The sequence below is a fragment of the Vreelandella sp. F11 genome, assembly GCF_042466685.1.
Classification (GTDB): Bacteria; Pseudomonadota; Gammaproteobacteria; order Pseudomonadales; family Halomonadaceae; genus Vreelandella.
Window position 1 is genome coordinate 2,505,651 of record NZ_CP170448.1, and the last position, 57,671, is coordinate 2,563,321.

Annotated in this window: 51 protein-coding genes and 2 rRNA genes (2 of these 53 cut by a window edge); 12 read left to right on the top strand and 41 right to left on the bottom strand. The window is 52.9% G+C overall.

From position 1 onward, the window contains the following. From ACFIOZ_RS11430 to ACFIOZ_RS11440, 3 genes are all read left to right on the top strand, one after another. Nucleotides 1–912 carry the 3' portion of a glycosyltransferase family 2 protein gene (locus ACFIOZ_RS11430; RefSeq protein ID WP_386077632.1) on the top strand. The gene continues 93 nt to the left of window position 1, outside the view, so the window shows 912 of its 1,005 coding nt (coding positions 94–1,005); its start codon lies beyond the left edge, outside the window; the stop codon is at nt 910–912. Next, nucleotides 909–1,283, top strand: a complete 375-nt coding sequence (locus ACFIOZ_RS11435) for a GtrA family protein (protein WP_386077635.1) — start codon at nt 909–911, stop codon at nt 1,281–1,283. The genes ACFIOZ_RS11430 and ACFIOZ_RS11435 overlap by 4 nt, the downstream gene beginning before the upstream one ends. A 168-nt stretch (nt 1,284–1,451) precedes the next feature. Then, complete coding sequence (locus tag ACFIOZ_RS11440; RefSeq protein WP_386077637.1) at nt 1,452–3,083, top strand: DUF2142 domain-containing protein; 1,632 nt, start codon at nt 1,452–1,454, stop codon at nt 3,081–3,083. Here ACFIOZ_RS11440 and ACFIOZ_RS11445 read toward each other — a convergent pair. The 11 genes from ACFIOZ_RS11445 to ACFIOZ_RS11495 form a co-directional block, all read right to left on the bottom strand. Then, the gene (locus ACFIOZ_RS11445; protein ID WP_386077639.1) at nt 3,034–3,270 is read right to left on the bottom strand and encodes a hypothetical protein; all 237 of its coding nucleotides are present in this window, start codon (nt 3,268–3,270) and stop codon (nt 3,034–3,036) included. The genes ACFIOZ_RS11440 and ACFIOZ_RS11445 overlap by 50 nt on opposite strands. A gap of 193 nt (nt 3,271–3,463) precedes the next feature. After that, the gene (locus tag ACFIOZ_RS11450; protein ID WP_386077642.1) at nt 3,464–5,317 is read right to left on the bottom strand and encodes a protein kinase domain-containing protein; all 1,854 of its coding nucleotides are present in this window, start codon (nt 5,315–5,317) and stop codon (nt 3,464–3,466) included. Between the two features lie 67 nt (nt 5,318–5,384). After that, entirely contained in the window at nt 5,385–6,680 is a 1,296-nt protein-coding gene (locus ACFIOZ_RS11455; RefSeq protein WP_386077645.1) for a 2-oxo acid dehydrogenase subunit E2, read from the bottom strand. A gap of 17 nt (nt 6,681–6,697) precedes the next feature. Continuing rightward, nucleotides 6,698–7,675, bottom strand: a complete 978-nt coding sequence (locus ACFIOZ_RS11460) for an alpha-ketoacid dehydrogenase subunit beta (RefSeq protein WP_386077646.1) — start codon at nt 7,673–7,675, stop codon at nt 6,698–6,700. Nucleotide 7,676: 1 nt separating this feature from the next. After that, the gene (locus ACFIOZ_RS11465; protein WP_386077649.1) at nt 7,677–8,879 is read right to left on the bottom strand and encodes a thiamine pyrophosphate-dependent dehydrogenase E1 component subunit alpha; all 1,203 of its coding nucleotides are present in this window, start codon (nt 8,877–8,879) and stop codon (nt 7,677–7,679) included. Nucleotides 8,880–9,060: 181 nt separating this feature from the next. Continuing rightward, nucleotides 9,061–9,846: an ABC transporter permease gene (locus ACFIOZ_RS11470; RefSeq protein ID WP_386077652.1), complete on the bottom strand. Its 786-nt coding sequence runs from the start codon at nt 9,844–9,846 to the stop codon at nt 9,061–9,063. Continuing rightward, on the bottom strand, nt 9,827–10,789 hold the full coding sequence (locus ACFIOZ_RS11475) for an ABC transporter ATP-binding protein (protein WP_386077655.1): 963 nt from the start codon (nt 10,787–10,789) through the stop codon (nt 9,827–9,829). The genes ACFIOZ_RS11470 and ACFIOZ_RS11475 overlap by 20 nt, the downstream gene beginning before the upstream one ends. Continuing rightward, nucleotides 10,786–11,985 (bottom strand): ABC transporter permease, encoded by a 1,200-nt coding sequence (locus tag ACFIOZ_RS11480; protein WP_386077657.1) that lies wholly within the window; start codon nt 11,983–11,985, stop codon nt 10,786–10,788. Before ACFIOZ_RS11480 ends, ACFIOZ_RS11475 begins: the two co-directional genes overlap by 4 nt. Before the next feature lie 48 nt (nt 11,986–12,033). Continuing rightward, nucleotides 12,034–12,960, bottom strand: a complete 927-nt coding sequence (locus ACFIOZ_RS11485) for an ABC transporter substrate-binding protein (protein ID WP_386077659.1) — start codon at nt 12,958–12,960, stop codon at nt 12,034–12,036. 117 nt (nt 12,961–13,077) lie between these two features. After that, the gene (cysS, locus tag ACFIOZ_RS11490) at nt 13,078–14,481 is read right to left on the bottom strand and encodes a cysteine--tRNA ligase (protein ID WP_386077661.1); all 1,404 of its coding nucleotides are present in this window, start codon (nt 14,479–14,481) and stop codon (nt 13,078–13,080) included. 19 nt (nt 14,482–14,500) lie between these two features. Further along, complete coding sequence (locus ACFIOZ_RS11495; RefSeq protein WP_386077664.1) at nt 14,501–16,180, bottom strand: glutamine--tRNA ligase/YqeY domain fusion protein; 1,680 nt, start codon at nt 16,178–16,180, stop codon at nt 14,501–14,503. A gap of 155 nt (nt 16,181–16,335) precedes the next feature. Here ACFIOZ_RS11495 and ACFIOZ_RS11500 point away from each other — a divergent pair, with 155 nt between their 5' ends. Both ACFIOZ_RS11500 and ACFIOZ_RS11505 read left to right on the top strand, forming a co-directional pair. Continuing rightward, complete coding sequence (locus tag ACFIOZ_RS11500; protein WP_386077667.1) at nt 16,336–16,836, top strand: peptidylprolyl isomerase; 501 nt, start codon at nt 16,336–16,338, stop codon at nt 16,834–16,836. A 13-nt stretch (nt 16,837–16,849) separates the two neighbouring features. After that, nucleotides 16,850–17,623: a UDP-2,3-diacylglucosamine diphosphatase gene (locus ACFIOZ_RS11505; RefSeq protein WP_386077669.1), complete on the top strand. Its 774-nt coding sequence runs from the start codon at nt 16,850–16,852 to the stop codon at nt 17,621–17,623. A gap of 78 nt (nt 17,624–17,701) precedes the next feature. Here the strand turns inward: ACFIOZ_RS11505 and ACFIOZ_RS11510 are convergent, their stop codons facing one another. The 8 genes from ACFIOZ_RS11510 to ACFIOZ_RS11545 all read right to left on the bottom strand — a co-directional run bounded on the left by ACFIOZ_RS11510 (nt 17,702) and on the right by ACFIOZ_RS11545 (nt 27,270). Then, a complete protein-coding gene (locus ACFIOZ_RS11510) occupies nt 17,702–19,522 on the bottom strand; it encodes a SurA N-terminal domain-containing protein (RefSeq protein WP_386077672.1) in 1,821 nt (606 codons plus the stop codon). Nucleotides 19,523–19,648: 126 nt separating this feature from the next. Continuing rightward, nucleotides 19,649–19,921 (bottom strand): HU family DNA-binding protein, encoded by a 273-nt coding sequence (locus ACFIOZ_RS11515; protein WP_007114333.1) that lies wholly within the window; start codon nt 19,919–19,921, stop codon nt 19,649–19,651. 194 nt (nt 19,922–20,115) lie between these two features. Then, entirely contained in the window at nt 20,116–22,527 is a 2,412-nt protein-coding gene (lon, locus tag ACFIOZ_RS11520; RefSeq protein ID WP_386077675.1) for an endopeptidase La, read from the bottom strand. A gap of 225 nt (nt 22,528–22,752) precedes the next feature. Continuing rightward, nucleotides 22,753–24,033: an ATP-dependent Clp protease ATP-binding subunit ClpX gene (gene clpX, locus ACFIOZ_RS11525; protein WP_088700268.1), complete on the bottom strand. Its 1,281-nt coding sequence runs from the start codon at nt 24,031–24,033 to the stop codon at nt 22,753–22,755. Between the two features lie 74 nt (nt 24,034–24,107). After that, on the bottom strand, nt 24,108–24,725 hold the full coding sequence (clpP, locus tag ACFIOZ_RS11530; protein ID WP_113270706.1) for an ATP-dependent Clp endopeptidase proteolytic subunit ClpP: 618 nt from the start codon (nt 24,723–24,725) through the stop codon (nt 24,108–24,110). A gap of 68 nt (nt 24,726–24,793) precedes the next feature. Next, the gene (tig, locus tag ACFIOZ_RS11535; RefSeq protein ID WP_386077678.1) at nt 24,794–26,146 is read right to left on the bottom strand and encodes a trigger factor; all 1,353 of its coding nucleotides are present in this window, start codon (nt 26,144–26,146) and stop codon (nt 24,794–24,796) included. Nucleotides 26,147–26,424: 278 nt separating this feature from the next. After that, nucleotides 26,425–26,802 (bottom strand): hypothetical protein, encoded by a 378-nt coding sequence (locus ACFIOZ_RS11540; RefSeq protein WP_386077681.1) that lies wholly within the window; start codon nt 26,800–26,802, stop codon nt 26,425–26,427. Between the two features lie 3 nt (nt 26,803–26,805). Beyond that, nucleotides 26,806–27,270, bottom strand: coding sequence for a flavodoxin (locus tag ACFIOZ_RS11545; protein ID WP_386077684.1), 465 nt, complete (start codon nt 27,268–27,270; stop codon nt 26,806–26,808). Between the two features lie 142 nt (nt 27,271–27,412). Between ACFIOZ_RS11545 and ACFIOZ_RS11550 the strand changes: the two genes are divergently transcribed. Continuing rightward, nucleotides 27,413–27,619 carry a DUF2788 domain-containing protein gene (locus ACFIOZ_RS11550; protein WP_386077687.1) on the top strand — a complete coding sequence of 69 codons (207 nt, stop codon included), beginning with the start codon at nt 27,413–27,415 and terminating at the stop codon, nt 27,617–27,619. Nucleotides 27,620–27,807: 188 nt separating this feature from the next. Here the strand turns inward: ACFIOZ_RS11550 and ACFIOZ_RS11555 are convergent, their stop codons facing one another. From ACFIOZ_RS11555 to ACFIOZ_RS11615, 13 genes are all read right to left on the bottom strand, one after another. Continuing rightward, on the bottom strand, nt 27,808–28,107 hold the full coding sequence (locus ACFIOZ_RS11555; protein ID WP_386077689.1) for an integration host factor subunit alpha: 300 nt from the start codon (nt 28,105–28,107) through the stop codon (nt 27,808–27,810). A gap of 129 nt (nt 28,108–28,236) precedes the next feature. Continuing rightward, the gene (gene pheT / locus ACFIOZ_RS11560) at nt 28,237–30,618 is read right to left on the bottom strand and encodes a phenylalanine--tRNA ligase subunit beta (protein ID WP_386077691.1); all 2,382 of its coding nucleotides are present in this window, start codon (nt 30,616–30,618) and stop codon (nt 28,237–28,239) included. 26 nt (nt 30,619–30,644) lie between these two features. Further along, the gene (gene pheS / locus ACFIOZ_RS11565; protein WP_386077693.1) at nt 30,645–31,664 is read right to left on the bottom strand and encodes a phenylalanine--tRNA ligase subunit alpha; all 1,020 of its coding nucleotides are present in this window, start codon (nt 31,662–31,664) and stop codon (nt 30,645–30,647) included. Nucleotides 31,665–31,823: 159 nt separating this feature from the next. Beyond that, nucleotides 31,824–32,177 carry a 50S ribosomal protein L20 gene (gene rplT / locus ACFIOZ_RS11570; RefSeq protein WP_007114344.1) on the bottom strand — a complete coding sequence of 118 codons (354 nt, stop codon included), beginning with the start codon at nt 32,175–32,177 and terminating at the stop codon, nt 31,824–31,826. Between the two features lie 64 nt (nt 32,178–32,241). After that, the gene (gene rpmI / locus ACFIOZ_RS11575; protein ID WP_009724291.1) at nt 32,242–32,436 is read right to left on the bottom strand and encodes a 50S ribosomal protein L35; all 195 of its coding nucleotides are present in this window, start codon (nt 32,434–32,436) and stop codon (nt 32,242–32,244) included. Nucleotides 32,437–32,517: 81 nt separating this feature from the next. Then, complete coding sequence (gene infC, locus ACFIOZ_RS11580) at nt 32,518–33,009, bottom strand: translation initiation factor IF-3 (protein ID WP_009287797.1); 492 nt, start codon at nt 33,007–33,009, stop codon at nt 32,518–32,520. Between the two features lie 60 nt (nt 33,010–33,069). Then, entirely contained in the window at nt 33,070–34,992 is a 1,923-nt protein-coding gene (thrS, locus tag ACFIOZ_RS11585) for a threonine--tRNA ligase (RefSeq protein WP_386077697.1), read from the bottom strand. 212 nt (nt 34,993–35,204) lie between these two features. Then, nucleotides 35,205–36,077, bottom strand: a complete 873-nt coding sequence (locus tag ACFIOZ_RS11590) for an OmpA family protein (protein ID WP_386077700.1) — start codon at nt 36,075–36,077, stop codon at nt 35,205–35,207. Between the two features lie 347 nt (nt 36,078–36,424). After that, on the bottom strand, nt 36,425–36,892 hold the full coding sequence (locus ACFIOZ_RS11595) for a DUF2489 domain-containing protein (RefSeq protein ID WP_386077702.1): 468 nt from the start codon (nt 36,890–36,892) through the stop codon (nt 36,425–36,427). Nucleotides 36,893–37,025: 133 nt separating this feature from the next. After that, entirely contained in the window at nt 37,026–37,943 is a 918-nt protein-coding gene (gene cyoE / locus ACFIOZ_RS11600) for a heme o synthase (RefSeq protein ID WP_386077704.1), read from the bottom strand. Between the two features lie 14 nt (nt 37,944–37,957). Next, a complete protein-coding gene (locus ACFIOZ_RS11605) occupies nt 37,958–39,010 on the bottom strand; it encodes a COX15/CtaA family protein (RefSeq protein ID WP_386077707.1) in 1,053 nt (350 codons plus the stop codon). A 33-nt stretch (nt 39,011–39,043) separates the two neighbouring features. Then, the gene (locus tag ACFIOZ_RS11610) at nt 39,044–39,553 is read right to left on the bottom strand and encodes a hypothetical protein (protein ID WP_386077709.1); all 510 of its coding nucleotides are present in this window, start codon (nt 39,551–39,553) and stop codon (nt 39,044–39,046) included. Between the two features lie 5 nt (nt 39,554–39,558). Continuing rightward, on the bottom strand, nt 39,559–40,218 hold the full coding sequence (locus ACFIOZ_RS11615; RefSeq protein WP_386077710.1) for an SURF1 family protein: 660 nt from the start codon (nt 40,216–40,218) through the stop codon (nt 39,559–39,561). Nucleotides 40,219–40,276: 58 nt separating this feature from the next. On the opposite strand from ACFIOZ_RS11615, the gene ACFIOZ_RS11620 reads away from it, so the two are divergent. Then, nucleotides 40,277–40,468 carry a DUF2909 domain-containing protein gene (locus ACFIOZ_RS11620; protein ID WP_386077713.1) on the top strand — a complete coding sequence of 64 codons (192 nt, stop codon included), beginning with the start codon at nt 40,277–40,279 and terminating at the stop codon, nt 40,466–40,468. Between the two features lie 5 nt (nt 40,469–40,473). On the opposite strand, the gene ACFIOZ_RS11625 is transcribed toward ACFIOZ_RS11620, so the two are convergent. The 5 genes from ACFIOZ_RS11625 to ACFIOZ_RS11645 form a co-directional block, all read right to left on the bottom strand. Further along, nucleotides 40,474–41,334 (bottom strand): cytochrome c oxidase subunit 3, encoded by an 861-nt coding sequence (locus tag ACFIOZ_RS11625; RefSeq protein WP_386077716.1) that lies wholly within the window; start codon nt 41,332–41,334, stop codon nt 40,474–40,476. Further along, complete coding sequence (locus ACFIOZ_RS11630) at nt 41,331–41,990, bottom strand: cytochrome c oxidase assembly protein (protein WP_386077718.1); 660 nt, start codon at nt 41,988–41,990, stop codon at nt 41,331–41,333. The genes ACFIOZ_RS11625 and ACFIOZ_RS11630 overlap by 4 nt, the downstream gene beginning before the upstream one ends. A 41-nt stretch (nt 41,991–42,031) precedes the next feature. Next, the gene (gene ctaD, locus ACFIOZ_RS11635; protein ID WP_088700286.1) at nt 42,032–43,666 is read right to left on the bottom strand and encodes a cytochrome c oxidase subunit I; all 1,635 of its coding nucleotides are present in this window, start codon (nt 43,664–43,666) and stop codon (nt 42,032–42,034) included. Between the two features lie 48 nt (nt 43,667–43,714). After that, complete coding sequence (gene coxB, locus ACFIOZ_RS11640) at nt 43,715–44,830, bottom strand: cytochrome c oxidase subunit II (protein WP_386077721.1); 1,116 nt, start codon at nt 44,828–44,830, stop codon at nt 43,715–43,717. 126 nt (nt 44,831–44,956) lie between these two features. Next, nucleotides 44,957–45,130 (bottom strand): DUF2970 domain-containing protein, encoded by a 174-nt coding sequence (locus ACFIOZ_RS11645; RefSeq protein WP_386077723.1) that lies wholly within the window; start codon nt 45,128–45,130, stop codon nt 44,957–44,959. 166 nt (nt 45,131–45,296) lie between these two features. On the opposite strand from ACFIOZ_RS11645, the gene ACFIOZ_RS11650 reads away from it, so the two are divergent. Then, nucleotides 45,297–45,512: a hypothetical protein gene (locus tag ACFIOZ_RS11650; protein WP_386077725.1), complete on the top strand. Its 216-nt coding sequence runs from the start codon at nt 45,297–45,299 to the stop codon at nt 45,510–45,512. Between the two features lie 24 nt (nt 45,513–45,536). Here the strand turns inward: ACFIOZ_RS11650 and hrpB are convergent, their stop codons facing one another. Beyond that, a complete protein-coding gene (hrpB, locus tag ACFIOZ_RS11655) occupies nt 45,537–47,975 on the bottom strand; it encodes an ATP-dependent helicase HrpB (RefSeq protein WP_386077727.1) in 2,439 nt (812 codons plus the stop codon). 7 nt (nt 47,976–47,982) lie between these two features. Beyond that, nucleotides 47,983–48,657 carry a TetR family transcriptional regulator C-terminal domain-containing protein gene (locus tag ACFIOZ_RS11660; protein WP_386077729.1) on the bottom strand — a complete coding sequence of 225 codons (675 nt, stop codon included), beginning with the start codon at nt 48,655–48,657 and terminating at the stop codon, nt 47,983–47,985. Nucleotides 48,658–48,845: 188 nt separating this feature from the next. Here ACFIOZ_RS11660 and xdhA point away from each other — a divergent pair, with 188 nt between their 5' ends. From xdhA to guaD, 4 genes are read left to right on the top strand one after another with little or no spacing between them, the layout of a single operon-like run. Then, the gene (gene xdhA, locus ACFIOZ_RS11665; protein ID WP_386077731.1) at nt 48,846–50,303 is read left to right on the top strand and encodes a xanthine dehydrogenase small subunit; all 1,458 of its coding nucleotides are present in this window, start codon (nt 48,846–48,848) and stop codon (nt 50,301–50,303) included. Next, complete coding sequence (gene xdhB, locus ACFIOZ_RS11670; RefSeq protein WP_386077733.1) at nt 50,287–52,710, top strand: xanthine dehydrogenase molybdopterin binding subunit; 2,424 nt, start codon at nt 50,287–50,289, stop codon at nt 52,708–52,710. The genes xdhA and xdhB overlap by 17 nt, the downstream gene beginning before the upstream one ends. Then, nucleotides 52,707–53,576, top strand: a complete 870-nt coding sequence (gene xdhC, locus ACFIOZ_RS11675) for a xanthine dehydrogenase accessory protein XdhC (RefSeq protein ID WP_386077736.1) — start codon at nt 52,707–52,709, stop codon at nt 53,574–53,576. The genes xdhB and xdhC overlap by 4 nt, the downstream gene beginning before the upstream one ends. Before the next feature lies 1 nt (nt 53,577). Continuing rightward, on the top strand, nt 53,578–54,894 hold the full coding sequence (guaD, locus tag ACFIOZ_RS11680; protein ID WP_386077739.1) for a guanine deaminase: 1,317 nt from the start codon (nt 53,578–53,580) through the stop codon (nt 54,892–54,894). A gap of 315 nt (nt 54,895–55,209) precedes the next feature. Here guaD and rrf read toward each other — a convergent pair. Then, nucleotides 55,210–55,325 (bottom strand): 5S ribosomal RNA (gene rrf, locus ACFIOZ_RS11685). A 148-nt stretch (nt 55,326–55,473) separates the two neighbouring features. Then, nucleotides 55,474–57,671, bottom strand: a 23S ribosomal RNA gene (locus tag ACFIOZ_RS11690); it runs 694 nt beyond the window's last position.

The window sequence follows — 57,671 nt, forward strand, 5'->3', positions numbered from 1 at the left end:
AATGAGATTGGGCCTGAAGTTACTCGCATTTATGTTATTGACGACTGCTGCCCTGATGGCTCAGGTGATTTTGTGGAAGCCAATTGTAAAGATGATCGAGTTTCTGTCATTAGGCATCTCGAGAACCAGGGTGTTGGTGGTGCTACCATGACCGGCTATAAGGCGGCTATTGAAAATGGCATGGATATTCTGGTCAAAATAGATAGTGATGGACAAATGGATCCAGCCCTGATCATGGATTTTGTGGCTCCCATTACTAGCGGTGAGGCTGATTACACAAAAGGGAATCGGTTTTTTGATCTTGAGAAAGTAAGCTCAATGCCTAAAATCCGCCTTTTTGGCAACGCAATGCTTTCACTCATGTGCAAGCTGTCGTCGGGCTATTGGAATCTTTTTGATCCGACAAATGGCTATACGGCTATTCATGCTGACGTTGCTCGTCATCTACCTTTTAATAAGATAAGCCGACGTTACTTTTTCGAGACGGACACCCTATTTAGACTAAATACGCTTCGCGCGGTAGTTATTGATGTGCCAATGGAAGCAAAGTACGGTGACGAAGTCAGTAATTTAAAGATATCCAAGATTGTAGGTGAGTTTTTTTTGAAGCATGTGCGAAATTTTTCAAAGCGTATTTTCTATAACTACTTTCTTCGTGACATGTCTCTTGCTTCAATTGAGCTGCCTGCAGGATTAGCGTTACTTGGCTTTGGCTCATTTTATGGTGGTTACCATTGGATAACTTCTATTCAAACTGGCATTACCACTCCAGCTGGTACTGTCATGCTCTCAGCCATGCCTGTACTCATCGGATTGCAGCTCATTCTAGGCTTTTTATCTTATGATATTTCCTCTCTGCCGAGACGGCCTATACATAAGCATGGAACTATCACTCGGTGGAAATCTAGATGATTGCACGCCAGTTCTCTGTATATATTATAGTTGGCATAGTCAGTGCAGTGACAGATATTGGGCTGATGCAGCTCCTGATAACTTTTAATATTCATTACTTAGTCTCAGCTACTTTCGGATTCTTTGCAGGCTTGGTTGTTAATTTCACTCTGCATTCTCGCATAACTTTTAAAGAAGATTATTCGCACGTTATGCTTGCGCGCTACATAGCTGTGGTTTTGGCTAATTATGTGCTCGTCTTGATCATTGTACAGATATTTAACAGCTGGTTATCAATGCCCATTTTAGGTAAGGTTGTCTCACTTCCTCTTGTTGCGCTTAATGGTTTCTTTTTGAGTAAGTATTGGATATATAGATCGGATGAACGGTGAATGCAAAGGCCAAGTACAGACCGGGACAATGAATAGTAGTGGTTTTTTTGATGATTCATTAATATCTCACTTGGCAATTCAACCGGATCCCATCAAGTTTTATACTGTTCAACACTGTTTCTGCGGCGATAAAAACCTACATACTCTTATTAATAAAAAGATCACTAAATGAAAACTCAAATGCGATTACATTGGTTAGACATCAAACTGCTCATTAATAATATGATATGCAACAAAATATTTAGCGTTATTCTGCTTTTGTTAATAGGCTGTTTAGTACTATCATCTATCATTCCGCCACTAAAGTCACCGGATGAGCATGATCATATTGAACGTGCTTATCTATTGGGTAAAGGTGTCGTTGTCTTGGATCGACCTGATGGTAAGTCTAGCGGTGGTTATATTGACAGCGGCCTATTGGAATATCTTTATAGTTATCTTCCTTCTCAAGATAAGTTATCAGCCGAAGATTTTTCCTCCTCAGGCGATATCACATGGAGTGGTCAGAGGGTCTACGATCCATCACCTGGCACTGGATATTATTTTCCTGTTATTTACCTTCCTCAGACGTTGGGGCTCTTGGTTGGAGAATGGTTTAATCTTAGTGTTGATCATTCATACAGAGTAGCGCGTACGTTCGCGCTCCTTGCCGTCATGCTGATTCTCTATACGGCCTTCAGACTTTACCCACCAAACCCTCTAGTACTTGCGCTCATTGTAATTCCGATGACGCTATTCCAAATTTCATCTGCTAGCTTGGACGGTATTTCAGCTGCTCTTGCGGTATTTTCGATCTCAGCTTTTTTGCGTATCGCTAATGATAAGGACTCATCATCTAAATGGGTTCAATATGCACTTGCTTTAACTATCATCGTGCTTGGATCCAGTCGGATCCATACACTACCGCTACTTATATTGCTCGCTGCAACTTTTTATTATACAAAAAACATGCGATCACTATTATTGTTTTTCTCAGGTACCTTATTTGTTTTTGCGTGGACTTTTTTTGCACTTAAAACGACTGTCGATTTAAGAGTACCAATTGGAGAATCTACTTCCAATATTATTACGCACTACCTGTTTCATCCAACTCAATTTTTCTCTGTTGTTTGGCAGACTTTGTCAAATGAGGGCTTGCAAGAATTTTATTACAAATCTTTTTTTGGAATTTTAGGTTGGCTCGATGCTTCTTTCCAAAACAGGTACTACCATTATTATTTAGTCATCGTTGTAATCGTAGCACTATTGACAGTATCTTTCCATCGAATCAGCGATGAATGGTCCCAAAGACTCTTGCTTCTAGCAGTGTTTTTAATTTCCGTGCTATTTATATTTTTTGCTCTTCTTGTCACATGGACTCCGCATCCAGCGCAACTAATATCTGGAGTTCAAGGAAGATACTTTTTAATTCCAACAATTGTTTTGGCTTATAGTGTTGGCGGCAACAGAGGATTGAATGGCGATAACCGGCGTAGAATTGCCACATTAATTGTTTTCTTTCTTTTTATTTTCTCTCTTTTAGCAACCGTAGACTTGCTCATCAAACGATATTATTTAATTGAAAATAGAGTCGAGCCTGAAGTTATGGAGATTGGACGCGATGCATCAGAAAAACAATTAAAAATGATTGCAAACTCACCTTTAAGCCAGAATACTCCTATTTCGCTCAGACTTCTTGAGTTGGATGAGAATAACCTTGTCAAGGTTACTCGAGTCGGCATTTACTTTGCAAGCGTCCCATTAAGCTCATCTAGGCAGTCATTGCTTGAACCAGTGAGGCATCTGGCAGTAGCGTGTTGAGATCATTGGCGTTGAGGTCAACAGTATCTCGCATACAAGGGTAAGTCGTGCCATTGGCTTTGGCGGTTTCGATTAAGCTGTAGATCGCCGCGCTAGCCTCGCTTTGCGCAGGAGTTAAAACAGGCACTTTTTGACGCACGATCAATTCGAGATCAGTAAAATCGATAGAGTCAAAACAATGGCTCATACGCAAACACAAATGCATTATATGCTTCACCTACACTATAATAGTTTAGTGCCTACTTACCTAAACTCTAGGGGCAGCAGCAGCTCGCAAATAAATTAAACTCATCATACAAGGCATGATATCTATAGCGTATTTGACGTTAAATAGCGGCTAGGTTATCTAGGATAAGCTGAATACGAAAAGTCATTACTCTTTAGACTTTTTTCACATACTCACGCGGGTCACGGGGGTAGTAGCGCTCTGGCTGCTTTTCGAGATGTGTAAAGTAACGGGTGTCCTTATAGGGCATTTTCATAAAACCGGAGACCCCCAGGCCTTCAATTTGGCTTACCGCTGCCAGCATACTTGCCAGCAGCACGCGAAATTCATGCTCCTTAGCAGGGTCAAGCAAACGGTAGTAGCTATGGATTTTAAGATGCTGCGGCAGCGCTTCAAAAATGATCATCCCCGTGTGGTGAATGTCGTTTAGTTGCTGCAGCACGCGCATTATCGATTCAGGCAGTACGAGTAGCTCTTCGGGGTCGGGCCCATCTTCGAAGTAGCTGTGTTGGCGGGTGCGATCTTCAAGCTCCGGCACCGCACTCAGCTCATAGTTTATTGCCATATTCGGCTCGCTAACAAAGACGTCATCCGCTGAGGCACGCTCTAAGTGCAGTGTTTGGCGGGCATTAAACAGGCAGCTTTTAAATACCCCTTGGCGATGAATCGCTCTAGCCAAGTGCACCATATTATTAACCGCCTCGACAAAGGCAGGCTTGAGTGTCGGATCGTGCAAATTTAACGACGAATCGATATACACCCCTTCCCGCTCCCAGCGAACCGCCAAGCCTCCTACCACAGGATATTTCCCCAGTCGGCTCACCGATGCCAAAAAGGCCTTTTCGGTCTCCCCCATCCCCTGCATAAACTGCTTGTAGTAGCGGTCAAGCTGTACATCGTTAACGTCATTGAGGGTTTCCTGTGCATGCTCTTCCTGTGAAAAGACTTCGCGTAGAAAAGCTTTACGCGAGCTATACACCACGGTATCGATCTCTTGATGCGCAGGACGCACCCATACTGGCACCAGCGGCACATTGAGCGCTGCAGGCAGATCGAGCATCACAACCCTGGCTATGCGCTGCATGTTATTTAAAAAGTAGTCGCCTGCTTTGCGCCGCACCTGAGGGTCTGGGTCGAGCATGCCATCCAGGGTACGAGCGAACTCCATGGGCAAGCCCAACGAACTGGCGGGAATTGCCCGATGACCAAAGCGACACGACTGCGCCGACGCCAGCGCATACAGGGTTCCCGCTGCCCCCTGCTCATCAAAGCGTGGTGACGACAACGCACCGTTTAACTGCTCTTCGCCGATAAAGTAGACATCGCCCAGGCGGGCATTGGTCTGCTGCAAGTTATCGGACATTAGCTCCATTACGTTGGCACCCACAAACTGCAGTTGGGCGTCTAGCTGAGCAAAGACCGATGAGCCCCAGTCGATTAGCGCAATGGATTCATGCTCGGCATCAAACACCAAGTTGGAGGGTTTGATATCGCCATGCACCACCGGCCGAGCCTGGTGGCCAGACTCACGGCGCAGAGCCATCAGGATATCGGCAAGCTGCGCCGCCATGCGCACAATCAGGCGTGGGGAGAGACGCCCCTGCTTGAGCGATACCTGCTCTAAATTCCAGCCGGGTGCACGCTCCATTACCAGGATCGACTGCCCTCGGGAGCGCTGGTAGGCAATGAGACCCGGAATACGTGGATGGGAGACCTGCTCTAACATAAACGCCTCCTCTTCGAGGCGCTCCTGCAGATGGGTGGGTAGGGTAATGCGCGAGAACTTAAACACGTAGTGGGCGATTGCGCCCTTATGGGTGGTACTACCGGCAAACACAAAACCGTAGGCGCCCTTGCCAATTAATTCAATGTCTTGATAGCCCAACTGGGTGAGCTGTGCCTGACACAGCGCCACCCAGTCTTTAAGCTTGCGGGCATCGTGATGGCTCAGCAGATAGACCGACTGCTCTTCGGGTATATAGAACTGCTGAAGCGCTGCCTGATACATTGGTTTATACCAACAAATGCTTATAACAACACGGGCTTATGCCAACTCTGTTTTAACCCCAACTTATTCACGCCATGTGAAGCAGCATGGTTTCCGGGTCTTCCAGAAAGGCCTTCCAGGCGTTACAGAAGCGCGCAATAGTACCGCCATCGATAAAGCGGTGATCCCCCGCCCAAGTGATGGTCATAATTGCTCGGCGCTGCACGGCCCCCTGCTCATCAAAGCGTGGCAGCCACTGCGTTTTACCAATTGCCACTATCGCAGCTTCCGGGGCGTTAATAATCGGTGCTGCGTAGGTACCTCCCAGCGCACCGATATTGGAAATACTAATCGTGCCCCCTTTTAGATCGGCCTGGTCGACACGGCCTTCTCGTGCCGCCGTGGTTAACCGGCCGACTTCCCGCGCAATTTCCAGCAGAGTGAGGCGCTCAACGTTTTTCACATTGGGCACCATCAGGCCCGCTTTGCTATCCACCGCCATACCAATATTGCATTGAGGGTAATAGTGCAGCTCATCCCCAGCCGCATTAAGCTGGGCATTAACGATAGGCTCTTTGGCCACCGCCAGCGCCATGGCTTTCATAAACAACGGCATAAGGGTTAGCCGCTCTCCCTGGGCCTCGGCCAAGGGCTTTAAACGCTCTCTAAGCGCCAGCAGTGCAGTAACGTCGATCTCTTCACCGTAGTGAAAATGCGGAATGGTGCTGGCTGACTCGACCATACGCTTGGCCATTACCGCCCGTATGCCGCGGAGTGACTCAACTCGGGGCGCCTGGGCTTCAGCTTGGTTGTTAACAGCTTGTTTTTTGGCGATGCTGGCGGAGGCGGCTGTTTGTGATGGTTGGTCAAGATGCGCAAGAACATCCTCTTTAAGCACCCGCCCATCCTTGCCGCTCCCCGCGATCTCCGTGAGCTGCAGGGAGTGTTCACGCACCAGGCGCCTAACGGCGGGGCTTGCGGGAACTTTGCCATATAGGGGGGCAGCCCCCTGAGTGCCTTTAGCAGTAGGTGCTTCTGCCGCGGTCTCATTCGGCTTTTCAGGAGCGGCCGGTTGTCCAGCTTCTGACTCGGTTTCACTCTGATGGCTATTACTTTGTTGGCTGGCTTGGTCGCCGGTCTGGGTTCCCCCCTCCACTTGATAGGCAAAGAGCGGCGCATGCACCTTAGCAATTTGCCCCTGGGCCACATAGAGCTTGGTCACGACACCGGCTTCGGGGGCAGTAATCTCCACCAGCGCCTTATCGGTCATGACTTCGACAATGGGCTGGTCTTCTTCAATTTGATCGCCTTCCGCGACGCGCCACTCGACCACTTCGCACTCGACGATGCCTTCGCCAATATCCGGCAGTAAAAAATCGCTCATTGTTTTTCTCCTCAGCGCTAAAAGTTGACGCTTTCGCGAATCGCTTCAAAAATCTTCAGATGATCAGGCAGATACTCTTTCTCCAGCACTAGCGGAAAAGGCGTATCGAGCCCCGTCACCCGTGTAATGGGCGATTCCAGGTAGAGAAAACAACGCTCTTGAATAGTGGCGGCAATTTCACCGGCAAAGCCGCCGGTTAATGGCGCTTCATGGCTGACCACGAGCCGGCCGGTTTTTAGCACCGATTCAGCCACCGTATCCGCGTCCCAGGGCAGCAGTGAGCGCAAGTCGATCACTTCACAGGCGATGCCCTGCTCTTCGGCTAGCTCAACCGCTTTGCCAATTACCTCCATCTGAGCACCCCAGCCTACTACGGTAATATCGGTACCTTCTTTGGTGATGTCGGCTTCACCAATGGGTAGCTGGTAATCCTCTTCAGGCACCTCGCCTACGGCAGCGCGATAGAGACGTTTGGGCTCCAGAAACAGCACCGGATCCGGGTCGCGAATCGCGGCAAGCAACAGCCCTTTGGCCTGATATGGGTTGCGTGGCACCACCACTTTGAGACCAGGGGTATGGGTAAAATAGGCTTCCGGCGATTGTGAGTGATAGAGGCCGCCCGCAATGCCGCCGCCGTAAGGGGTACGAATAGTCAGCCCACCTACGTTAAACAGATCCCCTGAGCGGTAGCGGAACTTGGCGGTTTCATTAACGATTTGGTCAAAGGCGGGAAAAATATAGTCGGCGAATTGAATTTCTGCGACGGGTACCGAGCCTTGGGCCGCCAAGCCATTGGCAAAGCCGATAATGCCCTGCTCAACCAGCGGCGTATTAAAACAGCGTACTTTACCGTACTTCTCCTGCAGGTGGCTGGTGGCCCGAAAGACGCCGCCAAAAATACCCACGTCTTCACCGAAGCAGATGACTTTTTCATCCTCTGCCATGGCGATATCCAGGGCATTATTAATCGCCTGGAGCATGTTCATGGTAGCCATATTACGCCTCTCCCTGAGTATCAGTCTCGGTGCCCACATCTAAGTCCAGCGACTTTGCTCCGCGGGGGTAGGCATCCGGGTAGCGACGTATATGGCGCTTTAATTGATCAAATTGACGCTGCAGTGCGGGGGTAACATCGGCATACACATCGCTGATTAGGCTTTCCAGTGGCGGCGATGAGCGCTTCTCTGCGCGCTTCATGGTTTCCAATACTTCACGACGCAGGGTTTCCTGCTGAGACGACTCCTCCTCTTCGCTCCACCACTGCTTCTTCAATAGCCACTTTTGCAGCCTCAGCAGCGGGTCTTTGGCGCGCCATACCTCCTCTTCATCTTTCGACCGGTAGCCAGAGGGGTCGTCAGATGAGGAGTGCGCGGCAAGGCGGTAGCTCATGGCCTCAATCAATACCGGCTGATTTTGCTCAACGGCAATCTTGCGTGCCTGCCGCGTCGCTTCATAGACTGCCAGGACATCGTTGCCATCGACCCGGATGACGTGCATGTGGTAACCAAAGGCACGCGGAGCAATGCCGTCGGCGGCAAACTGCTCGACGGCAGGCGTGGAAATGGCATAGCCATTGTTACGGCAGAAGAAAATCACCGGCACCTGATGCACTGAGGCCATATTCAGCGCGGCGTGGAAATCACCCTCGGAGGCAGCGCCTTCGCCAAAAAACGTTAACGTACAGTGCCCGTTACCCGCCAATTTTTGGCCGTAAGCGTAGCCCGTGGCCTGTGGAATCTGAGTCGCTAAGGGAGACGATATGGTCATGTAGTGCAACTTGCGCGACCCATAGTGAATCGGCATTTGGCGGCCTTTGCCGTAGTCGAGCTCGTTGCCGAACAGCTGATTCATGAATTCGTCGATGGAGAAGCCGCGATACATTAAAGCGCCCTGCTCGCGGTACTGCGCCATAATCATATCGGCGTCATTGAGCGCAGCAGTGGCGCCCACTACGGCGGCTTCCTCCCCGGTGCACTGCATATAGAAACTCAGCCGCCCTTGGCGCTGGGCCGCCATCATGCGTTCATCGAGAATACGTGTGGCCAGCATTGCCTGATAGATACGCCGGGCGTGATCACGCTCAAGCGTAGGCTCATCAGCGCCGCTATGCACCTCACCTTCAGGGTTAAGCACGCTGAAGGTAGGAATCGTAAATTCGTCGCCGGTCATGAACTCCGGCTGGTGTACATACTGTGTCATCATTATTGTCCTTGTTTCACCCCTTTTGAGGGCAGTGTTGTTGGTATTGACCGTTTATGCCAGTGGATTTATCTGCCATAGGCCAACGCAACATCTAGCGACCACAACATTCAGGACAATAACGCAGCGCAAGGAGTTTAGGGATGCTACTTAAGACGCAGAGAGGTTAAAACGCAGAAAATTAGGTATCGGAGATGCGCGCACGCAGTTGACGCTGCAGCAGTTCGAACAGGCTATCTACCGTTAGCGCCAGCAAGGCGATGGCCAGCGCCCCTTGAACCACATAGGCCATATTGCCGTTCACGATGCCGGAGATGATTGGATCACCCAGGTTGCTAGCCCCCACGGTGGCGCCGAGCGCAGCGGTGGCAATATTAATGGTTACCGAAGTGCGAATGCCCGCCAAGATGACCGGTGCCGCCAGCGGTAGCTCGACTTGCCACAGGATTTGCGCTGGTTTCATGCCCATCGCGTGGGCAGCCGTTTTAATACCGCCTTCGACGCCCTGTAAACCGGCGAGGGTATTGCGCACGATAGGCAGTAGCCCGTAGAGCATTAACGCAACAATAATCGGCAAAGTACCAAACCCTAGTACGGGCACCGCCAGCGCCAGCACGGCTACCGGGGGAAACGTTTGTCCAAGCGATGCCAACTGGGCCACCAGAGGTAGAAAGTCACTGCCCCATCGGCGGGTAACGGCGATGCCCGCGGCGACTCCCGCGATAATGGTCACCACCGCTGCGACCCCCACCACAAAGAGATGCCGGCCAAGCAGAACATATAGCTCAGCTCGGTCATAAATCACTTGTCGGGCATCAGGCTCTAGCCAGCGAAACAGGGGCTCGGCAGCCGACATAGCAACAACGCTCATCATTAGCAGCACCCCCCATAACAGTGGCCATAACCATTGCGGAGTTTTTTTGGGGGGATGGGCGACGTTTAGCGAGTTACTCACGCGGGTCTCCATTATCCAGTTGAGCCTCCTTGATAATTCTCCGCAACGATAGCTCACCGACCGGCACATCATGTTGGTCAACAACGGTCAACCGGTCGCTATGATCTCGCAGCATCATGGAGAGCGCCTGACGCAGCGAGAAAGTGCCGGGGATACGCGACTGCGCGGGCAAGGTAGGCCCCATGGAGGTCATATGATCTTTTACCCGGGTTAGCGCCGCCTGTTTAAGCCCCCTTTCCAACCCTCCCAACAGCGACTCGACAAAAGGGTCGGCAGGGTTTTGTAATAGCGCCAAGGGAGAACCCTGTTGCACGATTCGACCTTCACGCATGACCACCAAGTGATCCGCCAGCTTAAGCGCTTCATCCATATCATGGGTCACAAACAGCACGGTTTTGTGTAGCCGCGCCTGCAGCTTGGCCAGCTCATCCTGTAGCTTTTCACGGGTAATAGGATCAAGCGCGCCGAAGGGTTCATCCATCAACAAAATATCCGGGTCTGCTGCCAAGGCACGCGCGACCCCAATCCGCTGCGCCTGCCCCCCGGAAAGCTGATGGGGATATTTATGCCCAAACTCATCAACCGGCAGGCCGAGCAACTGCATTAACTCAGCCACCCGTGACTGGACATCGGCTGCTGACCACTTCAATAACCGCGGTACCAGACCAATATTGCGCGCCACCGTCCAGTGGGGAAATAGCCCGGTGTGCTGAATTACGTAGCCAATCCTGCGACGTAGTTTCACCGGGTCGTAGACATCTATCGCCTGCCCATCGAGGATAATGTCCCCTTCGCTGTGCTCAATTAAGCGATTAATCATGCGCAGCGTGGTCGATTTACCACAGCCCGATGTACCCACTAAGGCGCAGAATTTACCCTTGGGTACCCGTAGAGAAATGTCGTCCACAGCGGTTTCATCCCCAAACCGCTTGGATACGTGGGACAACTCGATCATCTTATTCCTCCGGGGCGTAGCGCTTCTGCCAGGGCACCTAAGCCCGCATCTACCGCAAGCGCCAGCATTAAAATCGGTAGTGCGCCGAGTAGCACCATGTCCATGGCAGCTTGGCCCAAGCCTTGAAAAATGAAAGTACCAAGCCCGCCCGCACCAATCAGAGCGGCAACAGCAGTAAGCCCAATGGCCTGTACGGTGGTAATCCGCACGCCTTCCAAGAGCACCGGGAGTGCCAGCGGTAACCGCACTTGCCAAAACCGCTGCCCGGTGCGCATGCCCATCCCCTTGGCGGCCTCTAACGTATCGGCGCTCACTTCTTCAAGCGCGATATAGGTATTGCGCACAATGGGGAGCAGACTGTAAGCAATCAGTGCGATTAAAGCTGGCGTTGTGCCAATACCACTCACACCAAGCTGACTTAACACGGGCACATTCGCGGCAAGCCAGGCTAATGGTGCTAGCAGTAGACCAAATAACGCCAAACTGGGAATGGTCTGAAGAAAATTGAGTAGTGCAAAGGCACTCTTCTGCAGACGGGTATAACGTCGCATCAGCATAGCAAGCGCTAACCCAAGAACAACACTGACGCTGACGGCGATACCCACCAGCGTGATGTGCTGTACAACCGCGCTTAGAAACTGTTGATCACGGGCTTGAAACTCTTGAACAAGGGCGAGCGCCTCTAATCCAAAAGCCGCGCATAGCCACCAGATCAGCGCGACACCACACAGCAGCAGGGTGGGCCACATCCGGGTAAGCATTAGGCGTAAGCGTAGTTCCACCAAGCACAGCAGCAGCACAAAAAGCACGACCCAATAGGCTGCACCTATACCTAAACGTGCTTGAGGCATCTCCGGATCAATGAGCAAATAACTGCTAGCCATCAACCCCACCGGCATTAGCGCCATTATCACGACCACCGCTGCTAACAGCGCCCGGTAATGGCGATGACTTGGCTGAGACGCGAGAATACCGATGAAGGAGAGCAGTAGCGTTACCAAAAGCGCACCGGGCCAACCGAACGCATCAAGCGCACCATAACCCGTCTCTGCCACGATGCGATTGGGCGCCATGCTGACCACGTCGAGTAACCAGAACGCGGCCAGCATCGTAAGGCTAAGCGTAATAAGCACAATGTTCGGGTGCCGCCCTTCCCAACGAAACCGCGGGGTGGGCAGTGCATCCATTAGAGACATTAATTAGTTATCCCGAGCCTTAGCATTAATTTATAAGAGTACCAGGCATTAATTATTAAGCGTATCAAGGTAGTCACTGGCCACTTGGGAGGGAGACAACCCGTTAACGGCAACATCGGCATTGAGTGTTTGAAGAGTGACCAGGTCAAGGGTGGTGAAAACGTCATTGAGCAGCGCTTCGATTTCTGGATAGGCGTCAAGTACGCTTTCACGAACCACTGGGGCAGGTTGATACACGGGTTGCACGCCCTTGGTGTCTTCCAATACCACCAGCCCCAGCGCCGTTAAGCCACCGTCCGTGCCATACGTCATGGCACCATTAACGCCGCTGGTCTGTTGGGCAGCAGCACGCATGGTAGCGGCTGTATTACCACCAGAGAGTACCAGCAGTTGATCATCACTTAACTCAAAACCGTAAGCTTTCTGGAACGCAGGCAGAGCTTGCTCAGACTCGACAAACTCAGCACTGGCGGCGAACTTGAACTCTCCCCCATCAGCCAAATAGGCGGCGAGATCTTCTAGACTCACCAGCTCATTCTCCTCGGCGAGATCTTCGCGTACGCTCATTGCCCAGGTGTTATTGGCACTGGCAGGCTGCAGCCAAATCAGGCCCTGCTGCGCATCACGCTCGCGTACGGTTTCATAAGCCTGATCTGCATTATTCCATACTGGGCTGTCGGTCATATCGAAAAAAAACGCGCCATTACCGGTGTATTCCGGGTAAAGGTCAATTTCCCCGGCTTCTAACGCGGTGCGCACGACGCTGGTGCCGCCCAGCTGCAGTCGATTTTCAGTGGCAATATCATTCCGTTCCAAGGTTTGAATAATCAGCTCACCCAGCACCGAGCCTTCTGTATCAATTTTGGACGACACCACCACGGGCTCGTTAGCGCTGACTTGGGAGAATGCCGCGAGGGAGACGACACAAGCAGCGATTAAGGGCTTAGCAATGAAAGGATTGGCTGAAAAGCGCATCTTTAAATTCCTTTTGAAGTGGGCTTATAAACGACGGAGGCTCTTATATAGTCATTATAAGAGCCTCCTGCGTTTAAGTTAGCGCATAAGCCGCCAACGAGAGATAAAGGTTTTGGCTCAAGGTGCTTCTAATACCCAAGACGTGCCTTCCCGGGAGTCCTTGAGAATAATCCCTAGGTTCGCGAGTTCATCACGGATTGCGTCCGCCTGGGCGAAATCTTTGTTTGCCTTGGCCTCGATACGCTGAGCGATTTTCGCTTCGATCTCGCTCTCACTTAGCGGCATACTCTGCTGCTGAGTGCCTTTTAAGAACGTTTGGGGCGCTTGCTGGAGAAGCCCCAAGATAGACCCAAGCTGCTTTAACTCAATCGCAAGCTTAGCCGCTTCAATCGGCTGTTCCTGCTTGGCGCGATTGACCTCCCGGGCCAGCTCAAACATCACCGCCAGAGCTTCAGGGGTATTGAAGTCATCGTCCATTACCTGGGTAAAGCGCTGACGATAAGTCGCGGCATCACCGCTTGCATCAGCATTTGAATCGCCCAGTTCAAGACCTTCCAGCGCTGTATACAGTCGCGTAAGCGATTTTCGCGCCTCAGTCAGGGAGTCGACCGAGTAATTGATGGGGCTACGGTAGTGACTGGCTACCAGCAGAAAACGCACCACTTCCGGGTCGTGCTCAGCCAATACATCGCGGATGGTGAAGAAGTTGCCCAGCGATTTGGACATCTTCTCCTGATTCACCCGCACGGCGCCAGCGTGCATCCAAGTATTGACGTAGGTTTTGCCCGTGGCCGCCTCGGATTGAGCGATCTCATTTTCATGGTGTGGGAAGGTTAAATCCGGCCCACCACCGTGAATATCGAAGGTGTCACCCAGGCAGCAGGTTGACATTGCCGAGCACTCAATGTGCCAGCCCGGACGACCGTTGCCCCAGGGTGACGGCCAGTGCGCCTCCCCTGGTTTAGCGGCTTTCCAGAGCACGAAGTCGAGCGGATCCTCTTTATGAATATCCACATCGACCCGGCTGCCTGCGCGCATATCGTCGAGCTGGCGATTATTGAGCTTGCCGTAATCGGCAAATTTGCGCACCCGGTAGTAGACATCGCCATTATCAGCCGCGTATGCAAAACCTTTTTCAATCAGTGTTTCAACCATCGCCACAATATCGTCGATATGCCCCGTGGCACGGGGTTCATGACTGGGCGGTAAAACAAACAGGCGCTGTTCGTCTTCGTGCATGGCATCGATCATGCGCTCCGTCAGCGCGGTGATACTTTCGCCATTCTCATCGGCACGCTTGAGGATCTTGTCGTCGATATCGGTAATATTGCGGATATAGTTAACGTCGTAGCCGCGCTCTCGCAGGTAGCGGGTGATAACGTCAAAGGCGACCATGACCCGAGCATGCCCAAGGTGGCAGTAGTCATACACCGTCATGCCGCAGACATACATGCTCACTTTACCCGCTTCCAGCGGGATGAACGGTTCCTTGCGACGCGTCAGCGTATTATAAATATGCATGCGGCTATCCATGTTTTTCTTAGCCCTTCTGCTTGATTTTAGCCCAGCTGTCTTTCAAGCCTACAGTACGGTTAAACACCAAATGCTCTGGCGTTGAGTCATGGCGATCTGCACAGAAGTAGCCGACGCGTTCGAACTGGTAGCGTGACTCAGGCACTGCCTCGGCAAGGCTTGGCTCACCGATCGCCTGGCAAACGACCAAAGACTCCGGGTTAAGATGCTCTAGAAAATCGACATCTTTATCCCGGTCAGGCTGCTCAACGGTAAACAGGTTGTCGTAAAGACGCACTTCCATCGGCACACCGTGGGCAGCGCTAACCCAGTGAATAACGCCCTTCACCTTACGTCCTTCGGGGTTTTTACCCAGCGTATCGAAATCCACCGAACAGTGCAGTTCGATGATCTCACCGGCGGCGTCTTTGATCACCTCGTCACAGCGAATCACGTAGCTATTGCGCAGGCGCACTTCTTTACCTGGTGCCAGGCGGAAGAACTTTTTAGGCGCGTCTTCCATAAAGTCGTCCTGATCGATATACAGCTCGCGGCTGAAGGGCACCTGACGCACCCTCATATCTTCACGGGCCGGGTGCCCAGGAACTTCGTACATCTCCTGGTGATCTTCCGGCACGTTGGTGAGCACGACTTTCAGCGGCTTTAACACACACATGGCGCGGGGAGCGTTATCTTCAAGATCGGAGCGAATGGCATGGGTCAACATGGCGATATCCACCAGACCACCGTCGGCACGGGTAACCCCTATCATTTCGCAGAATTTACGAATGGATGCAGGCGTGTAGCCCCGGCGACGCATGCCTGAAATAGTCGGCATGCGCGGGTCGTCCCAACCATCAACGATTTGCTCATCCACCAGTAGCTTCAGTTTGCGCTTGGAGGTCAGGGTGTAATCGAGATTCAGCCGCGCGAACTCAATCTGGCGCGGTTTAGAGGGTACCGGCAAATTATTCAAGAACCACTCATACAAGGGGCGGTGATCTTCGAACTCCAGCGTACAGATTGAGTGGGTAATCCCCTCAATGGCGTCCGACTGACCATGGGTAAAGTCGTAAGAGGGGTAAATTTTCCACTTGTCGCCGGTTTGGTGGTGACTGGCATGACGAATGCGATAGATAATCGGGTCACGTAAATTGATATTGGGTGACGCCATATCAATCTTGGCGCGCACCACCTTCTCGCTTTCGCCAAACTCGCCTTCACGCATACGCGCCAGCAAATCCAGGTTCTCTTCGGCGCTTCGCTCGCGGTAGGGGCTGGGTTTACCCGGCGCCGTCAGGGTGCCGCGATACTCTCGAATTTCGTCCGGTGATAGGTCATCGACATAAGCTTTGCCTTCACGCATCAAGTGCTGCGCCCAGGCGTAGAGCTGGTCAAAGTAGTCAGAGGCAAAACGCACCGGGCCTGCCCATTCAAAACCTAACCAACTGACATCCTCTTTGATCGCATCGATATAGGCCTGCTCTTCTTTAGCCGGGTTGGTGTCGTCAAAACGTAGATGACACTCACCACCCATTTGCTCCGCCAGCCCGAAATTTAGACAGATCGACTTTGCATGGCCGATATGCAGGAAGCCATTGGGCTCCGGGGGGAAGCGCGTCACGATTTTAGTGACCTGGCCGCCCTCGAGTTCGTCGCGTACTTGGTTGCGAATGAAGTTCGGCGCTGGGGTGGTCTCGTTGGTCATGATGGTGTTGATAACCTCGTGGTGGATGGCGTACTGAGCCGTGAAGACATAGGATACCCCTATAGCCCTTCGCGGTGCAGGGCAAAACCGCTATTATAACGTGACGCCGATGCACAGCGCCAAGGCGAACGCCTTTATTGAACAGGAATTTATCTATGATCGTATTACAGACGAACCATGGTGACATCACCATCGCTCTTAACCACGAAAAAGCGCCGATTAGCGCGGCGAATTTTGAGCAGTATGTGCGCGACGGCTTTTATGACGGCACCCTGTTCCACCGGGTAATTGACGGTTTTATGGTACAAGGGGGCGGTTTCGATAAAGAGTTTAATCAAAAGCCCACACGCGACCCTATCGACAACGAAGCCGATAACGGCTTGAAAAACACCATTGGCACCCTGGCCATGGCACGCACTCAGGATCCGCACTCCGCGACTGCCCAGTTCTTTATCAATGTGGGCGACAATAGCTTTTTGGATCACAGCGGTAAAAGTCTGCAAGGCTGGGGCTATGCAGTCTTTGGCGAAGTCGTTGAGGGCATGGATGTGGTCAACGAGATTAAAAACGTAGCGACCACCCGCCGCGGCATGCATGCCGACGTGCCCGCGGAAGATGTCATTATCGAGCGTGCGTACGTCAAAGACGCTGAATAACACTGGGAGCCTTATGCGCACACTGCTTGTTGCCGATCTCCATCTGAGCAGCGACACCCCCGAGATCAATCAGGGGTTTTACCGCTACTTAGAGCACACCGCTCCAGGCGCCGACGCACTGTATATTCTCGGTGATCTTTTCGATGCCTGGATTGGCGATGATCTTCTTGACGCCAATACGCATCCGCTTAGCATCGTTGCTCATGACGTGATTCGCCATTTGCGAAAACTTAGCAGCAACGGTACGGCGGTGTACCTAATGCACGGCAACCGCGACTTTCTGCTGGGCGAACGCTTTATAAACGCCTGCCAGGCATTTCTACTACCGGATGTTGAGGAGGTGGAAATCCAAGGAGTGCCCGTTCTGCTGCTCCATGGCGATAGTTTGTGCACCCAGGATGAAGCCTATATGGCTTTTCGCAAGCAGTCGCGCGATCCAGAGTGGCAGGCACAGATGCTGGCACTCCCTTTGGAGCAGCGTGTAGCACTTGCCCAGAGCTTGCGTACGCAGTCCGGCGAAGCCAATGCGAACAAAGCTGAAGCCATTATGGATGTGACACACCATGAAGTCATTGCGCTGATGGAGCGCCATGGATTGACCACCATGATTCACGGTCACACCCACCGCCCCAAAGTGCACGACTTAACGGTTGAAGACGTCCCGGCCAAGCGCTACGTACTCGGCGATTGGGATGCCCAGCACGGCTGGGATATTCTCATAGAGCGTGCCGACCATACTGCGCCTCGACTGCGTCAGTTTTCTTTAACGGCACCACCTGATTTCTAAACACCATTTATAGGTATAAAAAAGCCGATCTCACGATCGGCTTTTTACTCTTGCTGTTCAAATCGGGTTTAAGCGACCCTACCGCTCTATGTCGGCATCGCTACGCAGGTCATCAATTAACCCTTGCAGCACCGACTGGGCACGTAACTGCTCAGCCATTTGGGCAACAAACGCCTCCATCTGCTCATCGATCTCACCTACGCTTACGCTATCCAACGCTACTATCGCCACTCCTTGGGGCAGTTCAACCGTGCGATAGACGCTTTCGCCCTCTTCTGGGCGCGCCATGCGGAAGGCCTCCTGAACAATCAACTGAGGCACAGTGGTATCAGCTTGGCGGCTTACGTTATTGGCTTCGAGCCAATCAACATCCATTTGCTGATCTTCTCGCAGATTGGCGACCAGTGCCTGGGCCTCTTCACGTAGTGCTTGCTGCTGCTTCTCTGCGGCCACGGACGTTTCAACATCCTCGCGCACTTCCTCAAGCGGTAGCAGGGTCGCGTCGCGCTGCTCGGCAATACGCAGAACCAGGCGACGATCCTGATCCAGCTCAATCACTTCGCTGTTGTAGCCCTCTTCATATACGTCGTTACTAAAGGCTGCCGACATTACGCCTGGCTCAGATAGCACACCTTCAGCCTCATCATCACGTGCCAGCCAATCACTCTCCTGTAGGCTCAGGTTGAGCTCATCGGCAACACTTTGTAGGTCATCGGCGGCAAAGCTCTCATCGATTAGTTGCTGAACCCGCTGATTAAAATCATCATCTACTTCACGTAGCGCGACTTCTCGTGCCAACTCGTTGCGCTGCTCTTCAAAGGAGGGCCCCTGAATATCCGTCACTTGGATGATATGGAAAGCGTTATCCAGCTCAACCGGCTGGGAAACATCGCCTTCTTCAAGGCCAAAGGCGGCTTCATCAAAGCTGTCGCCAAAGAAGCCACGGCTAATTACCCCAAGATCACCACCCTCTTCTGCACTGGCGGTATCATCAGAGTAGCGTAAAGCTGTATCGGCAAACGACTCACCGTTGTCCAGCGCTTCTCGGGCGGTCTCAGCCAACTGCTGCGCTTCATCCCGGGTGCGCTCATTGCCAAAGGTAATCATAATGTGAGATACGCGGCGATCAGCATCACGGTTTTGCTCACGCCATGCGTCCCGCAGCACCTCTTCGTCTACGTCACGCCCCTCCGCCATGGTTTGCCGATCAATTAGCACGTACTCAAGGCGTACCTGTTCGGGGCGTTCATAGCGCTCTTGATTGGCATCGTAATACGCTTGGAGATCATCATCGCTAACATCGATATCGGCGTCCAGATCATCACCTTCCAGCACCACGTAGCGGAAACTGCGCTGCTGGCGCTGTAATTCGGCCAAGCGCTCTTGCTCGTTCGGCAGGCTGAAATCGCTGAAGGCTAAACCTTGCTGTAAATGCTGACGCTGTATGTCGACACGTAGCTCTTCCCGGAAGGAGACCGGTGTATAGCCAGCGCCGGCGAGACGGTTACGGAACACGTCCGCAGAGAAGCGTCCATCCTGATCATGAAATTCCGGCAGGCTAACAATCAATTGATCTAGTTGCTGTTCAGAAACGGCAAAGCCACCCTCTTCAGCGTATTGGGATAACAACTGCTGGGTGATGAGTTGGTCAAGCATATCGTTGCGCAAGGCGCGCTCTTGTTCTGGCGGCACTTGGCCTGAACGCAGCGCGCGCTGAACTTCAAGCTCAACCTGCTGGCGCATTATCGGCTGACCGTTGACGCTCGCTACTTCGTTCGGATCGCTGCCAAAAAGCCCAAACAGTGACTCAATCCCGAAAAGGGCCATGGCCGCAACCATAACACCGATAATAATTTTGGCACCCCAGCTCCTGGAGCCATCTCGAATACTTTGCAGCATGCTAGCCTCAGATAGTCACAGCCAAACAGATCGGCCCGCTTAACTCAAATGAACAGTGGGCCAGAAAATAACATGGGCGCATCGCCAGTGCGATGCGCCCATAAGGTTACAGCAAACGCGGTCAAATTAGTTGACGGCGTCTTTCAGCGCTTTACCTGCTTTGAAGCTGGGTACTTTGGCAGCACTGATCTGGATTGGTTGACCCGTTTGTGGGTTACGGCCAGTTCGAGCTGCACGCTCTTTGATCGCGAAGGTACCAAAACCTACCAGTGATACGCTTTCGCCCTTCTTAAGGCTATCGGTGACAGACTCCACCATGGCATCCAATGCGCGGGTTGCCGCTGCTTTGGGAATATCTGCAGACGCGGCAATGGCTTCAATCAGCTCGGACTTATTCACTCTTCACCCCTTGACTGTTTCAAAAAAATGGCTCTGAACGGCATGGTCACCGATGGATACGACGATCAAAGCATAGCTGCGTTTTATAGCAATGCCTTGAAACATCTGTCAAGCAACCATGCCGCGAGATACCCGCCACACAAGCAGCGGGCACATATTAAGTATAATTAAAGACCTGCAAGGACTTTAACTGCTTAATGAGTGCTAGCAACGGCGTTATTACTAAACGATGCTTCGGTACTTTTCAATGGCGCACCGTCCTCTACCTTATCAGCTAGCGCTACGGCTAAGACATCATCTATCCAGCGTACCGGACGAATATCCAATGCACCTTTGATATTGTCAGGTACTTCCTTGAGATCACGACGGTTTTCTTCAGGAATTAGCACTGTCTTTATACCACCGCGGCGGGCTGCCAGCAATTTCTCCTTCAGTCCGCCTATCGGCAATACTTCACCGCGTAGATTGACTTCACCGGTCATAGCCACGTCACAACGCACAGCTCGCTGGGTATAAGCGGAGACGATCGCCGTTACCATAGCGATACCCGCGCTGGGCCCATCTTTCGGCGTTGCCCCTTCGGGAACGTGAATATGCAGATCCTCTTTTTCGAACCGCTCAGGATCAATGCCGTACGCTTCGGCCCTGGCGCGCACCACCGTATGGGCAGCACTCACCGACTCTTTCATCACATCGCCCAGTGAACCAGTCTTGTTAATTCGCCCTTTACCTGGCGTCACTACGGACTCTATGTTGAGTAACTCGCCACCCACCGATGTCCAGGCAAGGCCTGTCACTCGGCCGATCTGGTCGTCCTGCTCTGCCAAACCGTAACTATAGCGACGTACGCCCGCGTAGTGCTCGATTTGCTCTGCCGTTAAGCTCTGACCCGCTTGCTTAGCTTTCGGGTCACGCTCTGCCTCAAGCCTTTCACGCAGCACCTTGCGCGACACTTTGGCAATCTGCCGCTCCAGCTCACGCACACCCGCTTCGCGGGTATAGTAGCGAATAAGCTCTAAAAGCGCGCTGTCTTCGAGCGTTAACTCATCGCCTTTTAAACCGTTCGCGGCTAGCTGCTTAGGCAATAAGTAGCGCTTAGCGATCGCCAGCTTCTCATCTTCGGTGTAACCCGGCAGACGAATAATCTCCATACGGTCAAGCAAGGCGCTGGGGATGTTCATCGAGTTAGCGGTACAGATGAACAGTGTCTCGGAGAGATCGTAGTCAAGCTCAAGGTAGTGATCGCTGAAGCTGTTGTTCTGCTCGGGATCGAGCACTTCGAGCAGTGCAGACGCCGGGTCACCGCGGTGATCCATGCCTAGCTTGTCGACCTCATCCAGCAGGAACAACGGATTTTTAACCCCCGCTCGACTCATGCGCTGCATCAATTTACCTGGCAACGAGCCAATATAGGTGCGCCGATGACCACGAATTTCCGACTCATCGCGAACACCACCCAGCGCCAAACGCACATATTTACGATTGGTGGCACGGGCGATGGATTGGCCAAGCGACGTTTTGCCCACCCCAGGCGGCCCCACCAGGCACAGCACAGGGCCCTTCATCTTGCGTACGCGCTTCTGCACAGCAAGATATTCCAAGATGCGCGCTTTAACCTCTTCCAAGCCGTAGTGATCCTCATCCAGCACCTGTTGCGCCTTGACGAGATCATGTTTTACCCGGGTACGTTTTTTCCATGGAACCGCGATTAACCAATCCAGATAAGAGCGCACCACGGTGGCTTCGGCGGAGTTCGAGGCCATCATTTTGAGCTTATTGAGCTCTTGGGTGGCTTTCTCAGACGCCTCCTTCGGCATACCAGACTCTTGGATCGCCAGCTCGTACTTCTCGGCCTCGTTGGGCACATTATCCAGCTCACCCATCTCTTTCTGGATGGCTTTCATCTGCTCGTTGAGGTAGTACTCGCGCTGGGTCTTCTCCATCTGCTCTTTGACACGAGAGCGGATGCGCTTCTCTACCTGAAGCAGGTCGATTTCAGATTCGATCAGCGCCATCAGGTGTTCAATACGATCACGCACCCGATCCATCTCAAGTAGCTCTTGCTTGTCGCCAATTTTAAGCGACAGGTGGGCACAAATAGTGTCCACCAAGCGGCTTGGATCCTCTATCCCCGACAGTGAATTAAGCACTTCGTTGGGGACTTTTTTGGAGAGCTTTACGTACTGCTCGAACTGATTGAGCAGCACGCGAACCAGCGCTTCTTGCTCACGGCTGGTCAGCGGCTCACTCTCACGAGGCGTTAAGTGCGCTTGGGTGTAGCCTGCTGCATTCTCTTCGACACTCAGTACATCCGCTCGAAAATTACCCTCAATGAGCACTTTAACCGTACCATCGGGCAACTTGAGCAGCTGCATGATATCGGCCACGGTGCCCATCGCGTAAAGATCCGCGTTGTCAGGCTCATCTTGAGACGCTTCACGCTGAGCCACTAGTAGCACACGCTTATCAGCCTCCATCGCCGCTTCGAGCGCCTGGATAGACTTTTCACGACCTACAAAAAGGGGGATGACCATTTGCGGATAAACAACCACATCGCGCAATGGTAACAGGGGTAGACATTGTGTCTGTTCGGCGTTCTGCTGCATCGCAGACGTTCCTCGACAAATCGGATGAGTACTTAAAGGAGTACTTGGAAAAGTACTGCACACTTTTCAACATGCTATCGCTTAAGACGTTAGCACTGAATAGGCTAGGCAGTAACACTTCACGAATTAGGCTTTATAGCGCTCTATAACAGCAAGGGGTCGCCTAGGCGACCCCTTGGTTTAGCGCAAGCGGGTTGAAGCTGGGCCGCAATACTCGACTAACCACTAACCATCAGTGCCGTCGACACGCGCTTCTTCCTGCTGAGAGTAGATCAACAACGGCTCACTCTCACCGGCAATCACCGAGGCATCGATGACGACTTTGCTGACGCCTTCAAGCGACGGAATTTCATACATGGTATCCAGCAACACTGACTCTAAAATAGAGCGCAGCCCGCGAGCACCTGTCTTCCGCTCCATGGCTTTTTCAGCCACAGCACGTAACGCTTCATCTCTAAACTCAAGCGTTACATCTTCCATTTCAAACAATTTTGCATACTGCTTGACCAGCGAGTTCTTGGGCTCTGTCAGGATCTGCACCAGGGCATCTTCGGTGAGCTCCATTAGCGTCGCGATAATCGGCAAACGCCCCACAAACTCTGGAATCAAACCAAATTTAACCAGGTCATCAGGCTCGACATCAGCCAGCAGCTCACCCACCCCACGGGAGGACTCCTTGCTTTTCACCGCTGCATTGAAACCGATACCGCCCTTTTCAGCGCGGTCACGGATAACTTTATCCAGCCCCGCAAAAGCACCGCCGACGATAAACAGAATATTACCCGTATTAACCTGGACAAATTCCTGCTGGGGGTGTTTGCGTCCGCCTTGAGGCGGCACCGATGCTGTCGTTCCTTCAATTAGCTTCAGCAATGCCTGCTGAACACCTTCACCCGACACATCGCGAGTGATCGAAGGGTTATCCGATTTGCGTGAAATCTTGTCGATTTCATCGATATAAACAATGCCGCGCTCAGCTTTCTCGACGTCGTAATCGCACTTCTGCAACAGCTTTTGGATGATGTTTTCGACATCTTCACCGACATAGCCGGCTTCCGTCAGCGTGGTTGCATCCGCAATGGTAAAAGGTACATTCAGTAGCCGTGCCATGGTTTCCGCAAGCAGCGTTTTACCGCTACCGGTGGGGCCAATCAGCAGAATGTTTGATTTACCTAGCTCTACATCGCCGTCGCGCACATCGGTTTTCAGACGCTTGTAGTGGTTATACACCGCTACGGAAAGCACCATTTTGGCGCGATCCTGTCCGATGACGTAGTCATCAAGCGTATGACGTATTTCACGAGGCGTAGGTAAACGCTCCTCATCGCTCTCGGCATCGGCTTCGAGAACTTCCTCGCGAATGATGTCATTACACAAGTCGACACACTCATCGCAGATATAGACGGATGGGCCCGCAATCAGCTTACGCACTTCGTTTTGGTTTTTACCGCAAAACGAGCAGTAGAGCAGTTTGCCACCTTCGTCTTTGCCTTTGCCGTCGGCCATTCGTATACCTCTGTCACTGCGGCGGCCTTCGCCGCCGAAAAAGCTCGTTAGAAAAGCAGAATCCTATCACGCTATCAGGATGTAGGCCGCTTATCCAGCACTGCATCAATCAAACCATACTCTTTGGCTTTATTGGCGCTCATGAAATTATCCCGATCAGTATCTCGCGAGACCGTTTCAATATCCTGCCCTGTGTGATGAGCAAGGATTTGGTTCAGCTTTTCGCGAATACCGAGAATTTCACGGGTATGAATTTCAATATCAGACGCTTGGCCTTGGTAACCACCCAGCGGCTGGTGAATCATTACACGGGAGTTGGGTAGGCAGTAACGCTTGCCAGCAGCACCCGCTGTTAATAGCAGCGCCCCCATACTGGCCGCCTGGCCAATACATACCGTAGAGACATCTGGCTTCACAAACTGCATAGTGTCGTAAATCGACATACCCGCGGTAACAGAGCCACCTGGCGAGTTGATATACAGGTGAATATCTTTATCAGGATTTTCTGATTCCAGGAACAGCAGCTGGGCGACAACCAGATTAGCCATGTAGTCTTCTACAGGGCCTACCAAAAAGATCACGCGCTCTTTTAACAGGCGTGAGTAAATGTCGTAGGCTCTTTCCCCTTTGGCGCTCTGCTCAACCACCATGGGTACTAGACCGCCGGCGTTTTGAATATCAAACTCACTCATTCAGGTGATTCCTTGCGTCCGGGAAGGGAAAGGCGCACCGACATACAGGTGCGCCACGCTCCAGGGTGTTAGGCGCTCGCTTGCTCGCCCTCTTCGGCACCCTCATCTTGCTCTGCCTGCTGTTGCGCAGCGGCAAGGGCTTGTTGGTAAGACATTTCAACGTCTTTAATGTTCGTTTGCTCAAGCAGCTTAGCCACCGCTTTCTCTTCGAGAATGGCAGATTTAACCTGGGTTTTCAGCTCTTCATTACCCATGTAGTAGCTAACCACTTCATCAGGATCCTGGTACTGCTCAGCCAGCTCAGTTACTTTGGCTTTGATAGCCTCATCGTCAGCATCAAGCTCGTTAGCCTTGATCACTTCAGCCAACAGCAAACCGACCTGAACGCGGCCTTTGGCCTGCTCTTCGAACAGCTCATTGGGGAGCTGACTGACATCAAAATCTTCGCCCAGGCCAAATTGCTGAGCCGCCTGACGCTTCATGCCATCAGTCTCTTGCTGAACCAGCGAACTGGGCACAGGAATCTCGTTAACCTTTTTCAGCGCATCGAGTACTTGCTGCTTAACCCGGTTATCGACAGCTTGAGACGCTTCACGGGTCATGTTCTTCTTGATTTCAGCGCGGAATTTCTCCTGATCGCCACCTTCAACGCCAAAACGTTCGATAAACTCAGCGTCAACTTCGGGCAGTTTCTGACTGCTGACCTTGTGCACTGTTACCTTGAAGGTGGCTTCTTTGCCGGCCAAATGTTCTGCCTGGTAATCCTCAGGGAAAGTGACGTTTAGAGTCTTCTCTTCGCCTGCTTTGGCGCCAATCAGCTGCGCTTCAAAGCCAGGAATAAAGCTATTGGAGCCGATGACCAGCGTGTGGCCTTCGGCGCTACCGCCTTCAAACGGCTCATCACCGATGTAACCCTGGAAGTCGATAGTGACTTGATCGCCGTCAGCAGCCGCAGCATCCACTTCTTCCCAGGCCGCATTTTGCTTACGCAGCGTATCGATCATCTCATCGACATCCGCATCGCTAACCGAAACCACCGGGCGCTCAATCTCAGTACCTTCGATAGAGGTCAGCTCAACCTGCGGATAGACTTCCATAACCGCAACAAACTCTAGATCTTTGCCCGACTCATTGACCGACGGTTCAATTTTCGGGAAGCCAGCTGGGTTCAAGCCCTCTTCAGTAATAGCGCGCACATAACGCTCACGCATTACTTCGCTGACCACCTCATTACGAACGTCTTGGCCGTAGCGCTGCTGAACTACTGCCATTGGCACCCGGCCCTGGCGAAAACCATTCAAGCGAACGTTCTTCGCGGTGTCTTTCAAGCGAGCACTAACGGCCCCGTCAATTTCGGCAGCCGGCACTTGAATGGTAATGCGGCGTTCGATCTGGGAGGTCGTCTCGACAGAAACTTGCATGAATTGTCCTCTAACGGCTGGGCGTTGTGTTGATTGCATGTAATTGTGCTGATCGCATCTAAAAAGATCAAAGGGGTAATTTTAAGAACCCCAACGCATAGTGGCAAGCGCCATGCTCGCAACATGGGGGCAGTGATTTTAAAAACAAGGGAATATGCGAGCAATTAACCGCTTTATGGCGTTTATGGGTTAATTTTCAGCCCCACGCTGCGTCATTTTTACCATTCTACTGCTTTGTACGCTTTGCAGCGACTTTTTCAGTCGCTGCAGAAAAAACGCTAGCTAGCTTGACGCTCACCTGACCACCATAGGCTTAGCGCATGCAGCAGCACCCCAAGAGTGGCGCCATGGGAGATCAGCACCTGCCAGCTAATCCACTGCGTAAATAGCGCATGCCATCCCCCCATCAAGATCATTCCCAGCAACAGCATCATGACTAGCCGTTTGCACAGCTTCGGCAGGCGGCGACGCGCCTCAACCGCCAGTAAGCGCCACTGCACAACGGCCGCCAAGGAGACCACTACAAAGGCGAAGATAATCAGCGTCTGGCGGGTTTCATGCCCGCCCGCCATGTAGCGAGGCAGGGTTGCCAGCATAACGATACATAAGCCCAGCGCGACGCTAATGCGCTCAGGCGAGGTAGGCGCCCGCTGCATCGCTTAGACCACCTCTAATTGCTGGGCAACAATCCACTCTTCCACCCAGGGGATGGCAGCATCGTCGGCCATGAACGTTTCCATAGCGTCAACCTCCAGGCGCTCCCCTAACCGAATTGCACCATGATCCGCCAGCAGCTCATCAAGTGCCCGGCCTGCGCCACAAAATGTATCGCCATAGGAGCTATCACCCAAGGCAATGAGACCGTAGCGGAGCGAGGTAAGGGCTGGGCTTTTATCGCGCAAATTACGTACAAAAGGAACAAAACTACCGGGAAAATCTCCACTGCCCGTAGTCGACACACAAAACAGCGCCAGGTCGGCGGCATCACTAGCGATGTCATCAACAGATGGCTGGTCAATAATCTCCACAGCGTAACCGGCCTGCTCAAAAAGGGGCTTCACCTGCTCTGCCACGTCCAAGGCACCGCCATACATGGTACCCACTAAAATATTCAGCTTCGGCATCGTCACTCCCCTGTCAAAGTGTCACAGTGCCAACCGTCAAGTCGACAAATACCCGATGAATTTGCTCAAATATTAACATGGCTGGTTAGAATGAGACACATCACTCGCGCGAGTGACTTACAAGCAGCACACAGGAGTGGCTATGCAGCAAACCTTCGAGACCTGGATCACCCCGCTAATGATTGGCGGCCTCATCATGTTCATGTGCTTTATCATCTGGGACTTAGCCAAAAAATCGAACGCAGGCAAATTTGGCACCATCATGCTATTTGTTGTATTGGGTGCAGGCATGCTGGGGTATGTCATCAAAGTCGTCATTACCTGGCTGATTGAAAGCGGTGGCATTTAAGGGACACCATGAAACTAGCCCCACCAAGACGCTCTGATCAGAGAAAGAAAAGGAGCGCCAGAAGGCACTCCTTTTAATGGTCATAAGTTTTTAACAGACATGAGTCTCAACAGGCATCACAAATTTGCAGTCCATGCGAGTAGCCAAGCTGCTTGGGAATAGACAAACCAATAGCCCCAAACAAAAAGCTACTCACTGCCTACATAGTGCTCAACCTGCTGCTTGAGCTTCTGACCTGGACGAAACGTCACGACTCTCCGAGCAGAAATGGGGATTTCTTCACCGGTTTTAGGATTACGTCCTGGTCGCTCGCGCTTATCACGCAGATCAAAGTTTCCAAAACCCGATAGCTTTACCTGCTCGTTCTCACGTAGACAGGCTCGAATCTCTTCAAAAAAAGCTTCGACCATGGCCTTCGCTTCTCGCTTAGAGAGGGCTAGCTCAGCATGCAAATGTTCAGCCAGCTCTGCTTTGGTCAACGCACCCATAAGGCTTCTCCTTATCCTTGCAGCAAACATAGCGACAAACGCTCTGTATCAAATACACAGTAGCAAACGCATTGCCAAGAGCGTGATAAGCATCGTGGCGTGGCCCAGGTACTAATTCTAGCTACTTACTTAGCCGCGCAGCTCCGCATCCAGCTTGACACGCACTTGTGTCACAATCGAATCAACCAACTGATTGATTTCTTCGTCGTTTAGCGTGCGCGATGGATGCTGCCAGGTCAAGCCCAATGCGATACTCTTGTGTCCTTCGGCTACGCCTTTACCCGCATAAACATCGAACAGTTTGATATCTTGCAGATACTCTCCCGCTTGCTGCTTGGCACAATCCAGCAACGCCTGCACAGGAGTAGCCTCTTTGAGTATAAACGCCAAATCTCGGCGCACCTCAGGAAAACGCGAGAGTGGTTCAAAGGCGGGGATACGGCCTTGGCTAAGCGCATCCAGCCGTACTTCAAACAGCACAGCATCCATCTTCAAACCCAGCTTAGCACGCACTTGCGGGTGCAACGTGCCGATCCAGCCAGCAGGCTCACCGCGGCACATCAATTGGGCGCTTTGCCCAGGGTGAAGCGCTGAGTGCTCAGCTGGCTCAAAGCGCCATGCGTCAGCGTCCCCTCCCAGGGCGAGAAGGCTCTCCAGATCACCTTTCAGGTCATAGAAATCTACCCGATCTTTCGCATCACTCCAGCCCTCGGCCTCACGGGTTCCACATACCAGAGCGCCAAGCATCGGCACTTGCGACAACGCATCCAACTCGCCGTTAAAGACCAACCCGGTTTCAAACAACCGCACACGCGTTTGCTGACGGTTGAGGTTGTGCTCCATGGCACGCACCAAGCCGGGAAACAGGCTGGCGCGCATCACCGACAGATCAGCCGAAATAGGGTTAGCTAGCGCAGGACTTACCGCATCAGGCAGCATTGTCGCTTGCAGCTCAGGCGCCACGAAACTGTAGGTAATAGCCTCCTGAAAACCACGCGCCACCATCTGGCGGCGCAGCCGCGCCTGGGTGAGCGTTGCCTCATCCGAAGAGCGCAGAGCCAAGCGGGCTGCTGGGCGACGCACCGGCAAATTATTGTAGCCATGGATACGCGCCACTTCTTCGATCAGGTCTTCTTCAATGGCCAAGTCAAAACGCCAACTGGGCGCAGTCACCGCCCATCCAGCATCCTGTACGCTGACATCCAGCCCTAGCCGCTGCAGGATATCGGTCACATCGTCACTGGCGAGGGCCTTGGAAAGCGCCTTTTCCAGACGCGCACTGCGCAACAGAATCGCGCGCTCTGTAGGCATATGTTCAGCACTTTGTGCCTCAACAACAGGCCCGGCTTGGCCGCCGCAAACCTCAATCAAAAGCTGTGTGGCACGCTCGACGGCAACGGGCGTCAGCAGTGGATCGACGCCGCGTTCAAAACGGTGCGATGCATCCGTGTGCAGGCCGTAGGAGCGGGCTTGGCCAGCAATGGCAAGCGGGGTAAAGAACGCTGATTCAAGGAAAATAGTCTGGGTATTTTCATTAACGCCAGAGTTTTCACCGCCCATCACCCCTGCCATAGCTAGAGGGCCGGAATGATCGGCAATGACCAGCGTTTCAGGACGCAGCGCCACTTCATTACCATCCAGCAGCGTTAGCTTCTCGCCTGGCTTGGCCATGCGAACCACTATTCCTTCTTGCAGGTTGTCACGATCAAAGGCGTGCATTGGCTGGCCCAATTCCAGCATCACGTAATTGGTAATATCCACCACAGGGTCAATTGAGCGTACGCCGCTGCGGCGAAGACGCTCGACCATCCACATTGGCGTTTCAGCCTTAACATTAACGCCTTTGATGACGCGGCCAATATAGCGAGGACACTGCTCAGGCGCCTCAATGCTAACCGTGAAGCTATCCTCAATATCTGCAGCCACGGGGGCTATTGCAGGCCCACTAACCGGCAAGCGGTTGAGTACACCGACTTCACGCGCCATCCCTTTAATACTTAAGCAGTCGCCACGGTTAGGCGTCAGATCAACCTCAATGGTCATGTCATTAAGGTGCATGAACTCTCTGAAATCAACGCCCACCGGTGCGGATGACGACAGCACCAGAATGCCCGGCGATGTCTCTTCTTCAAGCCCTAACTCGGATGCTGAACAGATCATCCCACGTGACTCCACGCCGCGTAGCTTGGCTTTTTTGATCTTGAAGTCACCTGGCAGCACGCCGCCTACCTGAGCAAAGGGAATTTTTTGGCCAACATCAACATTGGGCGCCCCACAGACAACCTGCACAGGCTCGCCACTGCCGTCATCCACGGTGCATACATTGAGTTTGTCCGCGTCAGGGTGCTTCTCTTTACTCAGCACCTCAGCCACCACTACACCGCTGAATGCGGCGGCTACCGCTTCAACAGCATCGACTTCCAAGCCCGCCATGGTGATTTGGTCGGCCATTGCCTGCGTTTCAAGCTGCGGCGATACCCACTCACGCAGCCACTGTTCTGAAAATTTCATCTTTGATCCTGTATTCGGCGGCGGTCTTAAGCGAATTGACGTAAAAAACGCAGATCGTTTTCAAAGAACAGGCGTAAGTCATTCACGCCATAGCGTAGCATTGCCAAACGCTCAGCCCCCATTCCGAAGGCAAAACCGGTATAGCGCTCGGCATCAATACCCGAGTGGCGGAAGACTTCAGGATGCACCATCCCACACCCCATCACTTCCAACCAGCCACTATGGGAACAGACGCGGCAGCCTGCCCCACTACACATCACACACTGAATATCCACTTCGGCGGAGGGTTCAGTGAATGGAAAGTAGGAGGGACGGAAACGCACCGAAAGATCGTCGCGCTCAAAAAATGCCTGCAAAAAGTCTTCGATGGTACCTTTAAGGTCAGCAAAGCTGACCCCTTCATCCACCAACAATCCCTCCACCTGATGGAACATCGGCGTATGGGTAAGATCAGAGTCACTGCGATAGACGCGCCCTGGACAAACAATACGAATGGGCGGCTCGCTGTTTTTCATCGTGCGCACTTGCACCGGCGAGGTGTGAGTACGCAGCAAGCGCGTGGCATCAAAATAGAAGGTATCAGCCATGCCTCGAGCGGGATGGTGCGCGGGGATATTGAGGGCTTCAAAATTGTGATAATCGTCTTCAATTTCAGGCCCTACCGCCACGTCATAACCAATACGTGTAAACAGCCCCTCTATACGCTCAAGCGTACGCGTCACGGGATGCAACCCACCACTGGCCTGGCCACGTCCCGGCAAAGTGACATCGATACTTTCAGCGGCCAAGCGGGCATTCAGCGCAGCGCTCTCAAGCTGCTCGCGCTTAGCATCAATTTCGTCCGCCAGCGTTTGCTTGGCTTGGTTAATACGCTCGCCTGCCGCCGGGCGCTCGTCGGCTGACAGCTTACCCAAGCCTTTCAGTAAGGCAGTTACCTCACCTTTTTTACCTAAGTAGCGTACTCGTAACTCGTCTAGTGCGGCGACACTCTGCGCAGCCTGAATGGCGTCGCGAGCCTCAGATACCAGAGTAGGAAGGTGATCCATCCGTTTCACTCCGAATTAAGCGGTGTCCATCCGTGAAGATGGCGTGGCACGTTGAAGGTGACAAAAAAACAGGGGAAGAGCGGCTGCTCTTCCCCTGGATGGGTCACTCTGAAATGACCTTAGGCACGTAACACGGGCAAACGCCCCGTGCATATTACCTTATTGGGCAGCCTTGGCTTTTTCCACGATGGCGGCAAATGCAGCCTTCTCGTGTACTGCCAAATCGGCCAATACTTTACGGTCGATTTCGATACCGGCTTTCTTAAGGCCGCCTACGAAGCGGCTGTAAGACATACCATTGACGCGTGCACCGGCGTTAATACGCTGGATCCAAAGCGCACGGAACTGGCGCTTACGGTTGCGGCGGTCACGGTAAGCGTACTGACCGGCCTTAATAACGGCTTGCTTGGCAACGCGGAAAACGCGCGAACGGGCACCGTAGTAACCTTTGGCAAGCTTCAATACTTTTTTATGGCGACGACGCGCTACTACGCCACGTTTAACTCGAGTCATAACACACTCCTGACTTTAAGGCTGAGGCAAAAAATTTGTGCACTCAGAAAAACGAAATCCCGACTTACAGATTCGGCAGCATACGCTGGATAAGCGCTTTGTCAGACGCGTGGATCTGCTTCATTCCACGCAGTTGACGCTTACGCTTGGTCGACTTCTTGGTCAAGATGTGGCTACGGAAAGACTGCTTGTGCTTGAAGCCATTAGCCGTCTTCTTGAAGCGCTTGGCAGCGCCGCTGTTGCTTTTGATTTTCGGCATGAGGAAAACTCCGCTCGATATTTTTAGAAAACCCAGGGCCGACCACCGGTTTAACGCTGGCCCGTTGACATCGCCGTTGGATCACTTCTTCTTCGGGGCAATAATCATGATCATTTGGCGGCCTTCCATTTTTGGAAAAGCCTCTACCACTCCGATCTCTTCCAGGTCTGCCGCGATCCTTTCCATCAGCTTACGGCCGATATCCTGGTGCGCCATTTCACGACCACGGAAGCGCAGTGTGACCTTGCCCTTGTCACCACCTTCCAAAAAGCGCGTCAGGTTTTTAAGCTTGACCTGATAATCGCCTTCATCGGTGCCAGGACGGAATTTAACTTCCTTAACCTGGATTTGCTTCTGCTTCTTCTTTTGAGCCGCTTTCTGCTTCTTGGTCTCAAAAACGAACTTGCCGTAATCCATAATCTTACAGACGATGGGGTCGGCATTCGAAATTTGTACGAGATCTAAGCTTTCAGATTCAGCACGCTCTAGCGCTTCGGTGGTGGGCACAACACCCAACTGCTCACCGTCGCTACCAATAAGGCGCACTTCTTCTTCGACAATTCGCTCGTTCATTGGTGGGCGTTTGTCTGCTGGACGCCCGCGCTGGTTGCTTCTCTTGATCGTTCCGTCTCCTTAGGCAATTGACGATGTCGCCAGGGCTGCTCTCTCGGCAGTATGGCGTTCAATAAATTCATCGACCGTCATTGTACCGAGGTTTTCGCCGCTGCGTGTTCGCACGGCCACTGAGTCAGCTTCGACTTCCTTATCTCCCACCACAAGGAGATAGGGAACTTTCTGTAACGTATGCTCACGGATTTTAAAGCCGATCTTCTCGTTCCTCAAGTCCGCTTTAATACGCAAGCCACTTTTTTGCAGACGTTTCTCTAATTCGAGCGCATATTCACGCTGTGAATCGGTGATCGTCATGACAACCGCCTGCTGAGGTGCCAGCCATAATGGCATAGCGCCAGCATAATGTTCAATCAAGATGCCAATGAAGCGCTCCATGGAGCCAACAATAGCACGATGCAACATCACCGGCGACTTGCGCTGCCCCTCTTCGGTGACATATTGGGCTCCGAGTCGCTCTGGCATCATAAAATCGACCTGCATGGTCCCAACCTGCCATTCGCGGCCCAGGCAATCTTTCATGTGGTACTCAATCTTGGGGCCATAGAACGCACCTTCGCCAGGAAGTTCCTGCCACTCTACGCCACAGCTTTTTAAGGCACTGCGCAGCGCATCTTCTGCACGATCCCAAACCTCATCACTGCCAATGCGTTTTTCTGGGCGAAGAGCAATTTTAATCGCAATATCATCAAAGCCGAAATCGCCATAAACCTTCAACGCTTGGCGATGAAAAGCAGTTACTTCAGGCTCAACCTGAGCTTCTGTACAAAACACATGGCCATCATCTTGGGTAAATGCACGCACACGCATGATACCGTGCAAAGCACCGGATGGCTCATTACGGTGGCAACCACCAAACTCACCAAAACGAACAGGCAGTTCACGGTAGCTGCGCAAGCCGGAATTAAACACCTGAACGTGCCCAGGGCAGTTCATCGGTTTAAGGGCATACTCACGCTTTTCAGACTCAGTAAAAAACATCCCGTCCGCGTAGTTATCCCAGTGCCCTGATTTCTTCCAAAGCGATACGTCCATAATCTGGGGGCAGCGTATTTCCTGATACCCACCCTCTTTGTAGACGCCTCGCATATATTGTTCGATCTGCTGCCATAGCGCCCAGCCATTTGGGTGCCAGAATATCATTCCCGGCGCCTCTTCCTGCATGTGAAAGAGATCCAGGCGACGTGCCAGCTTACGATGATCGCGCTTCTCTGCCTCTTCAAGACGCTTAACGTAAGCTTTAAGCTGTTTTTTGTCGCCCCATGCAGTGCCATAGATACGCGTTAGCATGGTATTGGCGGCGTCACCACGCCAATAGGCGCCTGCCAACTTGGTAAGCTTGAAGGCTTTTAAGTGGCGAGTATTGGGCACGTGCGGCCCGCGGCACATGTCGACATACTCTTCATGATGGTAAAGCCGGATAGTCGCATCATCAGGAATGTCGCGCACAATCTCCTGCTTATAAGGTTCATCACGATGCAAAAAGGTTAGCATTGCCTTGTCGCGATCTACATACTCGCGCACCACATCGTACTCGCGCTCTATAAGTGACTGCATACGCGCTTCAATGGCTTCCAAGTCTTCGGGTGTGACCGATTGACCAAACTCAATGTCGTAATAGAAGCCATCTTCGATAACCGGGCCGATGGCCATTTTGGCCTCGGGGTACATCTGCTTAACCGCATGACCGATGAGGTGGGCGCAGGAGTGACGGATAATCTCCAGGCCTTCAGGGTCACGTGCGGTGATGATAGCAACTTCCGCATCTTGCTCAATCAGGTCAGCGGCATCCACCAACACACCATCAATTTTCCCAGCAACACAGGCCTTAGCCAAACCAGGGCCAATGGATTCTGCAAGCTGCATAATGGTCAGCGGTGCTTCAAACGTTCTTTGGCTGCCGTCGGGCAGAGTAACAATAGGCATTCAGATTCCTTGAGCGCAGTGGTGATCCATACCAAGGATCACATTTCGCTATCAATGGTCTTGGGAGTTGCAAAACTAAAACAGCGGCAAGATTAGCAGAATTGCTGACTGCTTAAAATAAAAACGGGAGGCATAAGCCTCCCGTTTCTTTATCCGCGCATTGCCGCTAGCCTTTTATAAACTAATCAGCAAACCCCGGAAGATAAGTGAACTTAGTTCCACTCATCCAATTCAACGCGACGGTTCTGGAAACGACCTTCTTCAGTCTCGTTAGAGGCGATAGGACGCTCTTCACCGTAACCTACTGCACGCATGCGATTGGCCTCTACACCACGACTAGCGAGGTAAGACGCAACAGACTGGGCACGCTCTTGTGACAAGTTTTTGTTGTACTCGTCAGAACCGCGTGAATCAGTGTGGCCTTCAATGCTTACGCGAACATCAGGGTTGCTCACCAAACGCTCTGCAACGCCGTTTAGTACATTCTGAGCGTTTGGAGTTAACTGAGCAGAGTCAAACTCAAAGTTAACATCCTGCAGAACAACACTATCTGGACAACCCAAGGCGTTAACTTCTACGCCAGCAGGGGTATTCGGGCACTGGTCACGGTAGTCCGGCACGCCGTCGTTATCGGAGTCAAGCGGGCAACCATTGGCGTTCACTTCAACACCAGCGGGAGTGCCTGGGCACTGATCACGGTAGTCCGGCACGCCGTCACCGTCAGAATCTAGCGGGCAACCTTCGGCGTCAACAGCAACACCAGCGGGCACTTCGCCATAGCTCGGGCACTGTGGTGCAACCGGCTCAGGGGTACGATCGGCGCATAGCAGTCCGCCGATAGCAGCACCCGCTGCGGCACCAGTAGCAGCACCGCTCTCTTCATCAGAACTACTGCTGGTAGCGTAGCCAATGCTGCCACCAATCAAACCGCCGGCTAGACCACATACTGCAGGGTGCTGGTACCAGCTACGGTCGCTGCTGCTAGCGCTTGCTTGGCCGGAAGACTGTGAGGCCGAGCTGGCACAGCCAGAAAGGCCGACTACCAGTGCAGAACCGATTAGCAAGCCAGTCGTTGATTTTTTCATGCAAGACTCCTTCTTGATCCAATGCTGAAATGGCCTTAAGTGACCAAATCTATCCAATGCTTCTTATTGCGAGAGCATCCATTTTTCGCCTGTTCTGTATCACCAGTTTTTGCACCAAGCATTCAACACAAGGCACCAGTACTAATACCTGCGTACTAAACGCTCAGCATCCAGTTAATACAAAACGGTGTGCCTATCATTAACGCCTAGGCGCCAAAAGGCAACAATGCCAAGATATCAACTTCTTGCCAATACCGACATCCTTTAGCATAGCAAAATTGCCGCGATGGGCACTAAAAATTAGTTTGCTATGCTTTTGCGCGGTCAAAACCGCTCAAAACCAGTATTCAATGCAGCGCGTTTTTACCTTGGGCACGCCATTCAAGCACTGCTCTAGCGGCTTCCAATACGGCTTCACGCATATCATCTTCCGCCATCAAACGCTCTTTGTCTTCTTGCATACGTTCTCGGGCAGTCAATTGCTGACGCGCAGAGTGCGTATTCAGGTGCTGAGTACGGCTGTAATGCTCGGCAAACGCCTGAAATTCAGTGCGTTCTGTTAAACTAGGGTCAATGATCTCTAGCAGCACCTTGCAACGCCAGGCGCCTTCGGTAATATCAACCTGCTCCTGAACCAGCGCGCTCGCAACGTAATCAAGGTTTTCTAAGCTATTTTGTTGAGCGCGAGCGTTTTCATCGCGTCGATAAGCTTCTCTGCGGCTGACCTCTTTACGTAACGACCATGCGTAGAGGCATAGACCTATAACCACTGCAATCGCCACGGCCAGTAGTACCAACGCCACCGTTGAGTTCATGCAACTCCTCATTAAACGAATAAATTACTTGACGAAAATTGTACACCCTTATACCACCATTACGCCAATGGCATCCAGACTTGTCTTACCCCCTGGCTGAAAGACACTCCCTCGAACCACTTGATACGCTGGGTTACCAAACCAGCAACGCAGCGTAATGATCAAGTATTAGCGCACCGAAAACACCCAGTAGGTAGCGAATCGAGAACCAAAATGCGCCGATAGGGGCAGTGGAATCCTGGCCGCGCCACACTCGCCAATTCCAGACCATAAAGCGTGCATTTAGGCACACAACGATAAACAGGTAGAGTGCGCCACTCATACCTATCATCACTGGCAATAATGTGGTTAACACGGTTAACCACCCATACAGCCAAATTTGTAGCCGCGTAAAAGGGATACCATGAGTAACAGGCAGCATGGGAATGCCTGCCCGAGCATAATCATCGCGCTTATGAATGGCCAGCGCCCAGAAGTGTGGCGGCGTCCAAGCAAAAATAATCAACATCAACAGTAGCGGCTCGGGGGTGATTTGCCCAGTGATCGCGACCCACCCCAAAAGCGGCGGCGCGGCGCCAGCCACTCCACCTATAACGATATTTTGCGGTGTAGCCCGCTTTAAAAAAGCTGTATAAATCAACGCATAACCAATAAGTGAGGCAAAGGTTAGCGCAGCCGTTAAGTGGTTAACCTGCCATGCCAATAGCGCAACACCCGCGACAGACAGCAAGCACGCCCAAGCTATGGCGATCGCCACGGGTAGTCGTTTGCTTGCTACTGGGCGGCGAGACGTTCGCGTCATTACCGCATCCAAGTGGCGGTCGATGACATGGTTAAAAGCAGCGGCACCGCAAGAGGCCAAACCTATTCCGGCTAGTCCAAAGGTGACACTCGTCAACGCTGGTAGGCCTGGGGTTGCTAACGCCATCCCTACGGCGGTGCACACCAACATAACGACCACCACTTTAAGCTTGCACAGGCCCAGTAGTTCTTTCCAGCCCCACACCATAGAAGGCAGTGCCGTGGGTAGCGTCATTGTTATATTTCGCATGGCATGCTTTCCTTTTAATGAGCAATAACATTGTTATAGGGTGAATGAGTGGTCATTGAGTAGACATCTGCCTCTTGATAGCGCCAACGCCACCATGCCCAGAGGAGTCCAACAGCCAACGCGATGGCGCCAGCGGTGTGCAGCAGCGCCAGCCATAACGGCAGCCAAAGAAGCACATTAGCAACCCCCAACGCAGCCTGTAGCGCATACAAACCGATGACAATCGCTAACGGCCTTGCGGCACTTTGCCACTGCCGATAGCGCCACCAGAGCGCTATTAGCCCAGCACCAAGCAGCAATGCCCCCAGGCGATGAACCACTTGAATCGCAGTACGGGCATCGGCATGCAACTGCCCATGTAAGTAATTGGGCCCTACGGTCTGGGTGAGATGAAAGCCCTCGCTAATATCCATCGCGGGAACCCATTGACCATTACAAGTAGGGAATCCTTGGCAAGCGATACCGGCATAATTGCTGGACACCCATCCACCTAGCGCCAATTGTACAACCAGCAAACATGCTGCAATCCCCCACCATGCATTAGCACGTCGAGGCTCACTTGTTGACTTTGGTGTGGCGGCGAGACGTAAGCGAAGATGCAGCCAAAAAAACAGCAGCAATACGCTCAACCCACCCATTAGATGCAGGGTAACTACTTGGGGCCATAACTTGAGCGTCACTGTGAAGGCACCAAAGGCACCCTGAAGCAGAATAACGACGAGCAGCATCAAGCTTAAACGCCACGGATAGTCGCGACGGTGCCGTAAAGGCCAACCTAACGCAATAACGCTAAGTACCACCAGCCCCAGCAGAGTGGCTATATAGCGATGCACCATTTCCACCCACGCTTTAAAGGGCTCCAACGGAACATCAGGATGACGTAGCGTGGCAAAGTCACTATCAGGTACTAGCAGTTTGCCGTAGCAACCTGGCCAGTCAGGGCAACCCAAACCCGCATCGACTAGACGCGTCCAGGCGCCTACCAGCATGACCACTGCGGTAAACAGTGTACCTACCAGCGTTAATCGCACTAACCATCGCAAGCGGCGTTCATATAAATCGTGCATGGCGTTTCCTTCACAGCAGAAGCTAGTAGCGATTTATTGAGGGTTCACTTTAAGCAAATGCTGGATATCATCGAGCACGTACTTAGTGGCTACATTTGCATCAAATGCCAATGCCGGGCGCCCCATAGGATCAAGCAACCACACTGAGTTATCTTCACGCCATGGTGGCAGTTGCTGCCATTCGCTAATCATCTCTCCGGGAAGCGGTTCGGGATCTCCTCCAATTCTCAGACGGGTTAATCTCGGCGCTTCGCGGCCTAAAGCGCGATGTAAACGCCAAAACTCATCCTTACGCTGTTCACACTGCTGAGTGCAGTCAAAAGCCAGTATCCAGGCCTCTTGGTCATTGACAGCGGCGGTTGTTAAAGGCCACTCATCGAGAACGGGTAACGCCACATCCACCTTTCCGTGAGCTGTATGCTGGTCTGGAATACCGATGCGGAACTCGACCATTCCCCAAGCAGCGACCATTGGCGCCGCAAATATCACAAAAATTAGGATTAACTTGAGCCGCTGGCGGCGAATGTGCTTGGCGTCCTGCATTATCTTCACCCTTGTTTATTTTTATGACCTAAGCGCTTTTGTTGAGCCCCATCGCGACGCAATTTTTGGCCGCCGATAAACATGACAACCAGTGCCGCCAGGGCTAACCCCCACCATTGAAAGGCGTAGCCCATATGCCGACTCGGTGGCATTACATTGGCTTCCCACCAAGGGATCAAAACACCGTCACCCCTGCTCGCGTGCAACCAGCCGGAGTAACTAAATGAGCCTAAGGAAGCGTGCCAGGGCTCATGACTAAGCTGTTGCAGCCTCACACCTTCTCTATTCTCCCCATATAGCGGCCCACCCGTTTGAACCTCCTGCCACTCGCCGGTCAACTCAACCACGCCACTGGGCGTGTCTACATGAGGTGGTTCGCGACGCGGCCCGGTGGCTAAAAAACCTCGCTGTACAAGCCAAAGCTGCCCGTGGGTATCACGTAGAGGTGTTAGTACCGCGACGCCCACCTTCCCATCTACAACACGGTTATCCAAATAGAGCGTTTGCTCGTCTAAGTACTGTCCCCGCAACGTGACTTGGGCACCTTGAACTGGCGGCTCGGTGGGTTGTACCAATGCAGGGGCTGCATCACGAAGAGTGATAGCTAACCGCTTGTCATCTGCCCTCTCCCACTGCCATAGTCCTAAAAAGGTGCCTAACGTCACTAACAAACTCCAGAACAGGCACCAACTATAAAAACGCCATTGCCGAGAGGGTTTTATCATGTGGTTACAACTACTCATTGCCGCCGTATTTATTGCGATGGTTATCAGCTTGGCCATGGGGGCAGGCTTCCTGCTGCGTGATCACGCCTCTTCACGCCGTCTATTACGCTCTCTCAAATGGAGAATTGGCTTAGCCTGTCTACTCATGGCATTAATTATTTTTGGCTATTGGTCGGGCCAATTAGGCTAATGCGACTATAAGACGTAGACAAAAATAAACAGCCCAACCCAGACCACATCAACAAAGTGCCAATACCAGCAAGAGGCTTCAAAGCCAAAATGGTTTTCGTCAGCGAAGTGCCCTTTAATAATACGCACCAGCATAGTGGCTAAAATCAGCGTGCCGATAATGACGTGAACGCCATGAAAGCCCGTCAAGATAAAGAACGTCGCACCAAAGATCCCCGCCTCTAGAGTAATTCCGTAATGCGCGTAGGCTTCGTAGTACTCGACACCCTGAATCAATATGAAACAGACCCCCAGAAGCACCGTACCCGCTAGCCAATTGCGGCATGTCTTGCGATAGCCCTCCTTTAAGGCCTCATGAGCAATCGTCAATGTAATGCTGGAAGTTATCAAAATCAGCGTGTTAACAAGCGGTAACTGCCACGGACTAAACACTTGCCGGGCTCCAACGATAGACGAGTCAGGCGGATTCAGCAGCGGCCATGTGGCTACAAAATCAGGCCATAGCAATGCAGAAACGCCTTTTGCACCTTCCCCTCCTAGCCATGGGATAGCAAACATACGTACGTAAAACAGCGCTCCAAAAAATGCGGCGAAAAACATCACTTCCGAAAAAATAAACCAGCCCATGCCCCAGCGAAATGAGCGATCCATTTGAGCATCATACAGCCCTCCCCGGGACTCGCTAATGACGTCGCGGAACCAGAGTGCCATCACTGCAATAACGCCAATCACGCCAATTAACACCAGCGGCAAGCCGGTGTCATAGACAAGCTTAATACCGGTACCGACCATCATGGCGCCCAGGGCCACCGAGCCAAGAACAGGCCACCGACTGCTCGCCGGAACGTAATAGCTACCACTGCTCATATCGCTTCTCCCGCCGCTTTATTGTTTTTGGGCTTGTTACTGAGATTGTTTTTAGGATCGTTTACAAGCTCGCTGTTAGCGCTGCTCTTAAGCGCATTATCCAATGCAGCATTTTGAATCGCATGCTCTACCGGGTAGAGGGTATACACCAGCGTAATAGTATTAATATCGTCAGGCAGATCACGCGCTAGCTGGAATACCAACGGGATGGTTAACCGCTCATTACCCTGCAACTGCTGCTCCTGAAAGCAGAAACAGCTGATTTTACGTAGGTGCGTCGTGGCAGTAGAGGGGGACACACTGGGCACTGCTCTCCCCCAGCTTTCGCTACGGCTATTATTGGTGAAGGTAAAATCGACTTCCGCCATTTGCCCGGGGTGCACACTCATCTGGCGCATCTCAACGCTCATCCGCCACGGCAAGCCGGGGCTGCCGCGAGTGATAAATTGCACGTTGATATAACGCGAATCATCCACCTCTTCATGCACAATACTTTGCGCAGTGGCATCCACTTTGCCGTTAAGACCGGTGATTTGGCAAAAAACGTCGTAGAGCGGCACCAGTGCAAAGGCAAACCCAAACATGCCGACCAGTACGGCGACTGTCCTAATGACCGTACGGCGTACTCCTACTTTTGCCTGATCTTGATCGTCCATAACACCTCTTGGGCTTGCGCCCCATGTGCTCTATTTGGTCATTAGTGGGACGTACGATGAAACACAGGTGGCGTTTCAAACGTATGCAGCGGCGCTGGGCTAGGTACCGTCCACTCCAAATCTTCTGCACCCTCCCAAGCTTTTGCTGGCGCTTTTTTGCCCCCGCGCACACACAGTATGACGCCCAATACAAATAGCAGTTGAGATGCACCGAAGAAGAAAGCGCCAATACTTGAGAGCAAATTAAAGTCGGCAAACTGAAGGGCATAGTCAGGGATTCGCCGCGGCATACCCGCTAAGCCCGCAAAGTGCATAGGGAAGAAGGTTAAATTGACACCAATAATCGAGAACCAGAAGTGCCACTGGGCGAGCTTCTCGTTGGGGTAATGCCCGGTCCATTTAGGCAACCAGTAATAGACCCCAGCCATAATGGCGAAGATTGCCCCAGGTACCAGTACATAGTGGAAGTGAGCCACCACAAAGTAGGTATCGTGATACTGAAAATCCGCCGGGGCGATGGCCAGCATCAGCCCTGAAAAACCACCGATGGTAAACAGCACCACAAAGGCCAAGGCAAATAGCATCGGCGATTCAAAGCTAATCGAGCCGCGAAAAAGTGTAGTAACCCAGTTAAACACCTTAACCCCGGTAGGCACGGCGATCAGCATGGTGGAGTACATAAAAAACAGTTCCGCCACCAAGGGGAGCCCGACTATAAACATATGGTGAGCCCAGACTAGAAATGACAGTAATGCAATGGCAGCCGTGGCATACACCATCGATGCGTAACCGAACAGCGGCTTACGCGCAAAGGTAGGGATGATCGCCGAGACAATGCCAAAGGCAGGTAGAATCATGATGTACACTTCTGGGTGGCCAAAGAACCAGAACAGGTGCTGAAACAGCACCGGATCCCCACCCCCAGCAGCATCGAAGAAACTGGTACCAAAGTTAATATCCATTAGCATCATGGTGATTACCCCCGCCAAAACCGGCATCACAGCAATCAGCAGAAAAGCGGTAATCAGCCAAGTCCAAACAAACAGCGGCATATCCATTAAACGCATACCCGGCGCACGCATATTAAGTATGGTCGCGATAATGTTGATGGCGCCGAGAATAGAGCTAATACCGGCAATATGCAGGGCGAGAATAAAGAAAGTTGTCGAGGGGGGGGCAAAATTCGTCGACAGCGGCGCATAGAATGTCCAGCCGAAGTTTGGCCCCCCACCGGGCATAAGCAGCGTTGAAAGTAACAGCGTGAATGAAACCGGCAGCAGCCAAAAACTGAAGTTATTTAACCGGGGTAGTGCCATGTCCGGCGCACCGATCTGCAACGGTATCATCCAGTTGGCTAAGCCGGTGAAAGCAGGCATTACCGCAGCGAACACCATGATCAAACCATGCATGGTGGTCATCTGGTTGAAAAACTCCGGTTCGACTAACTGCAGACCGGGCTGAAAAAGCTCAGCCCTCACTACCAGGGCAAAGATTCCGCCAATGAAAAACATCGTCAGCGAAAAAATCAGATACAGGGAGCCGATCTCTTTGTGATTGGTAGTCAGTAGCCAGCGTAAAATACCTTTCGGCGGTGCAGCATGCCCATGGCTCTGTCCATCGGCGACGGCCGTGGTGCTATGTTGCAGCGAGGGCTGTGGAGGTAGTTTGGGCGCCATGTGACTCTCCGAAATATTGTTGTTGTCTGATGGGTTGGCATACTGGGATTATTGGGCAATTAATTCAGCCACTTCGGAAGGCTGTACCACCTCTCCCGTATCATTACCCCAAGCATTACGCGTGTAGGTGACTACAGCAGCGATTTCAACAGGGTTTAACGTGCTTCGAAAAGCGGGCATGGCAGCGCCCGAGACGCCGTTTACTACCTTATCAAGGTGCCAATCCACATCATTCAATAGCTGTTCGTTATTCGCCAGTGCAGGAAATGCCGGCGGCGAGCCCTGGCCTTCTGCTTGGTGACAAGAGGAGCAAATCGATTGATAAACGGATTCACCGCGCTCTACTAGTTCTGCCATTTCCCACTCGCGGTCTACCCCCATTGCCTCTTGTTCAGCGGCCTCTTTCCGTTCTGCCAGCCAGCTTTCAAACTCTTCTTCTTCTACGGCATGCACCACCACCGGCATAAAGCCGTGATCAATACCGCACAGCTCAGCACATTGACCCCGATAAATACCCGGTTCGTTGATCTTCACCCAGTTCTCATTAATAAAGCCGGGGATCGTATCCTGCTTGACCGCTAGATCCGGCACCCACCATGAGTGAATAACGTCGTCGGAGGTCATTAGAAAGCGAACTTTACGGTTAATCGGCAACACCAGCGGTTCATCAACCTCTAATAAGTAGTGCTCCCCACGAGCCTCTTCACCACTGATTTGTGCTCTCGGCGTACTCATATTTGAGGTAAAGGCGACATCCTCGCCAAGATACTCGTAGCGCCAACGCCACTGCTGGCCGGTAATCATTACGTCCAGCTCTGCGTCTGATGAGTCGTACATATTTTTCAAGGTGGCGGTGGCGGGCACCGCCATACCAACCAAAATCAAAATGGGGATGGCGGTCCATAATACTTCCACACTGGTATGCTCGTGAAAGTGAGCAGCCTTTGCCCCTTTGGAGTGGCGATAACGAAGCAGGGAGTAGAACATCGCTCCAAAAACCACCACGCCAATCACGACACATATCCAAAAAATGGTCATGTGCAGGCCATAAATGTCGCTGCTCACATCAGTTACGCCAACGGGCATATTCCAGCCGTTGGACTGAGCTTGCGACTCGCTTGCAGCAAGGGATATGGCCATTAGCCACCACCACCGTGAACGCATAGATACCTCCAGCTTATTGTTGTTATTACTTATCGTTAGATTAGGACAGGGTTAATTGGGATATTAGCAGTATAGAAAATATGTGCGATTCGTCACGCTTTGCTTATTTAACGCTATCAACGCTTTTCAGCGCGCCGCAAACATAGCCAAAAAAACAAGTACCAAAACAAATAGCAGCGTAATCACCACACCAGTGACCAGGTAGGCTGCTGGCCTGCCACTACTAAAGTCTTCTTCACGCTTTTGGTTGCTCTGGACACCCAGCAAGGCTGCTAGCACTGATTTCACCACCGACCACATAGAACCTCCGAGGGGATCGACGCTCTCGCATTATGCAGGCTAAAGGGTTAACCGCTATTATCATAGGCATACATAAGCATTACGTCAGGCAAATGACTACCTATAGTTTCTCAATGTGAGATACTCAGTTTATTGTCAGGATCAGCGCCAACCAATGGAGTGCCTTATGCTCAAGCGCCGCAACGCCTTATCCACCTCTACATTACTGGCTATGATGCCTCTGCTGCTAGCAGGCTGCACGACTTATACATGGCCTGACGGCTCTCAGGAAACCGTCATCGGCGTTGTGCCTGAAGAGGAGAATCAACGCTACGAGGAGGAGCGCGTTGATGGTGTGCGCTACCGCATTCCAGACGAGCTCCCGGAAAAGCGTAGCGAGTAACCCCGTGTCGTGATCGCTTTAGTTTCACTCCTTGCGCTTGGTATGCGCAGTAGCTGGTGCCGTTAAAGGATCTTCTGGCCAGGGGTGCTTGGGATAGCGACCGCGCATCTCTTTGCGCACTTCTGGGTAGCCATTTTGCCAAAAGCTGACCAAGTCCTGAGTTACCTGCAGAGGCCGACGAGCAGGTGAAAGCAGGTGAATCATCACTGCAACAGTGCCATTCACAACGGTAGGGGTTGCCCGCCAGCCGAAAGCCTCCTGCAGTTTCAACGCTAAAACAGGTGGGCGTTGGGAAAGACACGGCAGGTAGTCTAAGCCAACCTGCTTGCCGCTAGGCACCTCAAGCGATAAAGGCGTTAACTGCTCGAATTCACTTTGCGCCTCCCAGGGCAGTGAATTGAGCAGATAGCGCTCTAGCGGCAATTTCTCAATTTGACTCAGCCGATTGAGGCCAATCAGGTAAGGAGCCAGCCAGCTTTCCAGTGAAGCCAAGAGCGTCGGCTCCGACCAGTCGGGCCACGCTTCTCCCTGATATTCACGCAGTAGCGCCATTCGCCCGCGCAACTGCTGTAGCTGGTCGCCAAATAACTTTTCAGGCTGCTGGCGTAGGGCGCTCAATAGCGCCTCTTTTACCGCCTCTTGCGGCAGTTTCACTAAAGGCCGCTTGGCAATGGTGAGGCTGCCATGCCCCTGCACCTCTTCACCGACTAAACGCCCCTCTTGTGGCGACCACGCTACCCGCGGCTGCCATTGGCGAATACCGGGATATAGCAAAAGCAGGGATTCAAGTGACAATGGCTCACCTGCGGTAATACGCGCCTCACCACCTGTCTGACTATTTAACGCCACGGCCACTAAATAGGATTGATGCGCCAATACATCGTTTAACGGCAACGTAGCAGTTTTGCCATTGGCAAGCCGAAACTTACCCGGCTCTATTAACTGGCCAATGCGTTCCGGGTAGGCCAGTGCTAAGAGTGGCCCCAAGGGGATTAGCTCAGCGTCATTAAGTGTTACGCCGGCTCGCTTGGACAACCTAAGCGCCTCACGCTGCCAAAGAGGGAAACGTTGAGGCTGACGCAAACGCAGTGCTAACGCATCATGCAGCGAGCGCTCGGCGCTGTCGCGCTCCTCTAGCAGTGCGGCGACCCCACAGGCCAGGGGCACTGCATTAAAGTCTGAAGCTCGCTCCAGCATAACGGCAACTCTCGGTTCAACTGGCCAGAGGGCGCAGCGGCTACCCAAAGGGGTTAGCTTGTAATGCTCGTCCAATACACCCAGCTGTGTCAGCAGCGCTTGACCACTTCGCCAGGCGCCCTCTGGCGGCGGCGTTACCCAACTTAGCGCTTGGGGCAATGCGACACCCCAGCACGCCAGTTCTAGCACTAGCGATGAGAGATCCGCCTGCTGAATTTCCGGCTCACCGTAAGGCACCAGTGGTTGATCCTGAGCCCAAAGCCGAAAACAGCTGCCCTCCTGCTGCCGCCCTGCGCGACCCCGGCGTTGATCAGCACTGGCGCGATTAATACGCCGGGTCGTCAGCCGAGTTAACCCGCTGCGCGGATGAAAAAGCGGCACTCGCTCCAGGCCACCGTCAATTACCACATTCACACCCTCTACGGTAATGCTCGATTCGGTGATAGCGGTGGAGACAATAATTCGCTGCTCGGGTGTGTTCGCCTCCAGGGCTTGCTGCTGTTCAGCAACACTCATTCTGCCGTGCAGTGGCCGAATCGCCAGAGCAGAAAACGCCTTCTCCAGCACTTGCACTAAGCGATTAATCTCAGCGACACCGGGCAAGATGACCAGTATGTCCTGGGCATCGGGTAGTGACAGTGCCTCTTCGACTACCCGAAGCGCGTGGCTGACGCCCTCCTCACCGCTTAGAGCAGGACGATAGGCTGTCGTCACCGGAAACTGTCGCCCGCGGCACTCAATGATAGGTACTTGCTCGCCCAACACACGCTTGAGCGCTTCGGCATCCAAGGTTGCCGACATCACTAGCAGGCGCAAATCATCGCGAATACTGGTCTGAACATCCAGCGTTAGCGCCAGGCCCAGATCGGCGTCTAAACTACGCTCGTGAAACTCATCAAAAATAATCCCGGCAACGCCTTCTAGCAGCGGATCATCTTGTAGCATGCGGGTGAGCACACCCTGGGTCACTACCTCCAAACGGGTATGCGCGCCCACGCAGCTGTCACCGCGCATACGATACCCCACCGTTTGACCAACATTTTCGCCCAATTGCTGGGCCATAAAGCTAGCCGCCAAACGCGCCGCTACCCGCCGGGGTTCGAGTAACAACAGCTTTTGCCCTTTGGCCCACTCCTGTTCAAGCAAACAGAGCGGCACGCGGGTAGTTTTTCCCGCCCCCGGCTGGGCAATCAACATCAGACGATTATGGGAATTTAGCAGGCTTTTCAGCTGATCAAGATAGTGATCAATTGGTAAATCGCTCATTCAGGGATCACTTTTCCACACTATGAACGTCAATACCCTGCTTCAAAGAAGGCGCAGTGACACCGCAGCCTTTTAGAATAACCTGTTCCAGGAAGGCAGAGATGGACTCAAGATCATCCTCGGTTAAGGCATCGCGGCCTAGAATACCGCTGACCTGGGCACTATATTCAGTGTAATGCTGGGTGGCAGACCAAATCAGGAAAATAAGCCAGCGCGGGTCGACCTCATCCATTTTGCCCTGTGCCGACCACTGACGGATGATCGCAGCACGCGAAGCCACCCAATCACGTAATTCGCCCCTCAAATACTCATTCAAGAAGGGAGCGCCGGCTAAAATTTCCGCCGCAAAGAGTTTTGAGCCCTCTGGATAACGCTGCCCAAGCACCATTTTAGTGCGGATAAAGTCACTGAGCACCGTTGCGGGATCGCTATCAGGGGTGATGTCTTCAAGCACTTCGTTCCAGCGATGCATCATGCGGTTAAGCAGTCGCACATAGAGTGCTTGCTTACTGCCCATATAGTACAAAATATTGGCTTTGGGGAGACCAGCTCGATCAGCGATCATTTGCAAGCTCGCCCCGCGGTAGCCGTGCTGAGAAAACACCTGCTCCGCGGAAAGCAGGATACTCGACTCGATTTTTTCCCGGCTAGGGCTTTCAGAAGTGGCAGATGCGGCGGTCATTAACAAGGTTCCTTGGTGATATGGCTAGGCTAGCTAATTGCCCCATAAGTTGGCATTTCACGCTAGCTTGCCCCACTCATGTGCAGTGAGCAAATACTTGCAAGGTAGGCCGTTTTGTCCCAAGCTCAACGAATATTGACCGATCGGTCAGCACGATCCCGGTCTATACAATCACAATGGAGTTCGGCATGGCTACGATTGCGTTCCTGCTCAATGGTACCCCCCAGCGGTGTTACGTTTCACCCGACACCACTATTTTAACCCTATTGAGAGAGCATCTGGCGCACACGGGTACCAAAGAGGGCTGCGCCTCGGGCGATTGCGGCGCTTGCACCGTGGCGATTGGTGAGCCAACGGCCGGCAGGCAACATTTTACTAGCGCTAACGCCTGCATTACGCCTGCTCACCAACTTCAGGGTAGGCATTTGGTCACCGTTGAAGGGTTATCAGAAAAGGGGCATTTGCACCCAGCCCAGGAAGCGATGATCGAATGCCATGGCAGCCAGTGTGGTTTTTGTACGCCGGGCATCGTTATGTCGCTGTTCACCCTACATAACGATCTTACTCAGCGGCCCTCACCGCTAACACCAGAGCGACTTGAAGCCGCGCTAGGCGGAAACCTATGCCGCTGCACCGGGTACCGCCCTATCCGCGATGCGGCGCTACGTATGAACGATATTGCCTACCAGTGCCCTCAGTGGTTTGATGCATCACTGCCAGCGTCAGCAAGCGATACTCAAACTATCGATACAGCAGAGCCAGCATCCTTTTTCGCCCAGCCAACTTCCCTGGCAGCGCTGACGCAACTACGTCAATCAGCCCCTCAGGCACGCTTGGTCGCAGGCGGCACGGATCTCTGGCTTGAGAGCACTCAGCGTTTGGCAACTCTTGATCAGCTAATTGACGTTTCCCGGGTGGCCGAGCTATTAACAGTTGAAGAAGCCGTGTGCGAGGATCAAGGTGGCTGGTGGATAGGCGCCGGGGTTACTTATACCCAGCTTGAGCCACTGTTTGATAAGCACTTTCCAGCCTTTGCCCATCTGCTGCACCGGCTGGGCTCTCAGCAAATTCGCAACCGGGGTACCCTGGGTGGCAACATTGCCAATGCTTCCCCTATTGGTGATACGCCCCCCGTGCTACTTGCCTTGGGTGCTCAGCTAGAGCTTGCCAGCGTAAACGGTAAGCGTTACTTAGCGCTGGAGGATTTCTTCCTGGATTATAAAAAGACCGCGCTTGCAACTGATGAGGTCGTTTCGCGAATTTTCATTCCCCAGCCGGTTGATGGCAGTCAACTACGCGTATGGAAACTCTCCAAACGTCGCGAAGATGATATCTCCGCGCTACTCGGCGCCTTTAGCTACCGCGTTGAGCAGAGTGTTATACGCGATGTACGAATCGCCTTTGGCGGCATGGCCGCTACTCCCAAACGCGCGCTAGCAGCCGAAGCAGCGCTTGAGGGCAGCGCTATTACTCGCCAGGCATTTCGCGCCGCCCAGCAGGCACTTGAAGATGACTTCCAACCTATGAGTGACGTGCGAGGCAGCCACCACTATCGCCAGCAAGCTGCCCAAAATCTCATTGAACGCCTCTACCTTTCTCTCTCAGCGCCCGACCAAGAGGTGATGCTCCATGCGTACGCTCACTAAACTGGACGGCGATAGCCGCCGTGCCCGCCGTGAACTACACGACCACATCCAAGGCTCTGGCCCCTTGGCACGCCATACGGTCGACAGCAACGGCAAGCGACAGGCGGGAAGCGCAAGTTTCCATGAGAGCGCCGAAAAACACGTCACCGGCAAGGCGGCTTATATTGACGACTTAGCCGTACCTGCCGATGCGCTGCATGTTGCGCTAGGCTTATCTCCCGTCGCCCACGGCACCATATCGCAGCTGGATCTCAGCAAGGTGAAAGCGGCGCCTGGGGTGGTCGATGTGATTACCTTTCATGAGGTGCCCGGGCATACCGATATCGGGCCGGTCTTTCCGGGCGATCCCATTTTTGTCGATCAGGAGATCAGCTACGCAGGCCAGTGCCTTTTCGCCGTGGCAGCGACGACGCTGCAGGCAGCTCGCCGAGCCGTCAAGTTAGCCATCATTAGCATCGATGAGCAGCCCGCTAGTTTAGACCCGGTGGCCGCGACGGAGCGGGAAGAGTTTGTTCGCCCCCCCCATGTGCAGACGCGTGGTGATTGGCAACAGGCGCTCCACCAGGCAGAACAGATTCTTGAAGGCGAGCTTTTCGTCGGCGGACAAGAGCACTTCTATCTGGAAGGCCAGGCCTGCGTGGTTCACCCCACCGAAGATGAGGGTGTTATCGTTCACACTTCCAACCAGCACCCCAGTGAAACCCAAAAGTTGGTGGCGGAGGTGCTCGATATACCTTTTCACGCTGTCACGGTGGAAGTCCGCCGCATGGGCGGTGGCTTTGGTGGCAAAGAGACTCAGGCGTCTCCCTGGGCATGCATTGCCGCGATTATTGCCCGCCGCACCGGCAAAACAGTTCGCCTGCGCTTACCACGCAGTGAAGATATGCGCGCCACGGGCAAACGCCACCCTTTCCATAACCGCTACCGGCTTGCTATTGATGCTGAAGGCATTATTCAGGGAGGGGAGATCACCGTGATCGGTGACTGCGGCTACTCGCCGGATCTCTCCGACGCCATCGTTGATCGCGCCATGTTTCATGCCGACAACGCCTACTCACTGGGGGATGCCCAGGTAGTCGGGCATCGGGCCAAAACCCACACCGCTTCCAATACCGCCTTTCGGGGTTTCGGTGGCCCCCAGGGAATGATGATCATCGAAGCGGCCATGGATGACATTGCCCGCCAGATTGGCGAGGACCCGTTGACCATTCGCAAACGCAACTTCTACCGCGATGGCCGCGAGGTGACCCACTACGGCCAGCAGGTTGATCAGCGGCAACTCCTACATACACTCGTTGAAACGCTAGAAAACGACAGCGAATACTGGGCACGACGCAAAGCAGTCAGTGACTTCAATGCCACTAGCCCGGTTATTAAGAAAGGACTGGCCCTGACCCCGGTGAAATTTGGTATTTCGTTTACCGCCCAGCACCTTAATCAGGCGGGCGCCCTTCTGCATGTTTACACCGACGGCAGCGTGATGATCAATCACGGCGGTACCGAGATGGGCCAAGGGCTTCATACCAAGATTTGCCAGGTAGTAGCCAGGGAGCTGGGGCTGGATTTAGACAAGGTGCGCATTACCGCTACGCGAACCGATAAAGTCCCCAACACGTCGCCGACCGCTGCCTCTAGCGGCGCTGACTTAAACGGTATGGCCGCTCGCGACGCGGCTAGCAAATTGCGTGAGCGTCTGTTCGATTTTGCTGCTGAGCACTATTCAGAGGGCTTGGATCGGGAAGGCATGCGCCTGGAAGATGGTATGTTGGTGGCCGGCTTAGGCGAAAGCGAGCGTCGTGTTCCATGGGGTGAGTTGGTACAAACGGCCTACCTCAATCGCATATCGCTGTCTGAAAAAGGCTTTTATGCCACACCGCTGATTCACTACGATCGCTCAGTCGGTCAGGGCCGACCCTTTTACTACTACGCCTTTGGAGCGGCAGTGGCGGAAGTGAGCGTCGACACCCTGAGCGGCGAGTATCAAGTTGACCGCGTCGATATCTTGCACGATGTAGGTGACTCACTTAATCCCGCTATCGATATTGGCCAGGTGGAGGGGGGCTTTATTCAAGGAATGGGTTGGTTGACCAGCGAAGAGCTAAAGTGGAACGACAAAGGCGTGCTGGTCAGCGATGGCCCAGCGACTTATAAGATCCCCACCTTTGGCGATCTACCGCCTATCTTCAATGTCGCGCTAATGGAGGGGCATCCCAACTCCATGGCCAGCCTTTACCGTTCAAAAGCAGTGGGCGAGCCCCCTTTTATGCTGGGGATTAGTGTCTGGTCAGCGCTCCGTGACGCCCTTTCGAGCCTTACCGATTACGCCCTATCACCCGACTTGGACACGCCGGCAACGCCTGAGCGAGTGATGCTGGCGGCCAATGCCATCAGGAAGAGAGCGCTGTGAGTAAACATCAAACACCGGAAACCTGGCATGAGGCACTGCACCGCTTACAGCGCGACGGCATCCCCCATGTATTAGCCACCCAGGTGACCAGCGCAGGCTCAACACCCCGCGAGCCCGGTGCGCGTATGGTGATCACTGATGATGCTATCTTCGATACGCTGGGAGGCGGCACCTTTGAGTGGCAAACCATTTCCGCCGCGCGTGCCTGTTTGGCTGAGCAACGCTACGGACTCAGTTTAGAAGCTTTCTCTCTGGGTGGACGAAGTGGCCAGTGTTGTGGCGGCTTCGTAAACATCCTCCTGGAAGCCTTTCCCGGCGCGACGAACCACATCGCTATCTTTGGCGCAGGCCATGTCGGGCAAGAGATCGTTAAGTTAGGCGCCCCGCTGCCCTGGCAGTTGCACTGGTTCGATAGCCGTAGTGATGTGTTTGCCGGGCATCACCAGCCGCGACTTCACTGTTATTCGCTTGGTGATACAGGGAAATGCGTCGCCGACTTGCCTGCCGATATACATGCGCTGGTATTGACGCATAATCATGACGAAGACTACATGCTGATCAAAGCGCTAATTGAGCGCGATGACGTAGCCTCCATTGGGCTGATTGGTTCAGACAGCAAATGGGTAAGCTTTAAAGGGCGGCTGAAACGCGACGGTTACTCTGACGCACAAATGTCGCGTGTGCGAAGCCCCATTGGTCGCATCCACGCAACAAAGCTGACTAATAAAACGCCCTATGCAATTGCGCTAACGGTGGTGGCTGAGCTGCTTTGGCTAACAGACACACCCACTTGTCAAGAAAACCGCGGGCTGGATTCCCAGTCACTGCGAACGCTATTGACCGATTCTCCGACGACCACGAGTTAATATGACTTCTTCACTCAATACGTTTATTCGTGCCGAATTGATCAGCTTTGCCCGCGACCCTGGGGATGGCGATATGCCCGAACCAGGTAGCTTAGAACACTACGGCGACGGCTTGCTGTGGCTGAAGGGCCAGCAAATCCATGCCGTTGGCCATTTCGCCGAGCTGTCACCTTCGTTACCCAAAGGCTCGGAAGTAATCGATTACCGTAGCAAGTTGATTATGCCTGGTTTTATCGATACCCACGTGCACTATGTTCAATTGGATATCATGGCCTCATATGGGCGTCAGCTACTTGACTGGCTAAACGACTACACATTCCCGGAAGAGTGTCGTTTTGCGAGTCACGCTCATGCAGAAGCCCTGTCTAACGCTTTTTTGGATGAGATGCTACGTGCGGGCACTACGACTGCCCAGGTATTTGGCTCTAGCCACCCTGGCTCCGTGGACGCCTTTTTCACTGCCTGCCAAAAGCGTCAATTACGCATGTTGGTGGGCAAGGTGTTAATGGATCGTAACGCTCCAGACGCGCTGATGGACGGTACTTCGGGCATTGCCGACAGCGAGCGGCTTATTGAAGACTGGCATGGCAAAAGCCGACTGGGTTACAGCGTCACGCCGCGCTTTGCACCGACATCAACAAAAACGCAAATGGATGCTGCCGGAGCCCTACTGCGCAATGACCCAACCCTTTGGTTACAAACTCACTTGGCTGAAAATAGCGGCGAACTGGACTGGGTAGCCGAACTCTTCCCTGGTAGTCGCGACTACTTAGCCGTTTATGAAGAAGCAGGTCTTGTTGGCCCCCGCAGCACCTTTGCCCACGGTATTCATCTCGACAATGGCATGCGCAAGCGTTTGGCAGACCGGGGCGCCAATATAGCTTTTTGCCCCAGTTCCAATCTCTTTCTTGGCAGCGGTTTGTTTGACCGTGAAGCCGCCAAACAGACGGGAATGGCCTTTACCTTTGCCAGCGATATCGGTGCTGGAACCGATTTATCCGGCTTTGGCACGCTCAAAGCAGCCTATCAAGTGGGTCAATTAGGCGGTCAGCCTCTTACCGCCTGGCAAGGCTTTTATGGTTTAACCCTCGGGAATGCAAAAGCCCTCTCCTTGGATAGCCATATCGGCCAGTTGGCACCTGCCTATGAGGCTGACTTTGTAGTGATTGACACCCAGGCAACATCACTACTGGCTAGACGCATCAGTCATTGCACGACGCTTGGCGAGCGTCTGTTTGCCCTAATGATGCTGGCGGATGATCGCGCGATTTATGAAACCTGGGCAGGTGGTATCTGCCAACACCGCAGGGATTTTTAGAAGTGAGGTGTGAGGTGTGAGGTGTGAGGTGTGAGGTGTGAGGTGTGAGGTGTGAGGTGTGAGGTGTGAGGTGTGAGGTGTGAGGTGTGAGGTGTGAGGTGTGAGGTGTGAGGTGTGAGGTGTGAGGTGTGAGGTGTGAGGTGTGAGGTGTGAGGTGTGAGGTGTGAGGTGTGAGGTGGAGCAGGATATTCGTTAGATACCCTTATACCAACATTTTCTACTCACTATCCCCCTTACTCCTCACTATTTACCCCTCACGACCATGCAAAAAAAATCCCCCAAGGCGCAAGCCCTGGGGGATTTTTCATAATAAGTGCCTGACGATGACCTACTCTCGCATGGGGAGACCCCACACTACCATCGGCGCTAAGCGGTTTCACTTCTGAGTTCGGCAAGGGATCAGGTGGTTCACGCGTGCTATGGTCGTCAGGCGTAACTGTTAATGTACATCATGCTGTTTGTGATCGTCTCATTGCCTGCCGCCTGCTCATGTGAGTCAGGCCACACGCTGCGTATCCGGCGTTCTGTTGATCTCTCAACCTCTACGTTATCATCACGACCAGACCCCTTGGGTGTTATAGGGTCAAGCCTCACGGGCCATTAGTACACGTTAGCTCAACGCCTTGCAGCGCTTCCACACCGTGCCTATCAACCAGCTGGTCTCGCTGGGCCCTTCAGGAGGCTCTAGGCCTCAGGGATGTCTCATCTTGAAGGGGGCTTCCCGCTTAGATGCTTTCAGCGGTTATCCCGTCCGACCATAGCTACCCGGCAATGCCACTGGCGTGACAACCGGAACACCAGAGGGTCGTCCACTCCGGTCCTCTCGTACTAGGAGCAGCCCTTCTCAAACATCCAACGCCCACGGCAGATAGGGACCGAACTGTCTCACGACGTTCTAAACCCAGCTCGCGTACCACTTTAAATGGCGAACAGCCATACCCTTGGGACCGACTTCAGCCCCAGGATGTGATGAGCCGACATCGAGGTGCCAAACACCGCCGTCGATGTGAACTCTTGGGCGGTATCAGCCTGTTATCCCCGGAGTACCTTTTATCCGTTGAGCGATGGCCCTTCCATACAGAACCACCGGATCACTAGAACCTGCTTTCGCACCTGCTCGACGTGTCTGTCTCGCAGTCAAGCACCCTTATGCTCTTGCACTCAATGCACGATGTCCGACCGTGCTGAGGGTACCTTCGTGCTCCTCCGTTACTCTTTAGGAGGAGACCGCCCCAGTCAAACTACCCACCACACACTGTCCTCGATCCGGATAACGGACCTGAGTGAGAACGCCAATGATGCCAGGCTGGTATTTCAAGGTTGGCTCCGCCCGAACTGGCGTCCGAGTTTCAAAGCCTCCCAGCTATCCTACACAGGCAACATCAGCGTCCAGTGTGAAGCTATAGTAAAGGTTCACGGGGTCTTTCCGTCTAGCCGCGGGTACACCGCATCTTCACGGCGATTTCAATTTCACTGAGTCTCGGGTGGAGACAGCGTGGCCATCATTACGCCATTCGTGCAGGTCGGAACTTACCCGACAAGGAATTTCGCTACCTTAGGACCGTTATAGTTACGGCCGCCGTTTACCGGGGCTTCAATCAAGAGCTTCGCCTTACGGCTAACACCATCATTTAACCTTCCGGCACCGGGCAGGCGTCACACCCTATACGTCCGCTTGCGCGTTAGCAGAGTGCTGTGTTTTTAATAAACAGTTGCAGCCACCTGGTATCTTCGACCGGTTCGGGCTAGGAGAGCAAGTCTCTTCACCCTACGCCGGCGTGCCTTCTCCCGAAGTTACGGCACCATTTTGCCTAGTTCCTTCACCCGAGTTCTCTCAAGCGCCTTGGGATTCTCACCCTGACCACCTGTGTCGGTTTGGGGTACGGTCGCACATGATCTGAAGCTTAGAGGCTTTTCCTGGAAGCGTGGCATCAGTGACTTCCTGACCGTGGTCAGTTCATCTCGTGTCTCGGCCTGAAAGGATCCCGGATTTACCTAAGATCCCAGCCTACTCACTTTCACCAGGACTACCAACGCCTGGCTCACCTAGCCTTCTTCGTCCCCCCATCGCAACCATGTCCGGTACGGGAATATTGACCCGTTTCCCATCGACTACGCCTTTCGGCCTCGCCTTAGGGGCCGACTCACTCTGCTCCGATTAGCGTCGAACAGAAACCCTTGGTCTTCCGGCGAGGGAGTTTTTCACTCCCTTTATCGTTACTCATGTCAGCATTCGCACTCGTGATACCTCCAGCAGACTTCTCAATCCACCTTCATCGGCTTACACGACGCTCCTCTACCGCTCACACCTAAGCGTGAACCCGTAGCTTCGGTACCTGGTTTAGCCCCGTTACATCTTCCGCGCAGGCCGACTCGACTAGTGAGCTATTACGCTTTCTTTAAAGGATGGCTGCTTCTAAGCCAACCTCCTAGCTGTCTGAGCCTTCCCACATCGTTTCCCACTTAACCAGGATTTCGGGACCTTAGCTGACGGTCTGGGTTGTTTCCCTTTTCACGACGGACGTTAGCACCCGCCGTGTGTCTCCCACGCGTTACTCACCGGTATTCGGAGTTTGCCTCGGGTTGGTAAGTCGGGATGACCCCCTAGCCGAAACAGTGCTCTACCCCCGGCGGTACTACGTGAGGCGCTACCTAAATAGCTTTCGAGGAGAACCAGCTATCTCCGAGCTTGATTAGCCTTTCACTCCGATCCACAAGTCATCCAAATCTTTTTCAACAGATCCTGGTTCGGGCCTCCAGTTGATGTTACTCAACCT

What these genes read in the sequence shown, in the direction of transcription:
- ACFIOZ_RS11435 (WP_386077635.1), top strand. Translation starts at nt 909, where the DNA reads ATGATTGCACGCCAGTTCTCTGTATATATTATAGTTGGCATAGTCAGT.
- ACFIOZ_RS11440 (WP_386077637.1), top strand. Translation starts at nt 1,452, where the DNA reads ATGAAAACTCAAATGCGATTACATTGGTTAGACATCAAACTGCTCATT.
- ACFIOZ_RS11445 (WP_386077639.1), bottom strand. Translation starts at nt 3,270, where the DNA reads ATGAGCCATTGTTTTGACTCTATCGATTTTACTGATCTCGAATTGATC.
- ACFIOZ_RS11450 (WP_386077642.1), bottom strand. Translation starts at nt 5,317, where the DNA reads ATGTATCAGGCAGCGCTTCAGCAGTTCTATATACCCGAAGAGCAGTCG.
- ACFIOZ_RS11455 (WP_386077645.1), bottom strand. Translation starts at nt 6,680, where the DNA reads ATGAGCGATTTTTTACTGCCGGATATTGGCGAAGGCATCGTCGAGTGC.
- ACFIOZ_RS11460 (WP_386077646.1), bottom strand. Translation starts at nt 7,675, where the DNA reads ATGGCTACCATGAACATGCTCCAGGCGATTAATAATGCCCTGGATATC.
- ACFIOZ_RS11465 (WP_386077649.1), bottom strand. Translation starts at nt 8,879, where the DNA reads ATGACACAGTATGTACACCAGCCGGAGTTCATGACCGGCGACGAATTT.
- ACFIOZ_RS11470 (WP_386077652.1), bottom strand. Translation starts at nt 9,846, where the DNA reads ATGGAGACCCGCGTGAGTAACTCGCTAAACGTCGCCCATCCCCCCAAA.
- ACFIOZ_RS11475 (WP_386077655.1), bottom strand. Translation starts at nt 10,789, where the DNA reads ATGATCGAGTTGTCCCACGTATCCAAGCGGTTTGGGGATGAAACCGCT.
- ACFIOZ_RS11480 (WP_386077657.1), bottom strand. Translation starts at nt 11,985, where the DNA reads ATGTCTCTAATGGATGCACTGCCCACCCCGCGGTTTCGTTGGGAAGGG.
- ACFIOZ_RS11485 (WP_386077659.1), bottom strand. Translation starts at nt 12,960, where the DNA reads ATGCGCTTTTCAGCCAATCCTTTCATTGCTAAGCCCTTAATCGCTGCT.
- cysS (WP_386077661.1), bottom strand. Translation starts at nt 14,481, where the DNA reads ATGCATATTTATAATACGCTGACGCGTCGCAAGGAACCGTTCATCCCG.
- ACFIOZ_RS11495 (WP_386077664.1), bottom strand. Translation starts at nt 16,180, where the DNA reads ATGACCAACGAGACCACCCCAGCGCCGAACTTCATTCGCAACCAAGTA.
- ACFIOZ_RS11500 (WP_386077667.1), top strand. Translation starts at nt 16,336, where the DNA reads ATGATCGTATTACAGACGAACCATGGTGACATCACCATCGCTCTTAAC.
- ACFIOZ_RS11505 (WP_386077669.1), top strand. Translation starts at nt 16,850, where the DNA reads ATGCGCACACTGCTTGTTGCCGATCTCCATCTGAGCAGCGACACCCCC.
- ACFIOZ_RS11510 (WP_386077672.1), bottom strand. Translation starts at nt 19,522, where the DNA reads ATGCTGCAAAGTATTCGAGATGGCTCCAGGAGCTGGGGTGCCAAAATT.
- lon (WP_386077675.1), bottom strand. Translation starts at nt 22,527, where the DNA reads ATGCAGCAGAACGCCGAACAGACACAATGTCTACCCCTGTTACCATTG.
- clpX (WP_088700268.1), bottom strand. Translation starts at nt 24,033, where the DNA reads ATGGCCGACGGCAAAGGCAAAGACGAAGGTGGCAAACTGCTCTACTGC.
- clpP (WP_113270706.1), bottom strand. Translation starts at nt 24,725, where the DNA reads ATGAGTGAGTTTGATATTCAAAACGCCGGCGGTCTAGTACCCATGGTG.
- tig (WP_386077678.1), bottom strand. Translation starts at nt 26,146, where the DNA reads ATGCAAGTTTCTGTCGAGACGACCTCCCAGATCGAACGCCGCATTACC.
- ACFIOZ_RS11540 (WP_386077681.1), bottom strand. Translation starts at nt 26,802, where the DNA reads ATGCAGCGGGCGCCTACCTCGCCTGAGCGCATTAGCGTCGCGCTGGGC.
- ACFIOZ_RS11545 (WP_386077684.1), bottom strand. Translation starts at nt 27,270, where the DNA reads ATGCCGAAGCTGAATATTTTAGTGGGTACCATGTATGGCGGTGCCTTG.
- ACFIOZ_RS11550 (WP_386077687.1), top strand. Translation starts at nt 27,413, where the DNA reads ATGCAGCAAACCTTCGAGACCTGGATCACCCCGCTAATGATTGGCGGC.
- ACFIOZ_RS11555 (WP_386077689.1), bottom strand. Translation starts at nt 28,107, where the DNA reads ATGGGTGCGTTGACCAAAGCAGAGCTGGCTGAACATTTGCATGCTGAG.
- pheT (WP_386077691.1), bottom strand. Translation starts at nt 30,618, where the DNA reads ATGAAATTTTCAGAACAGTGGCTGCGTGAGTGGGTATCGCCGCAGCTT.
- pheS (WP_386077693.1), bottom strand. Translation starts at nt 31,664, where the DNA reads ATGGATCACCTTCCTACTCTGGTATCTGAGGCTCGCGACGCCATTCAG.
- rplT (WP_007114344.1), bottom strand. Translation starts at nt 32,177, where the DNA reads ATGACTCGAGTTAAACGTGGCGTAGTAGCGCGTCGTCGCCATAAAAAA.
- rpmI (WP_009724291.1), bottom strand. Translation starts at nt 32,436, where the DNA reads ATGCCGAAAATCAAAAGCAACAGCGGCGCTGCCAAGCGCTTCAAGAAG.
- infC (WP_009287797.1), bottom strand. Translation starts at nt 33,009, where the DNA reads ATGAACGAGCGAATTGTCGAAGAAGAAGTGCGCCTTATTGGTAGCGAC.
- thrS (WP_386077697.1), bottom strand. Translation starts at nt 34,992, where the DNA reads ATGCCTATTGTTACTCTGCCCGACGGCAGCCAAAGAACGTTTGAAGCA.
- ACFIOZ_RS11590 (WP_386077700.1), bottom strand. Translation starts at nt 36,077, where the DNA reads ATGAAAAAATCAACGACTGGCTTGCTAATCGGTTCTGCACTGGTAGTC.
- ACFIOZ_RS11595 (WP_386077702.1), bottom strand. Translation starts at nt 36,892, where the DNA reads ATGAACTCAACGGTGGCGTTGGTACTACTGGCCGTGGCGATTGCAGTG.
- cyoE (WP_386077704.1), bottom strand. Translation starts at nt 37,943, where the DNA reads ATGCGAAATATAACAATGACGCTACCCACGGCACTGCCTTCTATGGTG.
- ACFIOZ_RS11605 (WP_386077707.1), bottom strand. Translation starts at nt 39,010, where the DNA reads ATGCACGATTTATATGAACGCCGCTTGCGATGGTTAGTGCGATTAACG.
- ACFIOZ_RS11610 (WP_386077709.1), bottom strand. Translation starts at nt 39,553, where the DNA reads ATGCAGGACGCCAAGCACATTCGCCGCCAGCGGCTCAAGTTAATCCTA.
- ACFIOZ_RS11620 (WP_386077713.1), top strand. Translation starts at nt 40,277, where the DNA reads ATGTGGTTACAACTACTCATTGCCGCCGTATTTATTGCGATGGTTATC.
- ACFIOZ_RS11625 (WP_386077716.1), bottom strand. Translation starts at nt 41,334, where the DNA reads ATGAGCAGTGGTAGCTATTACGTTCCGGCGAGCAGTCGGTGGCCTGTT.
- ACFIOZ_RS11630 (WP_386077718.1), bottom strand. Translation starts at nt 41,990, where the DNA reads ATGGACGATCAAGATCAGGCAAAAGTAGGAGTACGCCGTACGGTCATT.
- ctaD (WP_088700286.1), bottom strand. Translation starts at nt 43,666, where the DNA reads ATGGCGCCCAAACTACCTCCACAGCCCTCGCTGCAACATAGCACCACG.
- coxB (WP_386077721.1), bottom strand. Translation starts at nt 44,830, where the DNA reads ATGCGTTCACGGTGGTGGTGGCTAATGGCCATATCCCTTGCTGCAAGC.
- ACFIOZ_RS11645 (WP_386077723.1), bottom strand. Translation starts at nt 45,130, where the DNA reads ATGTGGTCGGTGGTGAAATCAGTGCTAGCAGCCTTGCTGGGTGTCCAG.
- ACFIOZ_RS11650 (WP_386077725.1), top strand. Translation starts at nt 45,297, where the DNA reads ATGCTCAAGCGCCGCAACGCCTTATCCACCTCTACATTACTGGCTATG.
- hrpB (WP_386077727.1), bottom strand. Translation starts at nt 47,975, where the DNA reads ATGAGCGATTTACCAATTGATCACTATCTTGATCAGCTGAAAAGCCTG.
- ACFIOZ_RS11660 (WP_386077729.1), bottom strand. Translation starts at nt 48,657, where the DNA reads ATGACCGCCGCATCTGCCACTTCTGAAAGCCCTAGCCGGGAAAAAATC.
- xdhA (WP_386077731.1), top strand. Translation starts at nt 48,846, where the DNA reads ATGGCTACGATTGCGTTCCTGCTCAATGGTACCCCCCAGCGGTGTTAC.
- xdhB (WP_386077733.1), top strand. Translation starts at nt 50,287, where the DNA reads ATGCGTACGCTCACTAAACTGGACGGCGATAGCCGCCGTGCCCGCCGT.
- guaD (WP_386077739.1), top strand. Translation starts at nt 53,578, where the DNA reads ATGACTTCTTCACTCAATACGTTTATTCGTGCCGAATTGATCAGCTTT.